General features: G+C 72.0%; 49 protein-coding genes (2 of these 49 running past the window's edge). 25 read left to right on the forward strand and 24 right to left on the reverse strand.

The annotated features are described in order from the left end of the window. The 11 genes from CG747_RS25830 to CG747_RS47450 all read left to right on the forward strand — a co-directional run. Positions 1-1,247, forward strand: partial view of a LuxR family transcriptional regulator gene (locus CG747_RS25830; RefSeq protein ID WP_100604233.1) — the end only. It extends 1,501 nt beyond the left edge of the window; only the last 1,247 of its 2,748 coding nucleotides appear in the window; the start codon falls outside the window, past its left edge; it ends in the stop codon at positions 1,245-1,247. Between the two features lie 89 nt (positions 1,248-1,336). After that, positions 1,337-2,182 (forward strand): alpha/beta fold hydrolase, encoded by an 846-nt coding sequence (locus tag CG747_RS25835; protein WP_257980715.1) that lies wholly within the window; start codon positions 1,337-1,339, stop codon positions 2,180-2,182. Positions 2,183-2,265: 83 nt separating this feature from the next. Further along, positions 2,266-3,519, forward strand: a complete 1,254-nt coding sequence (locus CG747_RS25840) for an extracellular solute-binding protein (RefSeq protein ID WP_100604234.1) — start codon at positions 2,266-2,268, stop codon at positions 3,517-3,519. Next, positions 3,491-4,480: a carbohydrate ABC transporter permease gene (locus CG747_RS25845; RefSeq protein ID WP_100604235.1), complete on the forward strand. Its 990-nt coding sequence runs from the start codon at positions 3,491-3,493 to the stop codon at positions 4,478-4,480. Before CG747_RS25840 ends, CG747_RS25845 begins: the two co-directional genes overlap by 29 nt. A gap of 11 nt (positions 4,481-4,491) precedes the next feature. Further along, entirely contained in the window at positions 4,492-5,307 is an 816-nt protein-coding gene (locus tag CG747_RS25850; protein WP_100604236.1) for a carbohydrate ABC transporter permease, read from the forward strand. A gap of 164 nt (positions 5,308-5,471) precedes the next feature. Further along, positions 5,472-6,446, forward strand: a complete 975-nt coding sequence (locus CG747_RS25855; RefSeq protein WP_100604237.1) for a helix-turn-helix domain-containing protein — start codon at positions 5,472-5,474, stop codon at positions 6,444-6,446. A gap of 36 nt (positions 6,447-6,482) precedes the next feature. Beyond that, on the forward strand, positions 6,483-7,181 hold the full coding sequence (locus CG747_RS51055; protein WP_100604238.1) for an SsgA family sporulation/cell division regulator: 699 nt from the start codon (positions 6,483-6,485) through the stop codon (positions 7,179-7,181). Next, the gene (locus tag CG747_RS25865; protein WP_100604239.1) at positions 7,115-8,479 is read left to right on the forward strand and encodes a cytochrome ubiquinol oxidase subunit I; all 1,365 of its coding nucleotides are present in this window, start codon (positions 7,115-7,117) and stop codon (positions 8,477-8,479) included. Before CG747_RS51055 ends, CG747_RS25865 begins: the two co-directional genes overlap by 67 nt. Next, positions 8,472-9,779, forward strand: a complete 1,308-nt coding sequence (locus tag CG747_RS25870) for a cytochrome d ubiquinol oxidase subunit II (RefSeq protein WP_100604240.1) — start codon at positions 8,472-8,474, stop codon at positions 9,777-9,779. Before CG747_RS25865 ends, CG747_RS25870 begins: the two co-directional genes overlap by 8 nt. Continuing rightward, on the forward strand, positions 9,776-11,545 hold the full coding sequence (locus CG747_RS25875; protein ID WP_257980716.1) for an ABC transporter ATP-binding protein/permease: 1,770 nt from the start codon (positions 9,776-9,778) through the stop codon (positions 11,543-11,545). Before CG747_RS25870 ends, CG747_RS25875 begins: the two co-directional genes overlap by 4 nt. Continuing rightward, positions 11,542-13,239: an ATP-binding cassette domain-containing protein gene (locus tag CG747_RS47450; protein WP_146022160.1), complete on the forward strand. Its 1,698-nt coding sequence runs from the start codon at positions 11,542-11,544 to the stop codon at positions 13,237-13,239. Before CG747_RS25875 ends, CG747_RS47450 begins: the two co-directional genes overlap by 4 nt. Here CG747_RS47450 and CG747_RS25885 read toward each other — a convergent pair. Further along, a complete protein-coding gene (locus CG747_RS25885) occupies positions 13,212-14,135 on the reverse strand; it encodes a glyoxalase (RefSeq protein WP_100604241.1) in 924 nt (307 codons plus the stop codon). The two genes, CG747_RS47450 and CG747_RS25885, sit on opposite strands and share 28 nt — an antisense overlap. Positions 14,136-14,712: 577 nt before the next feature. On the opposite strand from CG747_RS25885, the gene CG747_RS25890 reads away from it, so the two are divergent. Genes CG747_RS25890 through CG747_RS25905 form a run of 4 tightly spaced genes read left to right on the forward strand, consistent with a single transcriptional unit; the run spans position 14,713 to position 19,345 of the window. Continuing rightward, a complete protein-coding gene (locus CG747_RS25890; protein ID WP_257980717.1) occupies positions 14,713-16,890 on the forward strand; it encodes a xanthine dehydrogenase family protein molybdopterin-binding subunit in 2,178 nt (725 codons plus the stop codon). Then, the gene (locus CG747_RS25895; protein WP_100604242.1) at positions 16,887-17,819 is read left to right on the forward strand and encodes a xanthine dehydrogenase family protein subunit M; all 933 of its coding nucleotides are present in this window, start codon (positions 16,887-16,889) and stop codon (positions 17,817-17,819) included. Before CG747_RS25890 ends, CG747_RS25895 begins: the two co-directional genes overlap by 4 nt. Then, a complete protein-coding gene (locus tag CG747_RS25900) occupies positions 17,816-18,298 on the forward strand; it encodes a (2Fe-2S)-binding protein (protein WP_100604243.1) in 483 nt (160 codons plus the stop codon). Before CG747_RS25895 ends, CG747_RS25900 begins: the two co-directional genes overlap by 4 nt. 54 nt (positions 18,299-18,352) lie before the next feature. Then, complete coding sequence (locus tag CG747_RS25905) at positions 18,353-19,345, forward strand: amidohydrolase family protein (RefSeq protein ID WP_100604244.1); 993 nt, start codon at positions 18,353-18,355, stop codon at positions 19,343-19,345. Positions 19,346-19,454: 109 nt separating this feature from the next. Here the strand turns inward: CG747_RS25905 and CG747_RS25910 are convergent, their stop codons facing one another. From CG747_RS25910 to CG747_RS25925, 4 genes are all read right to left on the reverse strand, one after another. After that, complete coding sequence (locus CG747_RS25910) at positions 19,455-20,192, reverse strand: YoaK family protein (protein ID WP_100604245.1); 738 nt, start codon at positions 20,190-20,192, stop codon at positions 19,455-19,457. Continuing rightward, entirely contained in the window at positions 20,173-20,697 is a 525-nt protein-coding gene (locus CG747_RS25915) for a DoxX family protein (protein ID WP_100604364.1), read from the reverse strand. Before CG747_RS25915 ends, CG747_RS25910 begins: the two co-directional genes overlap by 20 nt. A 61-nt stretch (positions 20,698-20,758) precedes the next feature. Next, positions 20,759-21,421 carry a hydrolase gene (locus CG747_RS25920; RefSeq protein WP_100604246.1) on the reverse strand — a complete coding sequence of 221 codons (663 nt, stop codon included), beginning with the start codon at positions 21,419-21,421 and terminating at the stop codon, positions 20,759-20,761. A 129-nt stretch (positions 21,422-21,550) separates the two neighbouring features. Beyond that, a complete protein-coding gene (locus CG747_RS25925) occupies positions 21,551-23,437 on the reverse strand; it encodes an amidohydrolase (protein WP_100604247.1) in 1,887 nt (628 codons plus the stop codon). Between the two features lie 428 nt (positions 23,438-23,865). Here CG747_RS25925 and CG747_RS25930 point away from each other — a divergent pair, with 428 nt between their 5' ends. Further along, on the forward strand, positions 23,866-24,849 hold the full coding sequence (locus tag CG747_RS25930) for an alpha/beta hydrolase (protein ID WP_100604248.1): 984 nt from the start codon (positions 23,866-23,868) through the stop codon (positions 24,847-24,849). A 114-nt stretch (positions 24,850-24,963) separates the two neighbouring features. On the opposite strand, the gene CG747_RS25935 is transcribed toward CG747_RS25930, so the two are convergent. After that, positions 24,964-26,091 (reverse strand): low temperature requirement protein A, encoded by a 1,128-nt coding sequence (locus CG747_RS25935; RefSeq protein WP_100604249.1) that lies wholly within the window; start codon positions 26,089-26,091, stop codon positions 24,964-24,966. Between the two features lie 50 nt (positions 26,092-26,141). After that, complete coding sequence (locus CG747_RS25940) at positions 26,142-27,509, reverse strand: NAD(P)/FAD-dependent oxidoreductase (RefSeq protein ID WP_100604250.1); 1,368 nt, start codon at positions 27,507-27,509, stop codon at positions 26,142-26,144. A gap of 238 nt (positions 27,510-27,747) precedes the next feature. Between CG747_RS25940 and CG747_RS25945 the strand changes: the two genes are divergently transcribed. Continuing rightward, positions 27,748-28,326: a Dps family protein gene (locus CG747_RS25945; RefSeq protein ID WP_100604251.1), complete on the forward strand. Its 579-nt coding sequence runs from the start codon at positions 27,748-27,750 to the stop codon at positions 28,324-28,326. Positions 28,327-28,651: 325 nt separating this feature from the next. Here CG747_RS25945 and CG747_RS25950 read toward each other — a convergent pair whose 3' ends face one another. The 4 genes from CG747_RS25950 to CG747_RS48225 form a co-directional block, all read right to left on the reverse strand. Next, complete coding sequence (locus CG747_RS25950; protein WP_100604252.1) at positions 28,652-29,503, reverse strand: NmrA/HSCARG family protein; 852 nt, start codon at positions 29,501-29,503, stop codon at positions 28,652-28,654. A 229-nt stretch (positions 29,504-29,732) separates the two neighbouring features. Then, positions 29,733-30,791 carry a biotin/lipoate A/B protein ligase family protein gene (locus CG747_RS25955; RefSeq protein ID WP_100604253.1) on the reverse strand — a complete coding sequence of 353 codons (1,059 nt, stop codon included), beginning with the start codon at positions 30,789-30,791 and terminating at the stop codon, positions 29,733-29,735. A 178-nt stretch (positions 30,792-30,969) separates the two neighbouring features. Further along, the gene (locus tag CG747_RS25960) at positions 30,970-31,716 is read right to left on the reverse strand and encodes a Sir2 family NAD-dependent protein deacetylase (RefSeq protein WP_100604365.1); all 747 of its coding nucleotides are present in this window, start codon (positions 31,714-31,716) and stop codon (positions 30,970-30,972) included. A gap of 146 nt (positions 31,717-31,862) precedes the next feature. Then, positions 31,863-32,828, reverse strand: coding sequence for a hypothetical protein (locus CG747_RS48225; protein WP_180985711.1), 966 nt, complete (start codon positions 32,826-32,828; stop codon positions 31,863-31,865). Positions 32,829-32,925: 97 nt separating this feature from the next. On the opposite strand from CG747_RS48225, the gene CG747_RS25970 reads away from it, so the two are divergent. The 6 genes from CG747_RS25970 to CG747_RS25995 all read left to right on the forward strand — a co-directional run bounded on the left by CG747_RS25970 (position 32,926) and on the right by CG747_RS25995 (position 40,165). Beyond that, positions 32,926-34,791 (forward strand): gamma-glutamyltransferase family protein, encoded by a 1,866-nt coding sequence (locus CG747_RS25970; protein ID WP_100604254.1) that lies wholly within the window; start codon positions 32,926-32,928, stop codon positions 34,789-34,791. Between the two features lie 189 nt (positions 34,792-34,980). After that, positions 34,981-35,910 carry an inositol monophosphatase family protein gene (locus tag CG747_RS25975; RefSeq protein ID WP_257980718.1) on the forward strand — a complete coding sequence of 310 codons (930 nt, stop codon included), beginning with the start codon at positions 34,981-34,983 and terminating at the stop codon, positions 35,908-35,910. A gap of 40 nt (positions 35,911-35,950) precedes the next feature. Continuing rightward, complete coding sequence (locus CG747_RS25980; RefSeq protein WP_100604367.1) at positions 35,951-37,372, forward strand: NAD(P)/FAD-dependent oxidoreductase; 1,422 nt, start codon at positions 35,951-35,953, stop codon at positions 37,370-37,372. Between the two features lie 127 nt (positions 37,373-37,499). Further along, complete coding sequence (locus tag CG747_RS25985; RefSeq protein ID WP_100604255.1) at positions 37,500-38,030, forward strand: O-acetyl-ADP-ribose deacetylase; 531 nt, start codon at positions 37,500-37,502, stop codon at positions 38,028-38,030. A 108-nt stretch (positions 38,031-38,138) separates the two neighbouring features. Further along, positions 38,139-39,611 carry a DNA-3-methyladenine glycosylase 2 family protein gene (locus CG747_RS25990; protein ID WP_100604256.1) on the forward strand — a complete coding sequence of 491 codons (1,473 nt, stop codon included), beginning with the start codon at positions 38,139-38,141 and terminating at the stop codon, positions 39,609-39,611. Positions 39,612-39,619: 8 nt separating this feature from the next. Then, positions 39,620-40,165 carry a methylated-DNA--[protein]-cysteine S-methyltransferase gene (locus tag CG747_RS25995; RefSeq protein WP_100604257.1) on the forward strand — a complete coding sequence of 182 codons (546 nt, stop codon included), beginning with the start codon at positions 39,620-39,622 and terminating at the stop codon, positions 40,163-40,165. 30 nt (positions 40,166-40,195) lie between these two features. Here CG747_RS25995 and CG747_RS26000 read toward each other — a convergent pair whose 3' ends face one another. Next, positions 40,196-40,855, reverse strand: coding sequence for a TetR/AcrR family transcriptional regulator (locus CG747_RS26000; RefSeq protein WP_100604258.1), 660 nt, complete (start codon positions 40,853-40,855; stop codon positions 40,196-40,198). A gap of 109 nt (positions 40,856-40,964) precedes the next feature. Here CG747_RS26000 and CG747_RS26005 point away from each other — a divergent pair, with 109 nt between their 5' ends. Then, entirely contained in the window at positions 40,965-41,600 is a 636-nt protein-coding gene (locus CG747_RS26005; protein ID WP_100604259.1) for an NAD(P)-dependent oxidoreductase, read from the forward strand. Here CG747_RS26005 and CG747_RS26010 read toward each other — a convergent pair. Continuing rightward, entirely contained in the window at positions 41,590-42,417 is an 828-nt protein-coding gene (locus tag CG747_RS26010) for a nucleotidyltransferase domain-containing protein (protein ID WP_100604260.1), read from the reverse strand. The two genes, CG747_RS26005 and CG747_RS26010, sit on opposite strands and share 11 nt — an antisense overlap. Before the next feature lie 36 nt (positions 42,418-42,453). Beyond that, the gene (locus CG747_RS26015) at positions 42,454-42,951 is read right to left on the reverse strand and encodes an NUDIX hydrolase (RefSeq protein WP_100604261.1); all 498 of its coding nucleotides are present in this window, start codon (positions 42,949-42,951) and stop codon (positions 42,454-42,456) included. 195 nt (positions 42,952-43,146) lie between these two features. On the opposite strand from CG747_RS26015, the gene CG747_RS26020 reads away from it, so the two are divergent. Next, positions 43,147-44,271 (forward strand): glycerate kinase, encoded by a 1,125-nt coding sequence (locus CG747_RS26020; protein ID WP_100604262.1) that lies wholly within the window; start codon positions 43,147-43,149, stop codon positions 44,269-44,271. A 131-nt stretch (positions 44,272-44,402) separates the two neighbouring features. Here the strand turns inward: CG747_RS26020 and pssA are convergent, their stop codons facing one another. The 10 genes from pssA to CG747_RS26070 form a co-directional block, all read right to left on the reverse strand. Continuing rightward, positions 44,403-45,263, reverse strand: a complete 861-nt coding sequence (gene pssA / locus CG747_RS26025; protein ID WP_180985712.1) for a CDP-diacylglycerol--serine O-phosphatidyltransferase — start codon at positions 45,261-45,263, stop codon at positions 44,403-44,405. Further along, positions 45,250-45,897 carry a phosphatidylserine decarboxylase gene (locus CG747_RS26030; protein WP_100604263.1) on the reverse strand — a complete coding sequence of 216 codons (648 nt, stop codon included), beginning with the start codon at positions 45,895-45,897 and terminating at the stop codon, positions 45,250-45,252. Before CG747_RS26030 ends, pssA begins: the two co-directional genes overlap by 14 nt. 170 nt (positions 45,898-46,067) lie before the next feature. Then, positions 46,068-47,273 (reverse strand): acyl-CoA dehydrogenase family protein, encoded by a 1,206-nt coding sequence (locus CG747_RS26035; RefSeq protein WP_100604264.1) that lies wholly within the window; start codon positions 47,271-47,273, stop codon positions 46,068-46,070. A 4-nt stretch (positions 47,274-47,277) separates the two neighbouring features. Then, positions 47,278-47,802, reverse strand: a complete 525-nt coding sequence (locus CG747_RS26040) for a MaoC family dehydratase (protein ID WP_100604265.1) — start codon at positions 47,800-47,802, stop codon at positions 47,278-47,280. A 5-nt stretch (positions 47,803-47,807) separates the two neighbouring features. After that, a complete protein-coding gene (locus CG747_RS26045) occupies positions 47,808-48,827 on the reverse strand; it encodes a CoA ester lyase (RefSeq protein ID WP_100604266.1) in 1,020 nt (339 codons plus the stop codon). Further along, on the reverse strand, positions 48,824-50,845 hold the full coding sequence (locus CG747_RS26050; protein ID WP_100604267.1) for a protein meaA: 2,022 nt from the start codon (positions 50,843-50,845) through the stop codon (positions 48,824-48,826). The genes CG747_RS26045 and CG747_RS26050 overlap by 4 nt, the downstream gene beginning before the upstream one ends. 10 nt (positions 50,846-50,855) lie before the next feature. Continuing rightward, on the reverse strand, positions 50,856-52,193 hold the full coding sequence (gene ccrA, locus CG747_RS26055; protein ID WP_100604268.1) for a crotonyl-CoA carboxylase/reductase: 1,338 nt from the start codon (positions 52,191-52,193) through the stop codon (positions 50,856-50,858). Between the two features lie 396 nt (positions 52,194-52,589). Continuing rightward, positions 52,590-55,082: an NB-ARC domain-containing protein gene (locus CG747_RS26060; RefSeq protein WP_100604269.1), complete on the reverse strand. Its 2,493-nt coding sequence runs from the start codon at positions 55,080-55,082 to the stop codon at positions 52,590-52,592. Between the two features lie 80 nt (positions 55,083-55,162). Continuing rightward, positions 55,163-55,966, reverse strand: a complete 804-nt coding sequence (locus CG747_RS26065) for a TetR family transcriptional regulator (protein ID WP_100604370.1) — start codon at positions 55,964-55,966, stop codon at positions 55,163-55,165. Between the two features lie 145 nt (positions 55,967-56,111). Next, positions 56,112-57,671: the 3' portion of a 3-hydroxyacyl-CoA dehydrogenase family protein gene (locus tag CG747_RS26070; protein WP_180985713.1), read on the reverse strand. The gene runs 279 nt beyond the window's last position; the window shows 1,560 of its 1,839 coding nt (coding positions 280-1,839); its start codon lies beyond the right edge, outside the window; the stop codon is at positions 56,112-56,114.

Consider the following 57,671-nt stretch of genomic DNA (forward strand, 5'->3'; position numbering starts at 1 on the left):
ATCTCGTCGATGCGCGTGCGGCCGGTGAGAGCGCGCTGCGTGCCGCCACCGCGATCGGTGACCGGGAGGCGCACGTCCTGGCCCTGTCCGGGCTCGGCGAGATCGCGCAGAACGCGGGTGAGAACGCGGTCGCGCTGGAGCGCTTCGCCGCGCTGAGCGCCCTCGATACCGCCTTCCTGCCCGAAGAGATCGTCGCGCACCTGCACATGGACGACTTCGCGTCCAGCGGACGGCTGCTCCTGCGAGCGGCGAACGGCGCCGGGGCGATGCGCCAGGCGATGACGCTGTGGGCTCAGGGGCAGCACGATCTGGGGCTCGGCCGACTCGACGACGCCGACGCCGACTTCCTGACAATGGAGCGTCTGGAGGACGAGGTACAGGTCCCCGTGCAGCAGGTGAACGGTCGCGTGATCCGTTCTCGGATCGCCCTGCTGCGCGGCGACCGGGAAGCGGCGCGCGAGCATCTGGCCGCGGCGCAGGAAAGACTGGTGGCCAAGCCGAACCCGGGCAACACGGCCGCGGTGCGCTTCCTGGAAGCGGTCCACGCCGACGCCGACGGGGACGTCGCGCTCGCCGTCGACAAGATTCGGCAAGTGCAGCGCAGCGACCTCTTCATGCGCTGGCGGCTGCTGCGCGACTGGGTCGATTCCGCGATACGCATGGCCCTGCGCGGCGCGGAGTACGAGCTCGCCGAGGACCTGGCCGCACAGGCCGGAGCGCACGCCGAGCGCAATCCCGCCGTGCCGACCGCCACCGGCATCGCGGCGCAGGCCCTCGGGCTCGTGAACAGCGATCTCGCCATGCTCGGATACTCCGTCGACCTGCTGAAGGCGAGCCCTCGCCCGCTGGCCCGGGCCGCCGCGTCCGCCGACCTCGGAGGGGCACTCCTGGCAGCGGGCCGGAAACCCGAGGCCGCGGCCGCGCTGACGGACGCCCGCGACACGTTCGCCGAGTCGGGCGCCCACGCCGCGGCGGCACGCGTACAGCGCGACCTCGACACGGCAGGAGACGGCGGCCGCAGGGCAGCCGGTACACAGCGCCCCGTGCAAGGATGGGCGGCCCTCACGGCCTCGGAGCAGAAGGTCGCGCGCCTGGTCGCGCAGGGCCACACCAACCGATCGGTCGCCGACCTGCTCGTGGTCTCTCCGCACACGGTCAACACCCACCTGACGTCGGTCTTCCGCAAACTGGCGATCAACTCCCGGGTCCAGCTGGCCAATCTGGTCATGGCTCTGCCCGACAGCTGAGCGGGCCGCTTGGTCCGTTCACGCGATGCCCTGCCCCACCTGAACGCGCTTGGTTGGGGCGTCCCCACAACCAGTCGGAGGTCACCGTCATGCACCGACCCACCCCCCAACCGCCGACCATCGTGCTCGTGCACGGGGCGTTCGCGGATGCCTCGTCGTGGGCGGGGGTCATCGGCCTCCTGCACGCCGCCGGACTGACCGTGCGTGCCCCGGCGAACCCGCTGCGCGGTCTGGCGCAGGACGCCGCCTACCTCAGGAGCGTGGTCTGCGACATCGGCGCGCCTGTCGTGCTGGTCGGCCACGACTACGGTGGCGCGGTCATCACCCACGCCGCCACCGACGCCGACAACGTCGTGGCCCTGTGCTACGTCGCGGCGTTCGGCCTCGACGCGGGCGAGTGCGTCCTGGACATCACGAACCGCTTCGCCCCCGTGCCGGCGGCCGACGCGACCTTCACCGCCGCCTTCCCCGACGGCCCGGACGGCGAGCTGTACCTCAGCAGGGACCGGTTCCCGCAGGTGTACGCCGACGACCTGCCGTCCGGCGTCAAGGAGGTGCTGTCCGTGGCCCAGCGCCCGATCGCCCGCACCGCGCTGACCGGCAGATCGGGTCCGCCGGCATGGGCCTCCAAGCCGTCCTGGTACGCCATCGCGACCGCCGACCGGATGGTCAGTCCCACCGCTCAGCGCTTCATGGCGCAACGCATGGCGGCCACCGAATACGTGCTGGACGGCTCGCACGCCGTCGTACTGTCGCAGCCCGACGCGGTGGTGGCGATGATTCGGGAGGTCGCCGAACAGGGCGGTGGTCGCGGCGACGGCTTCGTCCGCACGGGACCGCCGCCGCGTCCCGCGGAAGCCGGACCCGCGAATGCTCCGGGCGAGCGTCCGTTCGGGACGCTATACGATGCGTTCGAGCGGAAGATGCCGGTGTAGACCATTCTGACCACGCCCTCGGAGTGCGTCCTCCTCGTGACGCAGTCCCCGGCCCCAGACAGTTACTCGGTAAAGGCACCAGCATGATTTCACCGGCCAGACCGCCGACGCGGCGGATCGCCGCGCTCCTGACCGGAGCGCTCGCCCTTGTGTCGGCCGCCACCGGATGCGGTGCCGCAACCGGTGCCGGGTCCGCCACCGACAAGGTCACCTCCATCACCGCGCTCGACTACTACACCGACGAAACCGAACACGCCCAATGGGGCGAAGTGCTCACCGCGTGCGGCAGAACCGCCGGTGTGCGGGTCGAGCAGACCAGCGTCCCCGGGGCGTCGCTCATCCCCAAGGTTCTGCAGCGGGCGTCGTCGCGGACCCTTCCCGACCTGCTGATGCTGGACAACCCCGACCTCCAGCAGATCGCACAGACCGGCGCGCTGACCCCACTGGACCGGTACGGCATCGACTCCGGCGGCTTCGCCAAGGGCATCCTGTCGGCCGGCACCTACAAGGGAAAGGTCTACGGACTGGCCCCTGCCGTCAGCACGGTCGTCCTCTTCTACAACAAGGACATGCTCGCCGAGGCCGGTGTGGCCGTGCCCGGGACCTGGAACGAACTGAAGGCGGCGGCGGCCGAGCTGACCCGCCCCGGGCGCTACGGCATGGCGGTCGATGCGAACGCCACTTTCGAGGGCACCTGGCAGTTCCTGCCCTTCCTGTGGTCCAACGGCGGTGACGAGCGGCGACTGGACACCCCGCAGGCCGCACAGGCACTCCGGCTGTGGGTCGACCTGGTGAAGAGCGGATCCATGTCGAAGTCGGTGCTGAACTGGACCCAGGCCGACGTCCACGACCAGTTCGTCGCCGGCCGGACGGCCATGATGATCAACGGCCCCTGGCGGATCCCCGCCCTGAACCAGGACAAGAACCTGCACTGGGGGACGGCCCCCGTCCCCGTCCCCCGCGCGGGCCGGACCCCGATCACACCGCTCGGCGGTGAGGTGTGGACGGTCCCGCAGAACCCTTCCAAGGCCCGGCAGGAGAAGGCCGCCCGGGTCCTCGCCTGCCTGAACGACCGCTCGACCATGCGCACCCTGGCCGAGCAGCACTTCACCGTGCCCTCCCGCACCGCCGTGGCCGCCCAGTACGCCGAGCGGACTCCGTCGATGGCCGCCTTCGTCGAGAACGTGGAGGCGGCGCGGGCTCGTACCAGCCGGCTCGGCGTCGGATGGCCGCAGGCGGCGACCGGGATATACACCGCGATCCAGTCCGCGCTGACGGGCCGGCAGACACCGGAGGAAGCCCTCAGGAATGGGCAGCAGATCGCGACCGGTCACTGACCCGCCCCCGCTCCTTGGGAGGGACACCGGGCAGGACGGCGGCGCCGTCGCCGCGGGGGACCGGGGCGCGGTCCGGGCCCGCTTCCGGGAGCGGCTGGCCCAGTGGATGTTCGTCGCGCCCGCGGCGGCGTACCTGCTGCTGTTCTTCGGCTACCCGATCGTCAAGAACGTCGTGATGAGCTTCCAGCAGTACACGACCACGACGTTCTACACGGGTGCCGCGCCGTTCGTGGGGACGCGGAACTACTCGGAGATCCTTTCCTCGGACCTGTTCCCCAAGGCCCTGCTGACCACGGTCCTGTTCACCGCCGGCTCGATCACCGGGCAGTTCGTGCTCGGCCTGGCCTTCGCGTTGTTCTTCCGGCGCCGCTTCCCGCTCGGTGGCGTGCTGCGCTCGCTGCTGCTGCTGCCGTGGCTGCTGCCACTGGTCGTGTCCGGAACCACGTGGAGGTGGATGCTCGACCCCGACACCGGAGTCGTCAACACGGCGCTGCGCGGCCTGCACCTCTCGTCGTCCGGCATCCCCTGGCTCACCGGCACCTCACCGGCGCTGGTGTCGGTGATCCTCATCAACATCTGGGTCGGAATCCCCTTCAACACCGCGATCCTGTACGGCGGCCTGCAGGACATCCCGCCGCACCTGTACGAGGCGGCGAAGCTGGACGGTGCCGGTCCGCTGGCGTCGTTCCGCCATGTCACCTGGCCGCTGCTGCGGCCGGTGGTGGGCGTCGTGCTGGTGCTGGGCGTGGTCTACACCCTCAAAGTGCTGGACATCATCCTCGTGGTGACCGGCGGTGGGCCGGCCGGCGCCACCGAGACCATCGCCACACGTTCCTACGAACTGTCCTTCCAGCAGTTCGAGTTCGGGCGCGGTGCCGCGATGAGCAACGTGCTCGTCGTCATCTCGCTCGTCTTCGCCCTCGTCTACCTGCGCGCCAACCGCCGCGCCCGGAACGTCTGAGAGATCTTCCCGTGAAGCGCGCACCGGGCCGTGGCCGGCCGTCCACCGTCGTCGGGATCGCCTTGCTCGCCCTGATGCTGTTTCCCGTCTACTGGATGGTGAACGGCTCCCTCCAGCCGGCGGGCAACACCCTGCAAGGAGGCTGGTTCCCCTTCCATCCGGACTTCAGCGGATACGCCACCGCACTGCGCGACCAGGGACGCAACCTCGTCACCAGCCTCGTCGTGGCCCTCGGCAGCGTCGCCTTCAGCCTCGGGCTCGCCACGCCGGCGGCCTACGCGCTGGCCCGGTTCCCCCTCCGCGGAACCGACCTCGTGCTCTTCGGCGTCCTGCTCACCCAGATGGTGCCGAGCATCGTCGTGGCCAACGCGCTCTACAGCGCCTACAGCGACCTGGGACTCCTGAACTCCTACCTCGGACTGATCCTCGCCGACTCCACCGCAGGGGTCCCCTTCGCGATCATCATCATGCGTACGTTCATGCGGAGCATTCCGCGAGAGATCATCGAGGCCGCGCAGGTGGACGGTGCCGGGCGGCTGCGCGTCTTCTGCTCCGTGGTGCTCCCGGTGAGCCGGAACGCGTTGATCACCGCCGCCGTCTTCACCTTCCTCTTCACCTGGAGCGACTTCCTCTTCGCCCTCACCCTGACCACCACGGAGACCGTGCGGCCGATCACGCTGGGCATCTACCAGTACCTCGGTGCCCATACGAACCAGTGGAACGCCGTCATGGCCACCACGGTCATGGCGTCCGTCCCCGCCGCCGTACTGCTCGTCGTCGCTCAGCGCTACGTCGCCGCCGGTGCCACCGGCGGAGCCATCAAGTGAGAGGCGTCTCGGTCCGTCGCCCCCGACCGATCTAGCGGATTCACGCGATGTGCCGGCCCAGGCCGGCTGGCACGGTGTTCTGGAAGGAACGGCGGGGCTTCGGTGATCGGGCTGTCCGGTGACCGGATCCGAACCGCCTGTCGATGACGTTTTCAAGGGGCCGCATGTCCGTCGTCCTTTCCACCGCGGAGCTGTCCGCAGCCGACCGCAGCGAGCGCTGGCATGAAGCGGTATCCCAGACGTTCGTACCGCTCGATGTCAATATCCTGGAGGAAGATCCGTCGCCAGGGAGGATCGTCACCCACCAATTGGGAGCCACGCAGGTGTCGGACGTCCAGGCCGGCTCTCAAGAGGTGACGCGCAACAAGCGTCTGATAGCCCGGGACGGGAAGGAATACCTCATCCTCACGCTTCAGCGCAGAGGAAGCGCCGTCAAGGAGCAGGACGGGAGGGAGTGCCTGATAGAGCCGGGAGATTTTTCCATCTCTGATTCGTCTCGCGTGTTCAGGAAGAAAGTTGAGGGCGATTTCCGCTTCACTTCCTTTCAATTCCCTCGAAAGGAGCTTCGCGTGCGGGACGAGGACCTGCACGCGTTGACTGCGAGTGCGTTCTCGGGTCGTGACGGAGGTTCCGCACTCGTGGCGACCTATTTTGCGCGCATGGCGCGCGAAGCAGCGGGCTTCGACGAATTCGTCGGCCGCCAGTTCGTCGCCACCGGGCTCGACCTGCTGGCACTGGTCATCAACGAGCGGCGCGGCCGCTTCAGGCCTCAGGCTCCTGAGACCGCCGCGGCCATGATGGTGCGAGTGAAGGACCACATCCTGCAGAACCTCTCCGACCCGGACCTGTCACCCACCGCGATCGCTGCCGCTCACTTCATTTCGGTGCGCTACCTGCACAAGCTGTTCCAACTGGAGGGAACCACCGTCGGGGAGTGGATCCGATCGGAGCGACTGGAGCGGTGCCGTCGGGATCTTCTGCGGTCCCCGGCCCTGGGAGTCGGGGTGGCGACCATCGCCCGACGCTGGGGGTTCGTGAGCCCGAGCCATTTCAGCCGTGTTTTCCGTGCCGCTTACGGCATAGCGCCTCGCGACTGGCAGATTCACGGCCTGTCCGGTGAACGGCGCACGGTTGAGTGACGTTTTCTCGGCGGAACGATTCACACGGAGCGGCTCATGGAGAGCCCGCGCCGACCCACCGGGACCGCACGATCGCCGCGGTGGCGCACCGATGAGGTTTCACCAGGGCCGCGCATTCAGCCGGGTGTTGCGGGCCGCCTACGGGGTGGCGCCTCGCTCTCCCTCGGCGCACCCACGGCCAGACCCGTGGACTGGGTGTTCGCCCGTTCACTGCTCATAGAGGGCCTGCGCCGTCCTGCCGGTACCGGGGGCGTGCTGGTGATTCCGCGGCACCGTTGCCACCCGCACTCCGTGCGCGTCGTCCTGAGGTCCTCCGCCGGCGCGGCGCTGATAGACATCGCGGAGTCAGCGGTCGCCGCGTTCGTGCTGCGGACGGTCTGGCTCGTGCCCCGGGCACGGAGAGCCTTCACATCGACATCGACCGTGCCCTCGCCGAGCTCACCGGCAGGCGGGACTGAACCGGCCTGGGCCGAGGAAGCCGGGAACGACGACGCCGAGGCAGGACCGGCGTCGAAGGTGAACGGGGCCCAGGCCGAGTTCGTACGGCAATGCGCACCGCCGGCATGGCGCTGCGAGGAAACGAGTGGTGCGCCCAGAGGCAAAGGCAAGCCATGGGACGTGCCTACGGTGGGCGCAAGAACAGGGGAATACAAGAAAGAGGAGAAACCGTGGCGTCGTCCGCAGTGGTGGATATCTCACGATGGCAGTTCGCCATCACCGCGGTCTTCCACATGAGCTTTCCCGCACTGACCGTCGGCCTCGCCCTCTTCCTGGCCGTGATGTACACGGTCCACCTCAGGACCGGGAATCCGCTGTACCTCCAGATATTCCGTTTCTGGAAGAAGATATTCGCGGTCGGATTCGGGCTCGGTGTGGTCGCCGGTACCGTCATGACTTTCGAGTTCGGCCTCAACTGGGGAAGATACGCCCATGCGGTCGGCCCGATCCTCGGTGTCACGATCGGCATGGAGGTCATCACGGCCTTCTTCCTGGAAGCCGGGTTCATCGGCATCATGCTGTACGGCGACGGCCGGGTGCGCCCCAGAACCATGGCGTTCGCCTGCTGGATGCTCGTCGTCGGCACCCTGCTGTCCACGACATGGATCCTGTCCGCCAACAGCTGGATGCAGGACCCTTCGGGGTTCACCGAGGTGGACGGCCAGTTCCGGGCGAGCAATTGGTGGAGCGTGCTGTTCAACCCGGCGTTCTCCTACCGCTACCCGCACATCCTGCTCGCGGTGCTGATCAGCGCCTGCTGGTTCATCGGCGGGATCGCCGCCTGGTACCTCGTCAAGCAGCGGGCGCTGCCCTTCGCACGCCGCACGCTGTCCATCGCCCTGGGCGTGCTGGCCGTCCTGATGCCCGTGCAGCTGTACGTGGGCGACCTGACCGCCGTGTTCATGGGCGCACACCAGCCCGCCAAACTGGAGGCCTTCGAAGGCAATTGGAAGACGGACAACAACGGCTACAACCTGCTCGTGGTGCCCGATACGGACAAGGGCGAGAACAAGGTCCAGGTCGCGATACCGCACTTGGGAGCCGTCATCGGCAAGGACCTCTCCGGAAAGGCGAACGTCCCCGGACTGTTGCAGACTCCCAAGGACGAGCGCCCCGACATGTGGTCCGTCTTCTACGGCTTCCGGGCGATGTACTTCAGCGCCCTGGTGATGTTCGGCATGGCCTTCACCGGCTTGGTGCTGCGGCTGCGCGGAAGGCTGTACACAGCCCGGCGGTTCCACCGGCTGATGGTCTGGATGGCCCCCGCCGGTGTCGTGGCGATCAGCGGCGGCTGGATCACCGCGGAGGCCGGCCGGCAGCCCTGGGTCGTCTACGGCCTGATCCGCACCAGTGACGCCGTCTCCCACATCTCTCTCGGCGCGGCGATCACCAGCCTGACCGGGTTCGTCGCCGTCTACGCGCTGCTGCTCGGCCTGTGGATCCGCTACATCGTCCGCACGGTGCGGACCGGCCCCGAGCACCTGGTGGCCGACGACGGCACCACCCTCCACCCCACGGAGCCCAGCCATGCTTGATTACGCGTCATACGCCCTGGTCCTGCTGGCACTCGGTGCCTACGTCCTGCTCGACGGCTACGACCTGGGCATCGGCATCCTGAGCCTGTTCGACCGCAGCGACCGGCGGCGCAAGGAGTACAACGAGCTGATCGCGACCGCCTGGGACGCCAACGAGAGCTGGCTCATCCTGGCGGGTGTCGTGCTGTGGGCGGGCCTGCCCGGCGTCTACGCCACCGTGCTGCCCGGCGTCTACCTGCCGCTCGTCGTCATGCTGCTCGCCCTCGTGCTGCGCGGTACGGCCATCGAGCTGCAGAGCGCCGCCCTGGGCTACCGGCGCGGCTGGGGTCTGGTCTTCGGAATCTCCTCGCTGGTGGCCACCGTGTGCCAGGGCCTCGTAGTCGGCGGCGTGCTGTCCGGACTGCCGCACCGCGGCGGGGTGTTCACCGGGGGCACCTGGGACTGGCTGACGCCCTACAGCGTGCTGTGCGCCCTGGGGCTGGTGGCCGTCCACCTGCTGGCGGGCGCCGCGTGGCTGCAGGACAAGACCACGGGGACGGCCCACGAGCGGGCGGGCCGACTGGGCCGACCGCTGATCCTGGCGGTCGCGGTGGCCGGCCTGGTCCTCGGATCCGGACTCCGGTTCGCCGACCCGCAGCACCTGCGCTTCGACCAGCCGCTCCGGGCAACCCTGTTCGGCCTCGCGGTGGCGGGGGCCGTGGTCTGCGCGGCGCTCGCCTGGTACGGCTTCGGCCGCCGGCCCGACTGGCGGCCGTTCGCCGCGGTGGCCGGTACGGAGACCGCGGGCCTGCTCGCGCTCGTCGCCGCCACCGCGCCCGTCGTCGTCCCACCCGACCTGACCGTGCACGCGGCCGCCGGCCCGCACGGGTCGCAGCTGTTCCTGCTCATCGGGGTGGGCGGGTGCATGCCGGTCGTCCTGGCCTACAACATCTACGCATGGTGGGTCTTCCGCGGGAAGTCCGCCCGGCCATCGGTCTCCACCGAGACGGCGGTCGGCCCGTCCGACACCGCGGCTGTCGCTGAGCAGGCCGCGCAGGTCGAGCAGCCCGAGCGGCCCGTGCCGGCGGCCCCGGCCGCGAGCGACGGTCCGTGGGCGGCCGTTGCCGCCCGGCGCGTGCTCCTGACCCTCCTGGCCGTCGCGGTGGCCGCCGTCTCGCAGGACGTCTTCGGCGGCGTACGGGCGTGGATCGGCCCGGTCGGCGTCGCGCTGTTCGCCCTGACCGCGCTCGCCGGGTGGATCCGCTCCGACCGCCGCTCGGCGGCCGCCGGCGAATTCGACCTCCGGGCAGCCGACCGGTGAACGGAAGCCCCGACCACCTCGCCCGGCTCGGCCGGGACGACGAGGAACAGCAGCGGGCGGCGGAACGGCTCACCCCATGGGCGGCGGTCGGCGAACCCGCGTTCCGGCGAGCCGGCACCCTGCGCGGACTGGCGGCCGCGGGCCATGTGATGTGGGCGGCGGGACTGGGCCGGGCGGCCCGGGCCGCACTGCAGTCCCCACCCGGGGGAGTGCCCCTGGCCCCGGTGCTCTCCGGCGCGGCACTGGTCGCCGCCGGGCTGCTGCTGCGCGCACTCCTGCTCGCGGCGGCCGACCGGATCGCCGACAACGGCGCGGCCGCCGTCCGGGACCACCTGCGCACCCGCCTGCTCCTGGCCGCGCTCCCCGCGGCGGGCACGCCCTTGGAAGGGGTGCCGGACGCCGCGCTCGGTGAGGCCCTCGACGGCGAGGTGGGCCGACTGACCCAGTGGCTGACGACGTATGTTCCCGCCCGGCGGGCGATGCTGCTGGGCAGCGGCATCGTGCTGGCCGCCATCCTGGTGGGGAACTGGGCCGTCGCGCTGATGCTCGTGCTGGCGACACCGCTGCTGCCGTTCAACCTCAAAGTGATCGGCCTGGGCACTCGCGCCGCCGTGCACGCCCAGCTCACCGCCACCCGGAAGCTGAGCACCCACCTGCTGGACCAACTGCGCGGACTGCCCACGCTCGTCGGCCTCGGAGCCGGTGAAGAAGCGGTACGCGCGACCGAGGAAGCCGACCGGGAACTGGCCCGGCGCACCCGGACCGTACTGCGGGTGGCGTTCCTCTCGACCGCCTGGATCGAGCTCCTGATCACCGTGGCCATGGCCGTCGTCGCCACGTACTGCGGACTCGCCCTGCTCGGCTACCTCGACCTGCCGGTGGTCCCGTCCACCATGGGCCTGGGCACCGCGCTGTTCGTGCTCGTCCTGACCCCGGCGTACTTCGCCCCGGCCCGGGAGCTCGCCCGCGGCTACCACGCCCGGGCCGAGGCCGCCGCGGCGGCCGAGCTGATCTCGGAGATCATCGACAGGGTTCCGGCCGCACCGGCCGGCGGTCCCCCGACGCGGGTGCCCCCCGCGCGCCGCCCGGGAGAGTCGGGCCCGGCCGGTGTGCTCCTGGACGAGGTGGGCGTCCGGTACCAGGGGCGCGACGACCCGGCCCTGGACGACGTCACCCTGACGGTGCGGCCGGGTTCGATCGTGGCGATCAGCGGACCCAGCGGCGCGGGGAAGACCACCCTGCTCTCCGTGGCGGCGGGTCTGCGCGCACCGGACCGCGGGCGGTGCCTGCACACCCTCGGTTCCGCGACCCGGCAAGCCTCGACGGCCACGACGGCATGGGCCGGACAGCCCGGCTACCTCCTCCCGGGCACGCTGCGCGCCAACCTGCTGCTGGCCCGGCGCGACGCCGACGACGACCAACTGACCGCGGCGTTCGCGGCACTGGGCTTCGAGGACCTGCTCGCCGCGCTTCCCCAGGGGCTGGCGACGCCGGTCGGGGAGCGCGGCTGGGGGCTGTCCTCCGGGCAGACGCAACAACTGGTGCTGGTCCGGGCCCTGCTCCAGGACACACCGCTGCTGTGCCTGGACGAACCCACCGCCCATCTCGACCCGGACGGCGAGGCCCGGGTCATCGGCGCCATCCGGACGCTCGCGCGCAGCCGCACCGTGCTGCTCACGACCCACAGTCCGGCACTGCTGGGCATCGCCGACGACATCGTGCGGCTGGAACAGGGACGGGTGTCCCGGATCGAGGAGACACAGTGACCGCATTCAGGCTGCTGTGGACGGCGGCGGACCACCGGACACGCCGCGACCTGCTGATCGCGGCGGTGCTCGCCGGGACCGCCGAACTGTGCGCCGCCGGCCTGCTGGGCGTGTCCGGCTGGTTCCTGACCTCCTGTGCGGTGGTCACCGCACAGGCGAACACCACGTGGTCCTGGATGTACCCCTCGGGCATGGTCCGCGCGCTCGCCCTGGGCCGCACCGGTCTGCGCTACGCGGAGCGCCTGGTCGGCCACGGCGCCCTGCTCGGCGCGACCGTCTCGCTGCGCTCACGCCTGGTCCGCGCCGCGACGACCGTACCGGCCCGCGAACTGCGCAACCACCGTGACGGCGCCCTGATGGCCCGGCTCACCCGCGACGTCGCCGCGGTGGGCGGGTCAGCCGGACAGGTCGTTCCACCGCTGGCCGGGATCGGCCTGACCGCCGCCGTCGTCGTCACCGCGCTGACGGTGGCGAGTCCGCCGTCCGGCGCGGCCGAACTGCTGCTGCTCGCGCTCGCCACGACCACCGCGGTGATCGCCGAGCGGCGGACCCGCGGCCATCTGCGGACGGCCGCCGAAGCGTGGGCCGCCGCACGCACCGCGCTGCTCAGCGCGCGCTCGGCGCTCTCGGAACTGCGCTGCCTGGACGCCGTCGATCCGGTGCGCGACCAGGTCGCGGACGCGGTCGGCCGGGCCCGGCGGGCCGAGGCCGCGGCCGAGTCGGTGATGCGCCGTTCCCGGCTGACGCTGCGGCTGTCGGCCGTGGCCGGCCAGGCGGCGGTCCTGGTCCTGGCGCTGTCCGGTCCGGTCTTCACCCAGCCGGCTGCCGACGCCATCGGCGAGGTGCTGCTGGTGGCGGCCGCGTACGAGCTGATGGAGACGCTCCCAGCGGTGCTCCGCGACCACGGCCTGGCCGCCGACGCCGCCCGGCGGCTGACGGATCTGGCGGATCTGGCGAACAAGGCTCTCTCGGGCAAGACTCTCCCGGGCGAGCCGTCGACCGCGTCCGCGTCCCCGCCGAAGGCGCCGCTCGCCGGCGCGCCACGGACCCTGGTGACCCGCCAAGTGCCCGTGGGCGTCGGCGCCGACCGCACCCGGTGGTCCGCGGTGATCGAGCCCGGCAGCGTCACCATGGTCACCGGGCCCAACGGCAGTGGGAAAAGCACCCTGTTGGAGACTCTGGCGGGACGGATCTCCCCCGCTGTTCCCCGGTCGGTGCTGCTCGGCGGTGTACCTGTCGAGTCCCTGCCCGCCCGTGCGATCGCCGCTTCGCTCACCCTCGTCGAAGCGGAGGACTGGATCGCCGACGCGACCCTCGCCGAGAACCTCCGGCAGGCCGCCCCGGGCGCGGACGACGACACACTTCGGGCGGCCCTGGCGGCCGCGGCCCTGGAGCAGCTACCCCTCGACACCCCGACGGGCCCATTGGGCAGTGCGCTCTCGCAGGGCCAGCGACGCCGCCTGGTGATCGCGAGAGCGGTCCTGCGGACACCCGCGGTCCTCCTGCTCGACGAACCGACGGCCGGCCTCGACGACCAGACGGCGGTGCGGATGCTGACGGGCGTGCGTCACGCCCTGCCGAACAGCGCCCTGGTGATCGCCCTACCGGACCGGCACGACGGCCTCATGCCCTTCGCCGCCTCCCGGGTCCTGCGGCTGAAGTCCCCTCACGTGATGTGGAGTTCGGCCACATAGCCGCCGGGGAACCGCACCATCGCGCTGGCCCGGCCCTCGGAGGTGTACGGCCCCCAGAGCACCTTCGCGCCCGCGGCCTCGGCCTTGTGCAGGGTCGACGTGAGGTCCTTCACCGCGTAGCCGGTGGTCTCCCGCCCGAACGGGTACGGCAGGTGCCCATCGGTCACGCTGACCACCGTTTTGCCGTAGGGAGAGTTGATGGCGACGCGGCGGTACGTCTCGTCGGGCACACCGAGTTGACCACCATCGGCGGCCCGGTCGTCCGAGACGATCCGACCACCGGTGAAGCGCAGGTACGACGCGAGGAACGCACTCGCCGAGTCCCTCGTCAGATAGATGCGGTTGTCCGGCACGGTCTCCAACTGCGCGTAGGACGGAGCCTTGGTGTGCCAGTACAGCTGGGCGTTGACGCCGCCCGGGAACTGGACGACCGCGTCCTTGCCGATGGGGTCGTCGAAGGGCGCGACGACGACGTTCGCCCCGCTGGCCCGGGCCAGCCGGACGCCCTTGTCGAAGTCGCTCATCAGCCAGCCGGTGCGTTCGGCACCGAACGGATAGGGGACCGGCGTTCGGAAGTCGAAGACGGACAGCGTGCCGACGGGTGAGAGAACCAGTTCCGACGCGGTCTTACTGGGCGTCGGCGTGACCTGGGTGATCACCTTGGGCGTGTGGGTTCCGCCGAAGGTCGCCTCCCAGCAGGCGACGAACGCGTCCATCGCGCCGGGGGTGACGTAGACGTGCGTGGTGTCGTACTGCGGTCCGACCGCCGTGGTCGCGGCCGGGAGCGGGGCGGGGGCGTGCCGGCTCTGGGCCGACGACGGGGCCGCGAATCCCCCCACGCCCACCACCAGCAGTAACGCCGGCAGCAACCGCACCATTGCCTTGCGCTTCTTCATCTGCCTTTCCCTTCCATCGGGTTCGTCGGGAATGAACCGAAGGGAGAGTAGGCGGCGCACGCGGCAGCGGGTTTTCTCGGAGCGCTCCAGTCCTTGACTTTCCGGGCAAGATCCACCGGCTTGCCAGCCCGCGACGCAGGTCCTGCGGCTGATCATCGCGCTGTGCTCACCCGTCGGCCCGAGACCCCACCCGACCAAGTTCACTCAGGGGAAGCGACATCGTGGCCGTCCCGGCCGTTGGAGACGGCAACCGGCTCTTTACGACCAGCGCACTCCTTCTGTACCCGCAGCGCACAACGCCCGCTCGTGACTGGTCCGTCCGCTTCCCGCGTGACTAGTTTCCGAGCAACTGAATGTGATCCGCGTGGTGTTCCCCATGGACGGCGACTGGCGATCGGCCGGAGGGCCCGCACTGCGATCGGTGCAGGTGCGGCACTCGCGCGATCAGTTCCCGCAAAGACACGGACGAGGTGTTGTTGTGGCGCAATGGAAGAGGCGCGAGGACGAACGGCTGCTCACAGGGGAAGGCCGGTATGTCGCCGATATCGACGTGCCGGGGTGTTTGGATGCCGCATTCGTGAGAAGCAAGGTCGCCCACGGCCTGCTACGGGCCGTGGACTGTAGGGCGGCCCGTGACGTGCCCGGTGTCGTGGGAGCCTGGTCGGCCGCGGATCTGCCGGACCTTCCTGCGGTCCCGTACACCCTGTTGGCGGGGCTCTCCACGGAAGACGCCGTCGCGGGCCGGGAGTGGCCGGCTCTGGTGAAGGACCGAGTGCGCTATCCGGGCGAGGCGCTGGCGGTCGTCCTCGGAGCGGACCGGTACCGGGCGGAGGACGGAGTCGCCGAGGTCACCGCCACGATCGATCCCTTGCCCGCGGTGGTGACACCGTCCGCGGCGCTGGACGACTCCGTCCGCCTGTTCGACGGGCTGAGCAACATCGCCCTGCGGGGCGAGGCGGGAGAACCCATCGACCCGTCCGTCTGGCAGGACGCGGCCGTCGTCGTCGAGGCCACCTACCGCCAGCAACTGCTGATGCCCAGCCCCATGGAATGCCGCACGGTCCTCGCCGTACCCGAGGCGGACCGGCTGACGGTGTGGTCGGGGCACCAGATGCCGCACCGGCTGCGCCGTGAACTGGCCGCGCTACTCGGCTGGTCCACCGACCGGATCCGGGTCGTCGTCCCGGACACCGGAGGCGCCTTCGGGTCCAAGAGCGCCGCGTTCCCCGAGTTCGTGATCGTCGCCTACCTGGCGGTGAAGCTCGGGCGACCGGTCCGCTGGATCGAGGACCGCATGGAGTCGATGCTCGTCGCCACCCGGGGCAGGGGACAGGACCAGACCGTCCGGCTCGCCGCCGACGCCGATGGACGGCTGCTCGCCTACGCGTTGACGATCGACGCCGACATCGGCGCCTATCCGCACCTCGGCGTGGGACTGCCCATGCAGACGGCGTGGATGGCGACCGGTGCGTACACCACCCCACGCGTCCACGCGACGCTGCGCTCGGTGCTCACCAACACCATGGTGACCTATCCGTACCGGGGTGCCGGACGTCCCGAGGCCGCGATCGCCATCGAGCGGACGATGGACCTGCTCGCCCGGCGCCTCGGCATGGATCCGATCGAGCTGCGGCGGCGCAACTTCATTCCGCCCGACGCCTTCCCGTACGAGACGCCGACCGGACGCCGCTACGACAGCGGGAACTACGCCGCCGCTCTGGACCTGGCCCTCAAGACGCTCGACTACGAGAAGTGGCGTGCCGAGCGGGACCGTCGCCGCCAGGACCCGGACGCCCTGCCGCTGGGCATCGGCGTCTCCTGCTATGTGGAGCGCTCGGGCGGCGAACCCGGCGGCCTGCACGAGTTCGGCAGCCTCGAGGTGCACGAGGACGGGACCGTCACCGCCCGGTGCGGTGCAGCGCCCAGCGGTCAGTCGCATGAGACGGTCTTCCCCGCGCTGGTTGCCAAGGTCCTCGGCATTCCGGAGACACAGGTCCGCCTCGTCGAGGGTGACACCGATGAACAGCCCGAAGGACTGGGCTCGTTCGCCAGTCGGTCGGCGCAGGTCGCCGGCGCCATGCTCCAGCACGCGGCGACTCTCCTGATCGAGGAGGCCCGTAGACGGGCGGCGGGGCTGTGGAGGGTGCCGGTCGACGAGGTCGAGTGGGTGGACGGCACCGTGCACCTGGCCGCCGACGGTTCGGCGGCCATGAGCCTGGGCGCTCTGATGAAGACCACCGGTCCGTTGCGCGTCGAGGACCGTTACGAGGCCGGCATGGCGTTTCCCTTCGGCGCGCACGTGGCGGTGATCGAGGTGGATCCGGACCTGGGCACCGTACGCGTCCTCAGGCTCGTGGCCGTCGACGACTGCGGAGTGGTTCTTGACCCGACGGTGGTGCACGGGCAGGCGTTCGGATCGGCCGTGCAGGGCATCGGCCAGGCTCTCTACGAAGGCATGACGTTCGACGACGACGGCGTACCGCATCTGGGATATGGATTCCTGGACTACCTGCTCCCGACGTTCGCGGAGATCCCACCCATCGATATCAAGGACACCTGTACCCCCAGCCCCAGCACACCGCTGGGTGCCAAGGGCGCGGGGGAGTCGGGCTGCATCGGCACCCCGGCAGCCATCGTCAACGCCGTGGCCGACGCCTTGCGGATCGTGGATCCCGACCTGCTGCAGATGCCGCTCACCCCGGACAGCGTCTGGCGCGCGGCGCGTGCCCCCAAACACGAGGAAGGCGCCCGGTGAAACCCGCACCCTTCGACTACGTGGTACCCCGCACGGTCTGCGAGGCCGTCGAGGCACTCGGCGACACCGGGCGCAAGGCCCAGGTGATCGCCGGAGGACAGAGCCTGATCCTGGAGATGCACCTGCTACGCATCGGGCCGGAGCTCCTCGTCGACATCAACCGCATTCCGGAGCTCGACCGCATGAGCGTCGAGGGCGACGAGCTGCGCGTCGGCGCTCTGATCCGCCACGCGACCTTCGAATCGGCCGATGCCGTACCGGGCCCGCTGGGCACCCTGCTGTCCCGGGCCGTGGTCAACATCGCCCATCCACCCATCCGCTCCCGTGGGACCATGGCCGGCAGCTTCGCCTACGCCCATCCCGCCTCGGAATGGTGCGCCATCGGCGTCGCCCTGGACGCCGCCGTGGAAGTGATCGGGCCGGGCGGCGCCCGTGAGATCGCGGCCCGCGACTACTTCCTCGGGCCGAACCACACCGCGCGCCGGCCCCAGGAGCTCATCACCGCCGTACGCCTCCCGCTGCTCGGCGAGAACACCGGCGTGGGCTTCATCGAGCACCGCCGCACGCACTTCACCTTCGCCCAGGTCGCCGTCGCGGCGGCCCTCACGGTGAACGACGGCGTGATCAGCGCGGCGCGGATCGGACTGGTCAACTCCGCGGACCGTCCGGTACGGGCGCGCAACGCGGAATGGTCGCTGCTCGGTGCCGACATCGGCCCGCTCCCGTCGGGGCCCCGGCTCCCGGACGACCATCCGTTCGCCCGCGCCGGCCGGGTCGCCGCCCGGGAAGACGCTGCGCCGGTCGCCGAACCGTACGCCGACGTCGACTACAAGCGGCAGGCCATCGCCGTCCTGGTCGGCAGAACGCTCCTCGAGGCTGCGGCAGACCAGCGCGCCCGCCTCGCCGCACGAGAGGGACATCACGGATGAAGATCACGCTCAATGTGAACGGCAAGGAACACGCCCTCGACGTGGAGCCCCGCCGCCTGCTCGCCGACGTCCTGCGCGACGACCTGGGGCTCACAGGTACGCACCTGGGATGCGAGCACGGCATCTGCGGGGCCTGCACCGTTCTCATGGACGGCAAGGCGGTCCGCGCGTGCCTCGTGCTGGCCGTGCAGTGCGACAGCCGCTCCGTCCGCACGGTGGAGGGCCTCGCGGGTCCCGCCGGCGAACCCCACGCGCTGCAACGGGCGTTCTCGGCCGAGCACGCGCTCCAGTGCGGATTCTGCACACCGGGCTTCCTCATGGTGGCCGCCGGGGCGCTCGAAGCCGATCCCGACCTCGCTGACGACCCGGAGGCCATCGCGGGTGTGGTCGGGTCCAACATCTGCCGGTGCACCGGCTACGAACCCATCCGGCGCGCCATCGCGCGCGCGGCCCAAGAGCAGCGGGAAGCCACCGCCTGACACGCGGGCCCCGTCCGGGAGCGCCGCTCCCCGGGGCCGATCAAGGAGAACACCATGAACGGTGACATCCGCGCAGGCGTCATCGACGTCCACGCACACTGGCTGCCACGCGACCTGCTCGCCCTCCCACTCGGAAACCCGCTCGGCGGCATGAACGACCGCGACGGCGAACTCTTCCTGGGGGACATCCCGTTGTCGTTCCCGACCGCGGCGATGACCGACGTCGACACCATCGTCGCCGACACGCTGAAGGCCGGGCTCGGCGCGCGTGTCGTCTCCGCACCGCCCTTCGCCTTCCCCGTCCACGCTCCCGCCGAGGCGGACGACTACGTCACCGCCTACAACGAGCAGCTCGCCGACGCCGTGTCCCGTACGGATGGAACACTCGTCGGACTCGGACTGGTCCGGCTGGACGACGTGGCCGCCGCCCGGCGGGAGCTGACACGGCTCGCTGCCGCGGAAGGCATCGCGGGCGTTGCCGTCCCACCCGTGGTCGACGGCCGGTCCTACGACCGGGGTGTGCCACGGGAGGTCCTCGGCGTCGCCGCCGAACTGGGGCTGTCCGTACTGGTCCACCCGATGCAACTGCCGCGCGCCGAATGGGACCGTCACTACCTGGTCAACCTCATCGGCAATCCGGTGGAGACCACGACCGCCGTGGCCGCCGTCCTGTTGGGCGGCGTCCTCGAAGAACTCCCCGACCTGCGGATCTGCTTCGTCCACGGCGGGGGCTGTGCATCCTCCCTGCTGGGACGCTGGGGACACGGCTGGCGCTCCCGCGACGATGTGCACCGGGGAAGCACCCGTCCCCCCGCGGAGTCCTTCGACCGCCTCTACTTCGACACGATCACCCACGACCCGGAGGTACTGAGACTGCTGCGAGCCCACGCCTCGCCCGACCGCATCGTCTGCGGCAGCGACTACCCCTTCGACATGGCGCAGCCCGACCCGGTCGGATACCTGCTGGAGCACGGGATCGACGCCGCGACGCTCGAAGAGAACGGTCGCAGGTTCCTCGGGATGAAGCCAGCGGACGCATCGCGATGACACGCTCGTCCGGCCGACGGCAGCCGGCCGGATACGCCTGAGCCCCCTGAAACAGAATCAGGGGGCTCAGACGTATCCGGTGCGCCCCGTGGGGCGAGCGGACCCTGCGTCAGGACGGTGGCCTTGTCCAGGCGGGGTCGGCGGCCGAGAGACGGTGGGTCATCAGGGAGGTGAGGGCGAGGAGCAGCAGGGCCAGGCCCAGGGTGAGCACGAGGTGGCCGTGCAGCACCAGTCGGGCTCCGGCGAGTGCGCCGAGGAACATCACCAGCACGGACAGGATCCGGCGGCCGGATCGCGGTGCCGCACCGCCGGCCGGCGGGGAGTCCGCGGCCAGCCCCGTCAGGGTCAGGGTCAGTACGGTCGTGGTGAGGTCCGGGACGCCGAGGCGCCGGGCGACGGCGTTCTGCAGGCCCATGGCGAGCCCGAGGAACACGATCAGTGTGTACTGGACGCCCGTGGTGACCCGGCCGTCGGTGACCGCGGCGGCAGCCACGGTGACGGCGACCAACACCGTCTGCACGGCGGTGGCCGTCTTCAGCAGCTTTCCGCGGTGGGTCGCGAACCGGGTGCCGAGCCTGCCCCCGGCGAGCGCGCCGACGAGGAATGCCGCCAGCGAGACCAGGGAGGCGAGCACGGACAGGTTCGCGGCACCCACCAGGGCGAACCCCAGGAACACCACATTGCCGGTCATGTTGGCCACGAAGACGTGCCCGAGCCCCAGAAAGCTCACCGCGTCGATCAGACCGGTGACCACCGTCAGCGTCAGCATCAGGAGAGGCAGCGGGCCGTGGCGGTCCTGCTCTTGCGGTGCGAGCGTGCGTATGGCGTCACTCAGCAGCCTGCGCATGACGCTTCCTTTCCGTTGCGGGGGACGGGTGGTGCAGCACCACCCGGGTGAGCAGTCCGCTCACCGGGCCGACCACGATCGCGGGGAGGACGATCCACAGCGGCCAGGGTGTGACGCCCAGCGCCTCGTCGAGCGACCACCGGCCGGGGCCGGTGAGGGCCAACACCGCGGAGACGACGACGAGGACCAGCGGGTATTCGTAGCCGTCGTTCTGCACCCACAGGCCGTTGGGCCGTTTGACGGTGCCCGCGACCGTCATCACACCCATGGCGGCCATCGCGGCCAGGGGCGTGAGCAGTCCGGCGGTCAGGAACAGGCCGGCACCGATCTGACTGGTACCCGCGACGATCGCGGTGAGCCGACCGCCGCGGAACCCGTCGTGGCGGAACTCCTCGGTTCCGCCTGCCAAGCCGTGGCCTCCGAGCCGGAAACTCACCTTCTGGACTCCGTGGCCGGCGATGAGAAGTCCCGCGACCAGCCGGAGGGCCAGTAGTCCAGCGTCCATCATTTCCTTGCCTGTTCCCGACTCGGTCCTTGACTGCTCTGTCTCTGTGCCGGTCCGGCGATCAGCCGGCGGCGTGGTCCCCGATGACGGCCTGTGCGTAGACCACGCCGAGGCCGTAGGCACCGGCGTGCTCCTTCACCACGTCCATGACCGACGGGTAGGTCTCCGTGCGGGCCCAGTCACGCTGCAGCTCGAGGAGGACCTGCACCCAGGTGACCGGGACCGCGCCGGCCTGGACCATGCGCTGGATGGCGTGTTCGTGGGCCTTCGGGCTGACGCCACCGGACGCGTCGGTCACCACGTAGACCTCGTAGCCCTGGGTGAGGGCGGAGAGCGCGGGCAGGACGATGCAGACCTCGGTCCACAGACCGGCCAGGACCAGCTTCTTGCGGCCGGTGGCCTTGACCGCCTCGACGAAGGCGGCGTCCTCCCAGGCGTTCATCGAGGTGCGGTCGACGATCGTCTCGTCGGGGAAGACCTCGGACAGCTGCGGCAGGATCGGGCCGGAGAAGGATTCGGCGGCCACGGTGCTCAGCACGACCGGCACGTCGAACACCTTGGCGGCCTTCGCCAGGCCGACGGTCGAGTTGATGATCGCGGTGCGGTCGCCGCTGCCGGTGCCGAAGAACATCTGCGGCTGGTGGTCGATGAACAGCACCGCGCAGTTGTCCGGGGTGAGCAGGTCCGGGCTGGGGGCCGCGGTGACCTCGGAGATGTTGACCATGAGAGGGCCTTTCCGGTGTGTGGTGGTCGCGGACGGATGTCCGCTGTCGGGCGCAACTGCGCGGTGTGCGGCGCGAGTTGGCGCGGTGTACCGGGAGGGGCGGCTCGTGGCCGGGCCCCTCCCGGGAGATCAGAGGGAGAAGCAGGGATCGAAGAACGTGCTCTCCGTCTCCGGGGCCAGGCCGCGCCGGGCGCGCCACTGGCGGTGCTGCTCCGACTCGGCGACGGCCTGGCCGAGCAGTTCGGCCTGGCGGGCGCCGGCCAGGCCCGTACGAGGCGTGGCCTGGTAGCCGCCGAAGTGCGCCACCGGGCTCCACTCGGGGCTGACCGGCGGCAGTTCCTCGTCGAGGCCCTCGTACTCGGCGGTCGCGTAGACGATCCGGCCGCCGACGACCGTCAGCAGGGACTCGATGTGCGCGATGTCCGGCTCGGACACGGTGAAGTAGTCCTCGGACAGGACCGCCAGGTCGCCGAGGAAGCCCGGGCGCAGGACGCCCTTGGTGCCCTCCTCCCCGGTCAGCGCGGCACCCGCCGCGGTGAACATCGCCAGCGCGGTCCGGCGGTCGACCCGGTTGTGCGGCGGGCGGACGACCAGGTCGCCCACGGTGCGGCCGGTGACCAGCCAGTGCAGGGCGACCCACGGGTTGTAGGTGGAGACCCGGGTCGCGTCGGTGCCCGCGCCGACGGTCAGGCCGCGCTCCAGCATGGCCCGGATCGGCGGGGCGTCCGCGGCGGCACCGGGACCGTAGCGGCGTACGAACGCCTCGCCCTGGAAGGCCAGCCGGTTCTGTACGGACATGGCGCCGCCGAGGGCGGCGATGCGGTCCAGGCTGTCCGCGGAGGCGGTCTCCGCATGGTCGAACAGCCACCGGTTGCCGGCCGGGAAGAGCCCTTCCGCGGCGAGCTTCTCGAACACCGCCAGGTCCCGGCGGATGGTCTCGTCATAGGTGGCATGCAGCCGGAATCCCCAGCCGTTCTCCATGAGCAGACGTACGGCCTTCTCGAATTCCGTTTCATATGCGGCGAGTTCCGGCCGCGGCTCGGCGAAGTTCTCGAAATCCGCCGCCGCCCACGTCAGATTCTCGCCCGCGCCATTGAGCCGAAGCCATTCGTCCCCGTCCTCGGGGCGAGCCGTTTCGATCCAGCGGGTGAGATCGGCGATTTCCTGACCGGCGGTCTGCGGGAAGAGGTGATAGGCGATGCGCAGCGACAACTGGCCGGCCTTCGCCAGTTCGACGACCGTGCTGTAGTTGTCGGGGAAGTTCTGGAACCCTCCGGCCGCGTCGATCGCCGACGTGAGGCCGAACCTGTTCAGTTCCCGCAGGAAGTGGCGGGTGGAGGTCTTCCTGTCCGCGCCCTCCAGCACCGGGGCCTTGGCCAGGGTCGAGTAGAGGACGAGGGCGCTGGGGGCGGCCAGCAGCATGCCCGTGGGCTCACCGTCCCGGCCCCGTACGATCTGGCCGCCCCTGGGGTCGGGGGTGTCCCGGGTGTATCCGGCGGCCTTGAGGGCCGCCCGGTTGAGCACCGCCGACTGGTACAGGTGCAGGACGAACACCGGGGTGTCCGGCGCGGCGGCGTTCAGCTCGGCGACGGTCGGCAGCCGCCGCTCGGCGAACTGCTCGGCCGACCATCCGCCCACCACCCGCACCCACTGGCCCCTGGGCGTCCGCGCCGCCTGCTCACGCAGCATCGCCAGGCCCTGGCGCAGCGTGGGGACACCGTCCCAGCGCAACTCCAGTACGTAGTTGAGCCCGCCGCGGATGACATGCAGATGCGCGTCGTTGAGGCCGGGGACCATCCGGCGGCCGAGGGCGTCGACCACCTTCGTGTCCGGGCCGACGTGGGAGGCGACGTCGTTGTCGTCGCCGACCACCGTGATGACGCCCCCGCGGATGGCGATCGCCTCGGCCTGCGGGCGGACCGGGTCTCCGGTGTGGATCTTCGCGTTGCGGACGACCAGGTCCGCGGCGTTGTCGGTGGCGTGGGGAACCAGCCCACCGACCGGCATCGTGGACACCTTTCGACAACCTCCTGCTGGATGAACGACGTCGACGGCGGCTGCCTCGACTGCTCTGTGCGTCGGCAGCGGCGGGCGGGAAAACATCGGGGCATGCGCCAACACCGCGCCCGAGCCGAACCGATCCGCATTCCGGGTGGGAATTCCCTGCGATACGCAGACCGGACCCGGCCGCCCTCGACTGCTGCGCCGCCAAGCTATTTCTCGCAAAAGCGCCCGGGTATCCCGGCAGTGCACTGGATACGTTCCGACAGTGCACTGCCTCTCCGCGCACTCCGGGAGCAACTCCGGTGCACTCTTGGGCAATTTCCGCCACCGGTGCGACTTAGCATGGCGAACCGACGACTCCGCAGACCTCCGCGCCTGCCCCGGAGCCGCCTCACCGTGCCGGTGAGACCGGCGCCCCTACACCCACTAGGGAGTTCCCCATGTCCGACTCCGGCTCCGACGCCGTCGTCCCGGCCCAGCCGGTCCTGGAACCGGCCGCGGCCGCGTTCGCCGAGGCCACGGCCAACCCGCCCTACCTCTTCGACCTGCCCCCGGCCGAGGGCCGCAAGGCGGTCGACGAGGTGCAGTCCGGCGAGATCGAGAAGCCGTTGGTCGACGAGGAGTGGATCACCGTCCAGGGCGGCCCGACGGGCAGTGTCCGCGCCCGCATCGTCAGGCCCGCCGGCGCCGGGGGGACCCTGCCGGTGATCCTCTACATCCACGGCGCGGGCTGGGTGTTCGGCAACGCCCACACCCACGACCGCCTGGTGCGCGAACTCGCCGTCGGCGCGGGCGCCGCCGTGGTGTTCCCCGAGTACGACCTGTCCCCCGAGGCCCGCTACCCGGTCGCCATCGAGCAGAACTACACCGTCGCGCGGTGGGTCGTGGAGCAGGGCGCGTCCAAGGGCCTCGACGGCTCCCGGCTGGCCGTCGCCGGCGACTCCGTCGGCGGCAACATGACCGCCGCCCTCACCCTGATGGCCAAGGAGCGCGGTGGGATCCCGCTGGTGCAGCAGGTGCTGTTCTACCCGGTGACCGACGCGAACTTCGACACCGGCTCCTACCACCAGTTCGCCACCGGCTACTTCCTGCGCCGCGACGGCATGCAGTGGTTCTGGGACCAGTACACGACCGACGAGGCCGAGCGCGCCCAGATCACCGCCTCCCCGCTGCGCGCCACCACCGAGCAGCTCACCGGCCTGCCCCCGGCTCTGGTCATCACCGGCGAGGCCGACGTGCTCCGCGACGAGGGCGAGGCGTACGCCAACAAGCTGCGCAAGGCCGGCGTCCCGGTCACCGCCGTGCGCTTCCAGGGCATCATCCACGACTTCGTGATGCTCAACGCGCTGCGCGAGACCCACGCCGCCGAGGCCGCCATCACGCTGGCCACCGGCGTCCTGCGCACGGCGCTCCACGCGGGCTGACACCCCGCTTGGCGCCCACCTCCGCGGCGCCCGCGCGGACGGACACCTCGCACGGTGTCCGTCCGCGCGGCGCGTTCGCCCGGGCCCAGGGCCGGACCCGGCCGCGCGCCCCGGTCACCGACGCGGCATCGCCACCACCGCGACCAGGCCCGCCAGCAGCACACCGGCGAGCAGCACCGGTGCCGGGGACCAGGCGGCCGCCAGGACACCGACCGCGGCGACGGGGAACGGAATCCGCTCGGCCCGGCTCCTCTGGTGCGGCCGCAGGTGCACGACCCAGACCGTGATCAGGAAGACGGCCGCCGGAACGGTGACCGCGGCGCCGGCGGCGACCGACGAACCCTGGGTGTGGCGCGTGACGTGATCGGCGTACGCGGCCAGGCCGGCGCCCTCCGCGGTCGCCGAGGCGAAGACCAGGTAGTGGCCGTAGGCCCAGAGGAACCTCCTGCGATGCGCCTGGTGCGTCGTGGCGAGCAGCGTGTGCGCGGGCCTGGCGAAGTACAGCCACCACATGGCGAAGGCCACCAGCAGGCCGCCCGCCGCCAGCGCGTACAGCGCACCGGTGCCCTGATGCCGGTCGAAGGCGCCGCGGACGGCGACGGTGGCGGCCGCGACGCACTCGCCGAGGACTATCAGGGTGAACAGTTCGTAGCGCTCGGCGATGTGGCGCGGATGCCAGGGCGTCATCCCGGCGGACTGCGCCCACACGGGCACGGACACCTCGGCCACGATCATCACCACGATGCCCGGCAGCCGCACCGGTTCCGGGACAAGGAGCAACCCCACCCAGCCGAGCTGACACACCATCACCCCGGCGGCGAAGCGCAACGTGGTCCTCCGCCGGGCGGGATCGGACAGCGCCGCACGCACCCACAGCGCGGCCAACGTGGTCCGCAGTACGACGTACCCGAGCGTGATGATGTGCAGATCCCCGTGCTCGAACGCGCGGCGCACGCCGGCGGCCAGCACGAGCGAGCCCGTGATCTGCACCAGCACCGTCAGCCGGTACGTGACGTCGTCCGGGTCGTAGGCGGAGGCGAACCAGGTGAAGTTCATCCACGCCCACCAGATGGTGAAGAAGACCAGCCCGAAGCGCAGCGCACCGCCGGCATAGTCCCCCTCCGTCAGCGCCCCGCGCAGACTCGTGGACGCCTGCGCCACCGCGACGACGAAGCACAGGTCGAAGAAGAGCTCCAGCGAGGTGGCGGTCCGGTTCGGCTCGCCGGGGTTGCGGCCCACCATGGTGCGCCGCCGCCGGGCACCCGGGTCCGCCTGCAGGGTCGGGGCGCGGTTCAGTGGAGGGCTCCCAGGGCCGTCTCGATGGTCCGGTGGAAGGTGGGATAGGTGTAGATCATGTGCCGAAGGCGGTCGACGGGCACCTCGGCATGGACGGCCACGTTCAGCCCGTGCAGCACCTCACCGCCCGCCGGACCCGCCGAGGTCGCACCGATCAGCACGCCCCGGTCGGCATCTTCGACGAGCTTGATGAACCCCTCGTTGCCCGGCCCGTGGATCCAGCCGCGCGTGGAGGAAGCGAGGGCCACCACGCTGGTGCGCACGCGCAGGCCCTGCTCGCGCGCCTGCCGCTCCGTCAGCCCCACGGCCCCGATCTCCGGATCGGTGAAGGTGACCCGGGGCAGCGCCCGGTAGTCGGCGTCGGGACCGGCCTGCCCGAGGATGTCCCGGACCGCGATCTCCGCCTGGTACATCGACACATGGGTGAACGAGCCCCGGCCGGCGATGTCGCCGACCGCCCACAGCCCCTCCCCGGCCCGCATCTGCCCGTCCGTGGCAACGGCTCCCGCTGCCGGATCGAGCCCCACGGTGTCGACCGCCAGCGGGGTCAGGTCGGCCTGTCGTCCGGTGGCGACCAGCAGCCGTTCGGCACTCAGCAGTTGCCCACTGCCCTCAAGGCGCACGGTGAATGCGTTGCCGACACGGTCGACCTGCCGCACCCGCGTGCCGGTGAGGACGGTGACGCCGTCGGCGCGCAGCGCGTCCGCGGCGAGCTCCCCCGCTTCGGGCTCCTCCTGCGCAAGCAGCCGGTCCTGCCCCTCGATCACCGTGACCGCGCACCGGAAGCGGGCGAAGACCTGGGCGAGTTCGACGCCGATGGCGCCTCCGCCGAGCACCACCATGGACGCCGGCAGCTCCTTCGCGGCCATGGCGTCCCGGTTGGTCCAGTACGGCGTTCCTTCCAGACCCGGCACCGGTGGGATCCGGGGCCGGGTACCGGTGGCCAGCACGACACCGCGCCGGGCCTCGAACGTACGGTCGCCGACCGTCACCCGGCGCGGCCCGGCGAGGCGCCCCGTCCCCCGGACGAGCCGCCCGCCCTTCGCCGTGAAGCGGTCCGCGGCCACCTGGTCGTTCCAGTCGGCGGTGGCCTCGTCGCGGATCCGTCCGGCGACCCTGGCCCAGTCCGGCGTCACCACCGCCGCACCGGCGAGGGCGGAGACCCGGCCCGCCTCGGCGAGCAGGTTCCCGGCCCGGATCATCATCTTGCTGGGCACGCATGCCCAGTACGGACACTCGCCGCCGACGAGTTCCGCCTCGACCCCCACCACGTCCAGCCCCGCTTCGGCCAGCGTGCCGGCGACGTACTCGCCGCCCGGCCCCAGCCCGAGCACCACCACATCTGCCTGCTCGTTCGCGCTCATGCCTCTCCTCGTTCCGCCCGTTCTCCGGGCATGGACTGCCCCGCCGACGCTAGAGCGGCCCGGCGGCGCCCCGAGTCCGCCCGCGCACAGAGGCTTGCCCGAGAGCGAACGCCGAGGACGGGGGCCGGGCGCAGTGCGCTGGCGGGGGCCACCGCATGCACTGCCGGTCAAGACACCCGCCGACCGGGCACCTAGCGTCACCGGAGTACCCACAGCACGGCACCACAGGAGATGCACCATGACCATCAACTCCCCGGCCACACACGGCAGTCAGCCCTGGCTGCACCAGAAGGGCGCGGTGATCCAGGAGTTCGGGACCGTCAAGCAGTTCCCGGTCGCCCTGTCCTACGACGCGCGGATGTACTCCTGCCAGCGTCTGAACAAGGCCCTCGCGGACACCCAGATGCTCTACGGCCTCTACAAGAAGCACCACTGGCTGATGCGCGGGGCGACCTTCTACCAGCTGCACCTGGTCCTGGACAAGCACGCGGGCGAACAGCTCGACATCATCGACACTCTCGCCGAACGCGTCCAGTCCCTGGGCGGCGTCGCGGTGGGAGACCCCCGGCACGCCGCCGAGATCACGTCGATCCCGCGGCCCCCGGACGGGGTGGAAGAGGTGCCGGCCATGCTGTCCCGGCTGCTGGAGGCCCACGAGACCATCCTCATCGACGCCCACGACGCCGCCGCCCGGACCGCCGAGTACGGTGACGACGGCACCATCGACCTGCTGGTCTCCCAGGTGATCCGGACCGGCGAACGGCAGGCGTGGTTCCTGGCCGAGCATCTGGTCGACACGCCGCTGGTCCGCGCCTGAGGAAGGACCGCGGCCCGGGTCCGTCGCGGCTCAAGGCCACACGGTGGAAGTGAAGGTCGTCGAGTTGCCTGCGCCGGCCGTCGCCGTCGCAGGCGACCTCCTTCTTCGACTTCTTCGATCTGATCAACCCGGGTGCCCTCGCGGGCAAGCCGGTCACGGCGCCGGTTCGCCGTACGGTCGGGGGAGTTGGGCGAAGCGGCGCGGCCCGGCGCGGTGGGCGCTCGCCGGGTGGGCCCCGGGCAGGCCGTCGCCGGAGACCGCCTCCGGCCGCCCACGGGCCCGGAACCGCGGCCGCCGCCATGGCGCCCGCGGACCGTGGCTTTCGTCAGCCGGCCGCCGCGAACGCGCCGTGCGCCCAGTCGGCGAAGCTGGTCCAGGGGATCTTCGGATGGGCGGCGTGCAGTGCGGGAATGTCGACGCGATAGCCGGGGCCGTTCAGGAACGTCCACATCGCATGCATGTCCGGGTTGCCGATCGACGTCAGCGGCATCTGCTCATGGCGGACCTCCCGGCCCAGCGCCGCGCCGAGCGTGGCCGCCATCTGCGCGGGAGTGGGCGCGTCGCCGGCCAGTTCGATCCGCTGCCCTACGTAGGGGGCGGGATCGAGCAGCACTTCCGCCGCGAAGGCGCCGAGGTCGGGGCGCGCCAACTGCTGCAGCGGCCGGTCGGACGGCAGCGGCAGATCGAGAACGCCGCCGCGGATGCGCTCCGCGCCGCCCAGGGCGTTGTCGAAGAAATACGTCGGCCCCAGGATCGTGTAGGGCACGTTCCCGGCGGCCAGCTCGGCTTCGACGCGTGCCTTGCTGTCGAAGTGCGGTACCCCGCTCTGCCGGTCGGCCCCGGCCACCGAGCTGAACACCAGATGGGGCACGCGCTCCTGCTCGGCGGCAGCCAGGATCGCCTGCCCCTGCGCCACCTCCGCGTCCAGGCCCGCCTCGAAGGGAGTGGTGAACGCGAAGACGCCCGCCACGCCTCTCATCGCCGCGGCGAGCGACTCGCGATCGCTCAGGGACCCCGCCACCACTTCGACGCCCTTGTCGGCCAGTTCCGTTGCGCCCCTCCGCTGGGGGTCGCGCACCAGGGCCCGGAGCCGGGCCCCGCGGCCCAGCAGCGCGTCGGTCACGGCTCCGCCCTGCCCGCCGGTTGCCGCAAGCACCAGGATCGGCTCATTGATCATCGAAGAACTTCCTTCCCTGTGGGCAGGCGCGGCAGCGGATCAACGCACCGGCCCCACCGTAGCCATCCGCCGCGGACGGCAAGCCCTGCCACGCGGCGCCCCGATCGTAGGCACCTGATCGCTCGGCGGATTGCCTCCCGGTGCACGGCTCTGTGCTCGGAGTGCCCGGTCGGCCGCCACCTCACGGAGGGTGATCCGACGCGCCCGGTCGGGAACGGGCCGAGGGGCCCTACGGCACCCGGGTCAGCCACTCCTGAGAGCTGAACTTCCCGGCGGCCAACTCCTCCGCCCGCGCCAGCTCCTGCGCCGACACCCCGCCCATCGCACCGCCGTACCGGGCCCGGAACGACGCGATCATCCGCGCGATGACCTCCGCCCGCGGCAGACCGGTCTGCCGCCGCAGCGGATCCACCCGCTTCTTCGCGCTGGTGGTGCCCTTGTCCGACAGCTTCTCCCGGCCGATCCGCAGCACCTGCACCATCTTGTCCGCGTCGATGTCGTAGGACATCGTCACGTGGTGCAGCACCGCGCCGCCGCCCGCCGCCATGCGCTTCTGCGCCGCACCGGCGATCTTCCCGGCCTCCGTCGCGATGTCGTTCAGCGGCTTGTACCACGCCTTAATGCCCATGTCGCCGAGCGCGCCCAGCACCCAGTCGTCCAGATAGGCGTAGCTCTCCGCGAAACTCAGGCCCTGGACCAGGGAGTTGGGCACGCAGAGCGAGTAGGTGATGGTGTTGCCCGGCTCCACGAACATCGCGCCGCCGCCCGAGATCCGGCGGACGACCGTGACCCCGTGCCGCGCGGCGCCCTCCGGGTCGACCTCGTTGCGCAGCGACTGGAAGCTGCCGATGATCACCGCCGGGCGGTCCCACTCCCACACCCGCAGCGTCGGCGGCCGCCGTCCCGCGGCGACCTCGGCGGTCAGCACCTCGTCCAACGCCATGTGCAGGGCCGGCGACTGCGGCCCCTCGTGGATGATCTGCCAGTCGAAGTCGGTCCACTCCCGGGCCTCCGCCACCGCCCGGCGCACCGCGATGCCCACCGCCTCGCTGCTGAACCCGAACAGCACCGCACCGGCGGGCAGCGCCGCGTCGATCCGGGCGGCCAGGCCCCGGGCGTCGGTGTCCGCGGGGGCGCCCTCCAGCGCACCGTTGATGGCGTCCAGCGCCTCGTCCGGCTCCAGGAAGAAGTCCCCGGCCACCCGGACGCCGCTCAGCGCCCCGTCCACCACATCGAGGTCGACGACCACCAACTTGCCGCCCGGCACCTTGTACTCACCGTGGTGCATCCCCTGCACGGCTCTCTCCGTCCTTCCCGCAACCGACTGCCGTTCCCCCGCACGGCGCGCGGCCGGCAGCGGCGTCAACCGTAACGCGGGCGGCAGCATTCCCGACGAAAAGGAGGCGATCCGGGCGCAAACCGGTGGGCACCGGGCCGGAACCGCCCGGCCCCGCAGCCGCCCGGCCTCAGCCGAGCGCGTCCAGCAGCCGGGGCAGCGCCGTCCCGATCGGCTCGCGCACCACCTCGGAGGCCAGCGCGTCGTACGGCGTCGGCTCGGCATTGACGATCACCAGGCGCGCCCCGTGCTCCACCGCCACCCCGGCGAGGGAGGCGGCCGGCTGCACCTGGAGCGTGGTACCCACCGCGAAGAACAGCTCGGCGGCCTTCGCCACCCCCAGCGCCTCGCCGAGCACCCGCGGATCCAGCCGCTCCCCGAACATCACCGTCGCCGACTTCAGGATCCCGCCGCAGACCAGGCAGGCCGGATCGGGCTCGCCCGCCGCCACCCGCTCCAGCGCCTGCGCCATCGAGGACCGGGCGTGGCAGCGGGTGCACGCCACCTCCCGGGCGGTGCCGTGGAGTTCCAGCACCTTGCGCGCCGGCATCCCGGCGAGTTGGTGCAGCCCGTCCACGTTCTGGGTGATCACCCGCACCGGGGTCCCGGACCGCTCCAGCCGGGCCACCGCCTCGTGCGCGGCGTTCGGTCGGGCGCGGAACGCCGGGCTCTCCTGGCGCATCCGCCACGACCGCCGCCGGATCTCCGGATCCGCCATGTACGTGTCGAAGGTGACCAGCTTCTCGGCCTCCGGGTCGCGCCGCCACAGCCCGTTCGGTCCGCGGTAGTCGGGGATCCCGGAGTCGGTGGAGATCCCGGCGCCGCTCAGGATCGCCACCAGGGGGCGGTGCGCGGCCCGGTCGTCGGTGCTGCTCATGGGGCGAGCGTACGGAACGGCGCGGGGGACGGCGACCGGGTTGCGCGGTCCGTGCCGAGGCCCCGCGCGGTGGGCCGTCCAGGGGCCGGTCGGGCCGGTAGGGCCGGTCGGGAGCGGGTGCCGCGGCGCGTGCGGCGGTCGCCGTGTCAGCGGGTGGCGTCCGGGTGCCAACCGGGGGCGTGGCGGCGGGCCGCCGCCTCCCAGGCGGGCGCGCCGCCGGGCAGCGGCCAGCCGCGGGTCAGGCCGAAACCGTCGGACAGGGCGCGCAGTTCCGCGTCCAGCCGCCGGCCCGCCGTGGCGATCCGCGTCGGCGCCAGGGGGTCGCCGGCCGTCCGCGCCCGCTCCAGGCAGGCCGCCCGCTCCTCGTAGGCGCGCAGTAGGTGCGGGCCGCCCGGGGGGACCGGTCCGCCCGCCGGGGCCCGGCCCAGGCGCAGGATGCGGGGGCGGCCGCCCTCGGCGAGCGCCGCCGCCAGCCGGTCGTGCCCGTCGAGCACCACGTGGGCGTTCAGGCCGCTGACCGCCCACAGCAGCACGGGCGGCAGCATCCCCTCGCGGAACTGGCGCCGGTACGCCTTCACCCGCGCCGCGTCCGGTGCGGCGAGCGGGCGCAGCGGCAGGACGTCCCGCTGGTCCTCCGCCGGATCGCCGTAACCGAACCAGGTGAGGTGACCGCGGTCCGGGTCGTGCCGCGCGAGCGTCGCCCAGTAGGCGTCCACCGCCCGCGGCCCCATTCCGGGCGACAGCCGCCAGTCACCCTCGTGCAGCGGCCCGACCGGGCTCGCCCGTAGCGCCGCGGCGAAGTGGTGCGCCCAGCGGGCCGCCCAGGCGTCCTCGTCGTCCCCGGCCGCCGCCCGCCGGGCCCGGGCGGTGGCGGCCCGCAGCGGGGGCAGCGGGGAGGCGTACCGGCCGGTCCGGGCGTAGTGCACCCCGTGGTGCGTCACCCGTTGGCGTGCCAGCAGCACGGTCCGTCCGCCCTGCCGCAGCAGCAGTCGCCGGCCCTCGGCGGTCTCCCAGCGCAGCGGCGGCCGGTCCGGGCCGTCCACGGCCAGCGCCAGCCCGTCCCAGCGGACCCCACGGACGGCGCGGGGGAGTGAGGTGAGATCCCGGAGCATGAGGGGAGGGTACGGGTGACGGGTACACCACAACGAGTCGGAACGATCACGAAGACGCGCGACGACCCCCGACGACCCCCGACGACGAGGAGCCCCCGTGTTCACCACCCGCCCCACCCTCCAAGGCACCTTCGGCATGGCCGCCACCACCCACTGGCTGGCGTCCCAGTCCGCGATGGCCGTCCTGGAGGACGGCGGCAACGCCTTCGACGCCGCCGTCGCCGCCGGATTCGTGCTGCACGTCGTCGAACCGCACCTCAACGGGCCGGCCGGCGAGGTGCCCGTCATCCTGGCCCCGGCGGACGGACCGGTGCGGGTGCTGTGCGGGCAGGGCCCGGCCCCCGCCGGGGCGAGCGTGGCCCACTACACCTCCCTCGGCCTCGACCTGGTGCCCGGCACCGGACCGCTGGCCGCCGCCGTCCCCGGCGCCTTCGACGCCTGGATGCTGCTGCTGCGCGACCACGGCACCAAGTCCCTGTCCAACGTGCTCCGTTACGCCATCGGGTATGCCGAGCACGGCCACCCCGCCGTCGAACGGATCGGGGAGACGGTGGCGACCGTCCGCACCCTCTTCGAGACCGAGTGGACCTCCTCCGCCGAGCTCTACCTCCGCGGCGGCCGCGCCGTCCGCCCCGGCGAACTCCTCACCAACGCGCCGCTGGCCGCCACCTGGCGACGCCTCGTCACCGAGGCCGAAGCCGCCTCCGCCGACCGTGCCGCACAGATCGACGCGGCCCGCCGCGTCTGGCGCGAGGGCTTCATCGGCGAGGCGCTCGCCCGCTGTGCCGCCCGGCCCGCCATGGACACCTCCGGCGAACGGCACGCCGGCACCCTCACCGGCGACGACCTGGTCGCCTTCAGCGCCACCTACGAGGACCCGGTGACCTACGACTGGCACGGCTGGACCGTCGCCAAGGCCGGCGGCTGGACCCAGGGCCCCGCCTTTCTCCAGCAACTCGCGCTCCTGCCCGAGGAGTTGCCCGCCCACGGCAGCCCCGACTACGTCCATCTGCTCATCGAGGGCAGCAAACTCGCGATGGCCGACCGCGAGGCGTGGTACGGCGACGCCGCCGACGTCCCGCTCACCACGCTGCTCGGCGACGACTACAACACCGCCCGCCGGGCCCTCGTGGGCGGCCGCGCCTCGTACGCGCTACGGCCCGGCAGCCCCGACGGCCGCACCCCGCGGCTGAGCAAGCACGCCCTGGCGGTGGCCACCGGCACCGGCGGATTCGACCCGCTGGGCGTCTCGGCGAGCGGCGCCGGGGAGCCGACCGTGGCCCGCGGCACCGGCACCGCCGCACCCGGCCGCCGCGGACCGTCCGGCGCCGCCCCCGAGGTCGACAGCGACGGCACCACCCGCGGCGACACCTGCCACATCGACATCGTCGACCGCTGGGGCAACTTCGTCTCCGCCACCCCCTCCGGCGGCTGGCTCCAGTCCAACCCGGTCGTCCCCGGTCTCGGCTTCCCGCTCGGCACCCGGCTTCAGATGACCTGGCTGGAGGAGGGACTGCCCAACTCGCTCGCCCCGGGACGCCGCCCCCGCACCACCCTCACCCCCTCCCTGGCCCTGCGCGACGGCGTCCCCGTCATGGCGTTCGGCACCCCCGGCGGCGACCAGCAGGACCAGTGGCAGCTGCACTTCTTCCTGGCGGTGGCACTGCGCCCGCAGGTCCGCGGCGGACTCGACCTGCAGGGCGCCATCGACGCCCCGAACTGGCACCAGGACTCCTTCCCCGGCTCCTTCTTCCCGCGCGGGATGCGACCGGGCAGCGTCACCGTCGAATCCCGGATCGGCGACGCGGTCGTCGACGGGCTGCGACGGCGCGGCCACGACGTCGCGGTGGGCGGTGCCTGGTCGGAGGGGCGGCTGAGCGCGGTGGCCCGCGACCCCCGCACCGGAGTGCTGTCGGCTGCGGCCAACCCGCGCGGAATGCAGGGGTACGCGGTCGGACGCTGACCTCGGGCGGCCGCCTCAGGACCTTGGCTTGGGGCGCTGACCTGCGAGGACGTCGACGGGGCGGGCGGCGGCGGGGGCCCGCAGGGGCCCCTGCCGGGGCGCCGGCCGCACCCGCCCGTGGCCCGGGCGGCACCGGGAGTTCACCCGGAGTCCGGCCGGAGTGTCAGTGGCTCGTGGTTCGATGGACGCATGATCGAAGCACTGCACACCCACCACCAGGGAGACACCACGGATCTCGCCGACGCCGTCACCCTCCTTCCCGCCGCCGCGGCGCCCCGCGCCGCCGAGCCCGCCGCGCCGGACCTCTCCGGGCTGGATCCGGCCGCCGTCGAGGCCGCCGTCCGGCAGGCCGCGGCCGACGAGATCATGCCCCGCTTCCGGCAGCTCGCCGCCGCCGACATCGTCCAGAAGAACGGGCCGCACGACCTCGTCACCACCGCCGACCGGCACGCCGAGGAGCACCTCACCGCCGCCCTCACCGCCCTGCTGCCGGGCTCCCGGGTGGTCGGCGAGGAAGCCGTGCACGCCGACCCCGCGGTCCTCGACGCACTCCACGGCGACGCCCTCGTCTGGATCGTCGACCCGGTCGACGGCACCCGCCAGTTCGTCCACGGCGACCCCGGCTTCGCGACCCTGGTCGCCCTCGCCCACCGCGGCGAGGTCCTCGCCTCCTGGACGTACGCCCCCGCCCTCGACCAGATGGCCGTGGCCCGCCGCGGTGCCGGCGCCTGGCTCAACGGCGAACGGCTGCGCGCCGGCCACCCCGCGCCCGGCGCCACCCTCGAAGTCGCCACCTCCCACCCGGACTTCACCACCGACGACCAGAAGCGCGTCCTGGCCGCCCTCAAGACCCCCGGCATCGCCCCCCGCCCCTGCGGCTCCGCGGGCCTGGAGTACCTCCACATAGCCCTCGGCCGGCTCGACGCCACGGCGTTCAGCTGGGAGAACTCCTGGGACCACGCCGCCGGACTGCTCCTCGTCCACGAAGCGGGCGGCGCCAGCGGCACGGTCGCCGGGCAGCCCTTCCGCATCACAGGCGGCAACGCCCTCCCCTTCACCGCGGCCCGGGACGCCGAAACGGCACGGCGTATCCTCGGACTGCTGGCTGCCGCCAACTGACCCTCACCGACGAGGGTCGGACACGAGGGGAGTGGCGCAGGTGCCGACGATGCTCGATGCCGTCGTGATCGGAGCGGGGCCCAACGGCCTGACGGCGGCGGTCGAACTCGCCCGCCGCGGCATGTCCGTAGCCCTCTTCGAAGCCCGCGACACCATCGGCGGCGGAGCCCGCACCGAGGAATCGACCCTCCCGGGCTTCCGCCACGACCCCTGCTCCGCGGTGCACCCGCTCGCCGTGGGCTCCCCGGCCTTCCGCGCCATGCCCCTGGAGCGGTACGGCCTGGAATGGCTCCACCCCGACCTTCCGATGGCGCACCCCTTCCCCGACGGCACCGCCGCCGTCCTGGCGCGCTCCGTCGGCGAGACCGCCATGTCCTTCGGAGCCCACGACGCCGGCGTCTACCGCCGGCTCATCGCCCCGTTCACCGGCAAGTGGGACACCATGGCCCACGACTTCCTGCGCACCCAGTGGCTGGGCCTGCCCCAGGACCCGGTCACCTACGCCCGCTTCGGCCTGGTCGCCATGCAGCCGGTCACCCTCCTCAACCGCCGCTTCCGGAACGAGAAGGCCCGCGGCCTGCTGGCCGGCCTCGCCGCCCACGCCATCGCCCCGCTCCGCGGCTTCGGCACCAGCGGCCTGGCCCTGATGTTCGCCCTCGCCGCGCACGCCAACGGCTGGCCGGTGCCCCGCGGCGGCTCCCAGGCCATCTCCGACGCCCTGGCCGGACTGCTGCGCGCGCACGGCGGCGCCGTGCACACCGACTTCGAGGTCAAGCGCCTGGACGACCTCCCGCCCGCCCGCGCCTACGTCTTCGACACCTCCCCGACCGCCCTCGCCCGGATCGCCGGCCTCGGCAACGCCTACCGGGACGTCACCTACGGCCCCAGCGTCTTCAAGATCGACTACGCGCTCTCCGGCCCCGCCCCCTGGACGGCCGAGGAAGCCCGGCGCGCCGGCACCGTCCACATCGGCCCCACCAGCGGCGAGATCTCCGCCGCCCTGGACGCCGCCGCCGAGGGCCGCGACCCCTCCGTCCCCTTCCTCATCACCGCCCAGCCCAGCCTCATCGACCCCACCCGAGCCCCCGAGGGCAAGCACACCTTCTGGGCCTACGGCCACGTCCCCAACGGCTGGGAGGGCGACGCCACCGAAGCCGTCGAGCGCCAGATCGAGCGCTTCGCCCCCGGCTTCCGCGACCTGGTCCTCGCCCGCGCCGTCGCCGGCCCCCCGCAGCTCGCCGCCCGCAACGCCAACTACGTCGGCGGCGACACCGCCACCGGCTCCGCCGCCGGCCTCCGCCTGCTCATCCGCCCCAAGCTCACCCGCGTCCCCTACGAGACCGCCCACCCCGCCGTCTTCCTCTGCTCCCAGGCCACCCCACCCGGCCCCGGCGTCCACGGCATGTCCGGCCACTACGCCGCCAAGGCGGTCTGGCGCCGCCTCCGGAGCGGCCGCCGCTAGGTCGTGTCCGCAAAGTCCCGTCGTTCACCCGGAGGGCATGCCGGGCGCCGCGCGGCGGACGGCATACGACGACAGGCCCGCAGGGCCTTCCGGCGGATCAGGGCCGGACAGCCCTACGCTCACCACCATGAGCACCACCCTCACCCTCACCCAGGGCGACATCACCGAACAGGCCGTCGACGCCGTGGTCAACGCGGCCAACTCCGCACTCCTGGGCGGCGGGGGAGTGGACGGCGCCATCCACCGCCGCGGCGGCCCCGAGATCCTCGCCGAGTGCCGCGCCCTGCGCGCCGGCCGCTACGGCGACGGCCTGCCCACCGGCCAGGCCGTCGCCACCACCGCCGGCCGGCTCCCCGCCCGCTGGGTGATCCACACCGTCGGCCCCGTCCACTCGACCTCCGAGGACCGCAGCGAGCTCCTGGCCTCCTGCTACGCGCAGTCGCTCCGGACCGCCGCCGAACTCGGCGCCCGCACCGTCGCCTTCCCCGCCATCTCCACCGGCGTCTACCGCTGGCCGATCGCCGACGCCGCCCGCACCGCCGTCGCCACCGTCCGCGCCGCGATCGCCGCCGCCCCCGACGCCTTCGACGAGATCCGCTTCGTGGTCTTCGACGACCGCTCCCACGCCGCGTATCAGGCCGCCCTGGCCGAGGAGTGACCACCAAAGGCGAGCGGCCGACGGGGAAACGGCGTCCGTGCTGATGGGCCAAGGTTGATGTCGGATTTCCGCCAGCCCCCGCCGGTCGGCTGAGCAATCCTGGAGGACATGCACACCGACACCGAGCGCTGTCTGCGCGCCGTGCAATCCAAGGACGCCCGCTTCGACGGGTGGTTCTACACCGCCGTCCTCACCACCGGCATCTACTGCCGGCCCAGCTGCCCGGTAGTGCCCCCCAAGCCCCAGAACATGCGGTTCTACCCCAGTGCGGCCGCCGCCCAGCAGGCCGGATTCCGGGCCTGCAAACGCTGCCGCCCGGACGCCAGCCCCGGCTCCCCGCAGTGGGACGAACGCGCCGACCTGGTCGCCCGCGCCATGCGCCTGATCGCCGACGGGATCGTCGACCGCGAAGGCGTCCCCGGCCTCGCCGCCCGCCTCGGCTACAGCCCCCGCCAGATCGAACGCCAGCTGCGCGCCGAACTCGGCGCCGGCCCCCTCGCCCTGGCCCGCGCCCAGCGCGCCCAGACCGCCCGGCTCCTGATCGAGACCACCGCACTCCCCATGGCCGAGATCGCCTTCGCCGCCGGATTCGCCAGCATCCGCGCCTTCAACGAAACCGTCCGCGAGGTCTTCGCCCTCTCGCCGACCGAACTCCGCGGCCGCGCCCGCCCCGGCCCCCGCACCGCGGCCCCCGGCACCCTCACCCTGCGGCTCCCGTTCCGCCGGCCGCTCAACCCCGACAACCTCTTCGGACATCTCGCCGCCACCGGCGTCCCCGGCGTCGAGGAATGGCGGGACGGCGCCTACCGCCGCACCCTCGACCTCCCCTACGGACACGGCATCGTCGCCCTCGCGCCGCACCCCGACCACATCGACTGCCGCCTCTCCCTCACCGACCTCCGCGACCTGGCCGGCGCCATCGCCCGCTGCCGCCGGATGCTCGACCTCGACGCCGACCCGGAGGCCGTCGACGGGCTGCTCCGCACCGACCCGCAACTCGCCCCACTGGTCGACAAGGCACCCGGCCGCCGGGTGCCGCGCACCGCCGACGCCGACGAGTTCGCGGTCCGCGCCGTCCTCGGCCAACAGGTCTCCACCGCCGCCGCCCGCACCCACGCCGGCCGTCTGGTCCAGGCCCACGGCGTACCGGTCGACGACCCCGGCGGCGGCCTCACCCACCTCTTCCCGACGCCCACCGCCCTCGCCGGACTCGACCCGGAAACCCTCGCCATGCCCCGCACCCGGCGCGCCACCCTCACCGGCGTCGTCGCCGCGCTGGCCGCCGGCACACTCCAACTCGGCGTCGGCAGCGACCGGGACGAGGCCCGCGCCCGCCTCGCCGCACTCCCCGGCATCGGCCCGTGGACCGTCGAATGCATCGCCATGCGCGCCCTCGGCGACCCGGACGCCTTCACCCCCACCGACCTCGGCCTGCGCCGCGCCGCCGCCGGCCTCGGCATGCCCTCGACCCCCGCGGCCCTGATCCGGCACTCCGCCCGCTGGAGCCCCTGGCGCGCCTACGCCGTCCAGTACCTCTGGGCGACCGACGACCACCCCATCAACCACCTCCCCACGAATTGAGCCCCACCATGCCCGCACCCAGCACGGCCCCCACCGGCCCCATCACCCACACTGTCCTCGACGACACCCCCGTGGGCCCCCTCACCCTCGTCGCCGACGGCGACGCCCTCAGCGGCCTCTACATGACCGACCAGCGGCACCGCCCGCCCCAAGAGACCTTCGGCACCCCGGCCGACCCCGCCGAGCCGCCCTTCGCCCGGACCATCGCCCAACTCCGCGCCTACTTCCGGGGCGAACTGACCACCTTCGACCTGCCGCTCGCCCTGCACGGAACCCCGTTCCAACGCCGCGTCTGGGCCGCCCTGGGCACCATCCCGTACGGCGAGACGCTCTCCTACGGGCAACTCGCCGAACGGCTCGGCAACCCGGCCGCCTCCCGCGCCGTCGGCCTGGCCAACGGCCGCAACCCGATCGGCATCATCGTCCCCTGCCACCGCGTCGTCGGCGCCAACGGCAGCCTCACCGGCTACGGCGGCGGCCTCGACCGCAAGCGCCGCCTCCTCACCTTCGAGCGCGCCGCCGACGGCCTCTTTCCGGCTCAGGCCTATGCCTGAGTCGGTGCGCCGCCCCGGCTTCCCGGACGCTCAGCCCTCGCCCGGCGGCGTGAGCCCGCCCAACAGCGCCCGTACCGTCTCCGCCGCGAACTCCTCCTCGCTCTCGGGCCGCAGCACCCCGGCCGGTGCCTCCCCGTCGAAGAACAGGTCGAGGAACGCCCGGTGGAAACACGCCCCGATCAGCAGATTGGCCGCCGCATGCGGATCCGCCGCGGCCGAGACCCGGCCCAGTCCCTGCTCCGCCTCCAGATACACCGCCAGCTGCCGGCCCGCGTTGTGCGGGCCGATGGCGCCCATCTCGTCGAGCTTGCGCCGATGTGTCGCCAGCAGCTCTGGACTGGCGAACAGCGACGCCGCGATCGGGAACGACCGCCGGTAGAAGCGCACCGCCGCCAACGCCACCTCCGCGAGATGCCCGGCCGGACCGCGCTCGTCCCCCGCCCGGTCCGGCAGCTCCGCCAGCGCGTCCGCCAGCTGCGGCACCCGCTCGTGCAGCACCTGCACGAAGATCTCTTCCTTGCTCCGGAAGTGCTTGTACAGGGTCGCCTCGGAGCATCCCGCCTCCTTGGCGATCTGCTTGGTCGTGGTGTGCGCCAGCCCCACGCTCGTCATCAGCGCGGCGGCGGCGTCCAGGATGCGGGAGCGCGTCAGAGCGCCTCCGGACAGCGGGGCGGCGGCTTCAGGGCTCATGGAACAACCCTACATTGACAGGTGAGTGAGCACTCACTCACACTGGTGGGTGAGTGCTCACTCACCCCGCTGTCCGCAGGGGTGACCAGGACAGACCACCGGAGGAGCCATGAGAATCACCGTCGTCGGAGCCTCGGGCGGCATCGGCCGGCACCTCGTCGGCCAGGCACTGGCCGACGGGCACGAGGTGACCGCCGCACTGCGCAGCCCGGAGAAGCTGGCCGAACGCCATCCGCGCCTGACCGTCGTCCGCGTCGACGCGCTCGACGCCGCCTCCGTCAAACCCGCCGTCGAGGGCGCCGACGCGGTCCTCTCCGGCATCGGCCAGATCGGCCGCCACGATCCGCTGCGCCCCGCCTCCACCTCGGCCCGCGCGGTCGCCGAGGCCATGGCGGCGACCGGCGTGCGCCGCCTCCTCGTGGTCAGCGCGGGCCCGCTCAACCGCACCGGTGCCGGTCAGCCGTTCCTCAGCCACCGGATCTTCGGCCCCTTGCTCTGGGCGATCCTCAAGGAGCTCTACACCGACCTGGAACGCATGGAGGCCGTACTCCGCGAGACCGACCTCGACTGGACCTCCGTACGCCCGCCCCGCCTGCTCGACAAGCCGGGCACCGGCCGCTACCGCCACGCCGTCGAAGCCGGTCCGTCCGGCAGCTCCATCCCGCGCGCCGACGTCGCCCGCGCCATGCTCGACCTCATCCCCGACGCCACCACCCACGGCCATGCGGTGGGCGTCAGCAGCTGAACCCCGCCGGCCGCCCCACCACCTCCCGCACCTCGGTCACCAGGTCCTCGGCCACGGTGATGGAGTGGCGCAACCGGGCTTCGGTGTCGCCGAGTTCGCCGAGGAGGGCGGCGGCGCGCGGGGCGAAGCCCGGTGGGGTGCGGGGGAGGGTGGCGGCGGTGGCCAGGGCGCCCTTCTCGTTGAGGCACCAGACCCGGTGGTGGGCGTGCAGGGCCTGGACGAGGGCGCCCATGGCCCGGGAGAGGCACAGGGAGGCGTACAGGACGTCCGCGGACGCGGACGACTTGGCCGCCATGGCCACCGAGAACCCCGCGTCCCAGACCGCGGCACCGGTCAGTGCCTCGCGCAGGGGCTCCGGGTACGACCGGGTCTCCTCCTTGAGGCGGGCGAGCTCCCCGGTGCCCTCGGCCAGGATCCGGCCGAGGGCCACTTCGCCCGGATAGACGGGGGACCAGAAGCCGAGGGGATGCCCGGCCTGCATGCCGGTCTCGAAGCGCCCGGCGCGGCAGTCCTCCCACACCTGCCGCACCCGGTCGACGTCCCGGAAGATCCAGTCCACCTGGCTGCCGTCGGGCAGCACCAGCCACGCGCCGCCGTTGACCCAGGGCCCCCAGGCGCCCGGCGGGTGTATCTCGACGGGGCCGCCGGTCACGTCCGCCGCCAGTGCCTCCAGGGCGCGCAGATCGGGTGCGCCCCGGTAGTAGATCCCCAGATCCCAGTCGGAATCCGGGCGGTTGGTTCCTCGTGCGCGGCTGCCCCCGAGCATGACCCCGACGACTCCCGGCACCCGCGTGACACGTGCCGCGATCTCTTCCATGGCAACGAGGCTAGGCACCGGTCGGCCGCGGGGCCGTCAGGCCGGCGGCAGGCCGTCTTCGAGTTCCACCGGGCCGCGGCCGCGTTCCAGGGCGTCCAGGGCGCCGCGGACCCGCAGCCGCAGGTCCTCGGCCATCAGCGTCTCGGCCTCGTCCCAGTGGACCAGGCGCCAGGACAGCAGTTCCTCCTCCTGCAGCCGGATCGCGGCGAACCGTGCCGCGTCCAGCACCCCGCCGTCGAAGAGGTAGGACACCAGTGGCGGCCGCGCCTTCCCGTGCACCCAGTCGACGGCGAGCAGCGGGCCCAGTTCCACATCCAGGCCGATCTCCTCGATGGTTTCCCGGCGGGCGGCCTGACGTGGGGATTCCCCGGTGTCCGACTCGATGGTGCCGCCGGGCAGGACCCAGGTGTCGCGGTAGTTGGGCTCCACGAGCAGGAGGCGGCCTTCGGCGTCGCGGAAGATGGCCGCCGCGCCCGCGAGTACGCGGGGCAGTCCGGCTATGTAGGTGGCGTAGTCGTCGTCCGTGGTCGTCACGGCGCGAGCCTAGGGGGCGACCGGCCGGGAGGAGAAGCAGGGGCCAGAGGTGGGAGAGGGTGCGGGCGGACGGGTGATCCTGGTCCGCTCTGTTCGCCGGGGGCGTCGGGCGGATATGGTCTCAGCGGCGCGACTGCCAGTTCGAAAGCAAGGGGAAACACGGTGGCGGACGCAGCAAGGACAAACACAGCACATGTGCTGATCGCCGCGGACAAGTTCAAGGGCTCGCTCACGGCCGTCGAGGTCGCCGAGCACGTCACGGCCGGTCTGCGGCGCGTGGTCCCCGGCCTGGACGTGGCGGCGGTGCCGGTCGCGGACGGTGGCGACGGGACGACCGCGGCGGCCCTCGCGGCCGGTTTCACCCGGCACGAGGCGCGGGTCACCGGGCCCACCGGCGAGCCGGTGACGGCCACCTTCGCGTTGCGCGAGGACGGGACGGCGGTGGTGGAGATGGCCGAGGCATCCGGCCTCCAGCACCTTCCCAAGGGCGTTTTCGCGCCGCTCACGGCCACCACGTACGGCACCGGTGAGCTGCTGCTCGCGGCGCTGGACGCGGGGGCGACCTCGATCGTCTTCGGGGTCGGCGGCAGCGCCACGACGGACGGCGGCGCGGGCATGCTGACGGCGCTGGGCGCCCGGCTCCTGGACGCCGACGGGGCGCCGGTCGGTCCGGGCGGCGGCGGGCTGCGGGAGCTGGCCACGGCCGATCTGTCGGGGCTCGACCCGCGGCTGGCCGGCACGGAGATCGTGCTCGCCAGCGACGTCGACAACCCGCTGACCGGCCCCAAGGGCGCCCCGGCGGTCTACGGGCCGCAGAAGGGCGCCACCGAGCAGGACGTCGCCACCCTGGATGCCGCCCTGGCGCACTATGCCGAGGTGCTGGAGCGTGCCGTCGGCCCCAAGGCCGCGGAGCACGCGCTGGCGCCCGGGGCCGGGGCCGCGGGCGGGATCGGCTACGGCGCGCTGGTCGCGTTGGACGCCGCGTTCCGGCCGGGGATCGACGTGATGCTGGACGTGCTGGGCTTCGCGCCGGCGCTGGCCCGGGCCACGTTCGTGATCACCGGTGAGGGTTCGCTGGACGAGCAGACCCTGCACGGCAAGGCGCCGGCCGGGGTCGCCGCGGCGGCGCGGGCGGCGGGCATCGACGTGGTCGCGGTCTGCGGGCGGCTCCAGCTGCCCCAGGAGGCGCTGACCGCGGCCGGTATCCAGCGTGCGTACGCCCTGGCGGACCTGGAGCCGGACCCGGCCCGCTCCATGGCCGAGGCCGGTCCGCTGCTGGAGCGGGCGGCGGAGAGCCTGGCGCGGGACTTCCTGGCCTGACGCGTCGCGGCGGGACGCCTTCCCCTCCGTGCGAAGGCGTCCGCCCCACCACGAAGGCTTCCGATCCATACGAAGAGGCCCCGAGCGGATCGTTCCGCTCGGGGCCTCTCGGCGTTCTCGGTGGGCGCCCGTCAGGGCTGGTGCGCGGCGCGCGATTCGGCGCGCGACTCGCGGCGGTTGTCGCGGAAGGTGTTGACCCTCCGGGCCGTCGCGAACAGCGGGATCATCGCGCCCAGGACCACCTGCAGGGAGCAGCCGGTCTGGAGCAGCAGCTGACCGCCGGGGGCGTCCAGGGCCCAGGCGGCGAGCATGCCCATGCTGAGCACGATCCAGCTGAGCATCGCCACCGCGAGCCGGCCGCGCGGCTTGGGGTACTCGACCCGGCTCACCATCAGCCAGGCCACCCCGATGATCGCCAGCAGGGTCGGCAGGAACGGCAGCTCCAGCAGGACGATGGCGACGACGGTCAGGGCACCGAACGGGCTCGGCATACCCTGGAAGATGCCGTCACGGATCGTGACGCAGGAGAAGCGGGCGAGTCGCAGCACGACCGCCAGCAGGACCACCACCGCGGCGACCACCGACACCCGCTGGTGCGCGTCCTGGGCGACCATGCCCCAGGTCACCACGAAGTACGCGGGGGCCAGCCCGAAGCTGATCAGGTCGGAGAGGTTGTCGAGCTCGGCCCCCATCGCCGAGGCCCGCAGCTTGCGCGCCACCAGCCCGTCGAAGAGGTCGAAGACCGACGCCAGCAGCATCAGGATCACGGCCATCGCCGCGCTGTGCCGCGCCATCCCGCCGTCCTCGGTCCCCGTCAGGTGCGGGATGAGGACGCCGGTGGTGGTGAAGTACACGGCCATGAAGCCGCAGATGGCGTTGCCGAGCGTGAGGGTGTCCGCTATTGACAACCGCGTCGACAGCGGCATGTCATCGTCGTCCCCGTCGTTCTCCGGCGCCCAGCCCGCCTGCGTCTCGGGATCAATCACGGTCAAGGCGAGTCACCCCCGCGGTAGTGGCCTGGCCGACCTCGACGGCCGGCTCGACACCCTCCGGGAGGTAGACGTCCACCCGCGAGCCGAAGCGGATCAGACCGATGCGCTCGCCCTGCTCGACCTTGGTGCCCTGGGGCACGTAGGGGACGATGCGGCGGGCGACCGCGCCGGCGATCTGCACCATCTCGATGTCGCCCAGCTCGGTGTCGAAGTGCCAGACGACCCGCTCGTTGTTCTCGCTCTCCTTGTTGAACGCCGGAACGAATCCGCCGGGGATGTGCTCCACGGACGTCACCGTGCCGGCCAGCGGCGCACGGTTGACGTGGACGTTCAGCGGGCTCATGAAGATCGCGACGCGGGTGCGGCCGTCCTTCCACGGCATGATGCTCTGCACCACGCCGTCGGCCGGAGAGATGACGCGCCCCTGAGCGATCTCTCGCTCGGGGTCGCGGAAGAACCACAGCATGCCCGCCGCGAGTGCGGTGGTGGGCACGGCGACGGCAGCCCAGCGTCCCGAGCGACGGGAACGGGCCAGGCTGACCGCTGCCGTTGCCACGGTCGGGAGGAGCCACGGCGACGCTCCGCGCGCGAGGCGGACGCGACCGCGTTGTGCAGAGGATTGGCTGTGGGGCATGGATGACCTTCGTAGCGGAGGATGCCGCGTATGGATACGGGGGACGGCGGCTTTCCTGGGATGCTATCGGTTGCGAGCGGCAACTGGCCAAGAGCCAGAGCCAATCCGTGGCCGAAGAACGATGACGCGGTGTGATCTTTATCTACCAGGAAACGCCCCAAAAGGGACGTTCAGCCCTGGATTCGATACTCCTCAAGTAGCCGGCGGCCGATGATCATTTTCTGGATCTCGGCCGTGCCTTCGCCGATCAGCAGCATCGGGGCCTCCCGGTAGAGGCGCTCGATCTCGTACTCCTTGGAGAAGCCGTAGCCGCCGTGGATGCGGAAGGCGTCCTCGACCACCTCCTTGCAGTATTCGGAGGCCAGGTACTTCGCCATGCCTGCTTCAAGGTCGTTTCGTTGGCCGGAGTCCTTTTTGCGTGCGGCATTAACCATCATGGCATGCGCCGCCTCCACCTTTGTCGCCATTTCGGCGAGTTTGAACTGGATCGCCTGGTGCTGGGCGATCGGCTTGCCGAAGGTGTGTCGCTGCTGCGCGTACGACACGCCCAGCTCGAAGGCGCGCTGGGCGACACCGCAGCCGCGTGCGGCCACATTGACCCGGCCCACCTCGACGCCGTCCATCATGTGATAGAAGCCACGCCCGGTCTCGCCGCCGAGGACCCGGTCCGCCGGAATGCGCAGCCCGTCCATGATCAGCTCGGTGGTGTCGACCCCCTTGTAGCCCATCTTCTCGATCTTGCCCGGAATGGTCAGGCCCGGCCGGACCTCGCCGAAGCCCGCCTCCTTCTCCACCAGGAAGGTCGTCATCGACTTGTGCGGGGGAGTGCCCTCCGGATGGCCCTCGTCCGTTCGGCACAGCACCGCCACGAGAGTGGACGAGCCGCCATTGGTGAGCCACATCTTCTGGCCGTTGAGAACGTAGTGGTCACCGTCCCGCACGCCCTTGGAGGAAATGGCCGAAACATCGGAACCCAGTGCCGGCTCCGACATCGAGAAGGCGCCCCGGATCTCACCCGCCGCCATCTTCGGAAGGAAATAGTCCTTCTGCTCCTGCGTGCCGTGCTGCTTGAGCATGTACGCCACGATGAAGTGGGTGTTGATGATGCCGGAGACGCTCATCCAGCCGCGGGCGATCTCCTCGACCGTCAGCGCGTAGGTGAGCAGCGATTCGCCGAGCCCGCCGTACTCCTCGGGAATCATCAGCCCGAACACGCCGAGTTCCTTCAGGCCCTCGACGATCTGGGTGGGGTATTCGTCGCGGTGCTCCAGCTCCGTGGCGACTGGGATGATCTCCTTGTCCACGAAATCCCGGACCGTGGAGAGGATTTCCCGCTGGATGTCGGTCAGACCGTCGGTCTGTGCGAGGCGCGCCATCTGGTCACTTCTCCTTCCGGGCCGCGGGGGCCTGAAGCTCGGGGCGGCCGGGCTGCTCGCCGCCGCGCTTCTCGATGTATTCGGCCGTGGGGACCATCACCTTGCGCCGGAAGACGCAGACCAGGGTGCCGTCCTGCTTGTAGCCCTTGGTCTCGACGTACACGATGCCGCGGTCGGACTTCGACTTCGACGGCGTCTTGTCCAGCACCGTCGTCTCGCCGTAGAGCGTGTCGCCGTGGAACGTCGGCGCCACGTGCTTCAGCGACTCGATCTCCAGATTGGCGATGGCCTTTCCGGAGACATCCGGCACCGACATGCCCAGCAGCAGCGAATAGATGTAATTGCCGACGACCACGTTCTTCCCGAAGTCGGTGGTCCGCTCGGCGTAGTTGCTGTCCATGTGCAGCGGATGGTGGTTCATGGTCAGCAGGCAGAAGAGGTGGTCGTCGTATTCGGTCACCGTCTTCCCCGGCCAGTGCTTGTAGACGTCGCCGACGGTGAACTCTTCGTAGGTACGGCCGAACTGCATTGCGCTCATGCCTCCGGGGCTTCGAAAGTGGACGTGCGGGCCATGCCGGCGGCCCGGCCCTTTCCGGCGATGACCAGTGCCATTTTGCGGCTCGCCTCGTCGATCATTTCGTCGCCGAGCATCGCCGAACCCTTCTTCCCGCCCGCCTCGGACGTGCACCACTCGTACGCGTCGAGGATCAGCTCGGCGTGGTCGTAGTCCTCCTGCGACGGCGAGAAGACCTCGTTGGCCGCCTCCACCTGACCCGGGTGCAGCACCCACTTCCCGTCGAAGCCCAGCGCGGCCGCCCGGCCGGCCACCGCGCGGAACCCGTCGACGTTCTTGATCTGGAGGTAAGGGCCGTCGATGGCCTGGAGGTTGTGCGTGCGGGCCGCCATCAGGATGCGCATCAGGATGTAGTGGTAGGCGTCCGCAGGGTAGCCGGGCGGCTGCTCGCCGACCACCAGGGACTTCATGTTGATCGACGCCATGAAGTCCGCCGGGCCGAAGATGATGGTCTCCAGGCGGGGCGAGGCGGCGGCGATCGCGTCGACGTTCACCAGGCCCTTGGCGTTCTCGATCTGCGCCTCGATGCCGATCCGGCCGACCTCGAAGCCCATGGTCTTCTCGATCTGCGTCAGCAGCAGGTCCAGGGCGGTCACCTGCGCGGCGTCCTGCACCTTCGGCAGCATGATGCAGTCGAGGTTCTGGCCGGCGCCCTCGACGACCGTGACGACGTCCCGGTAGGTCCACTCGGTGGTCCAGTCGTTGACCCGCACCACCCGCGTCTTGCCCGCCCAGTCACCCTCGTTGAGGAACTTGACGATGGTGTGGCGCGCCTCCGGCTTGGCCAGCGGCGCGCAGGCGTCCTCCAGGTCCAGGAAGACCTGGTCGGCCGGGAGGCCCTGGGCCTTCTCCAGGAAGCGGGGGTTGCTGCCGGGCACCGCCAGACACGAACGGCGCGGACGCAGCCGCTGAACCACGGAAGTGGCAGGAGCGGAGTGACTTCCGGCCGGGGTGGTGGCGGGCGACGGGCGGGCGGTCATGCGGGGACCTCCAACGGGTCGAGTCGGTTCGCTGTGCGGATCTCGTCGACGATACGGCCGATGATCTCCGTGATTCCGAAGTCCTTCGGGGTGAAGACGGCGGCGACACCCGCCTCGCGCAGGGCCGCGGCGTCCGCGGACGGGATGATGCCGCCCACGATCACCGGCAGGTCGCCGGCGCCCGCGCGGCGCAGCCGGTCCAGTACGTCCGGCACCAGCGCGGCGTGCGACCCCGACAGGATCGACAGCCCCACGCAGTGCACGTCCTCGGCGACCGCCGCCGCCACGATCTGCTCCGGGGTGAGCCGGATGCCCTGGTAGACGACCTCGAAGCCGGCGTCCCTGGCGCGCACCGCGATCTGCTCGGCGCCGTTGCTGTGCCCGTCCAGGCCGGGCTTCCCGACCAGCAGCCGCAGCCGTCCGCCGCCCAGGTCGGCCGCGGTCCTGGCGACCTTCTCGCGGACCGCCGCCAGTGTCGAGCCGGCCTCCGCGGTCACCGCCACCGGCGCGCCGGAGACGCCCGTGGGGGCCCGGAACTCGCCGAAGACGTCCCGCAGTGCCCAGGCCCACTCGCCGGTCGTCACGCCTGCGCGGGCGCACTCCAGCGTGGCCGGGAAGAGGTTGGTGTCGCCCGCCGCGGCCTTCTTCAGGGCCGACAGCGCCTCCTGGGCCCGCAGCTCGTCGCGGTTGTCCCGCCAGGTGCCCAGGGCCCGCACGACGCCCTCTTCGTTGGCCGGGTCCACCGTCATGATCGCGGATTCGCCGGATGCGCTGCCGGCGGTGAGCGGGTTGGGTTCGGTGCCCTCGAAGCAGTTGACGCCGACGATCTTCTCCTCGCCGGACTCGATGCGGGCCCGGCGCTCGGCGTGCGCCGACACCAACTGCGACTTCAGGTATCCGGACTCGACGGCCGCCATCGCGCCGCCCATCTCCTGGATCCGGTCGATCTCGGCCAGGCAGTCCGCCACCAGGGCGTCCACCTTGGCCTCGATGACGTGCGATCCGGCGAAGATGTCCTCGTACTCCAGCAGGTCCGACTCGTGCGCGAGGACCTGCTGGATGCGCAGCGACCACTGCTGGTCCCAGGGGCGTGGCAGCCCCAACGCCTCGTTCCAGGCCGGGAGTTGGACGGCGCGGGCGCGGGCGTCCTTGGAGAGCGTGACGGCCAGCATCTCCAGCACGATCCGCTGGACGTTGTTCTCCGGCTGTGCCTCGGTCAGCCCCAGGGAGTTGACCTGCACGCCGTAGCGGAAGCGGCGCTGCTTGGGGTTCTCGATGCCGTAGCGCTCCCGGGTGACCTTGTCCCAGATGCGGCCGAAGGCGCGCATCTTGCACATCTCCTCGACGAAGCGGACGCCCGCGTTCACGAAGAACGAGATCCGGGCGACGACCTCGCCGCGGCGTTCCTCGGGGACCTGGCCGGACGCGAACACCGCGTCGAGCACCGCGATCGCGGTGGACATCGCGTACGAGATCTCCTGGACCGGAGTGGCCCCCGCCTCCTGCAGGTGGTAGCTGCAGATGTTGATCGGGTTCCACTTCGGGATGTGGTTGACCGTGTACGTGATCATGTCCGTGGTCAGCCGCAGTGAAGGGCCCGGCGGGAAGACGTGCGTCCCGCGCGAGAGGTACTCCTTCACGATGTCGTTCTGCGTGGTGCCGGACAGCTTGGTGATGTCGGCGCCCTGCTCCTCGGCGACCACCTGGTACAGCGCCAGCAGCCACATGGCGGTGGCGTTGATGGTCATCGAGGTGTTCATCTGCTCCAGCGGGATGTCCTGGAACAGCCGCCGCATGTCACCGAGGTGGGACACCGGGACCCCGACCCGGCCGACCTCGCCGCGGGCCAGGACGTGGTCGGGGTCGTATCCGGTCTGCGTCGGGAGGTCGAACGCGACCGACAGGCCCGTCTGGCCCTTGGCGAGGTTGCGCCGGTACAGCTCGTTGGACGCCTCGGCGGTGGAGTGCCCGGCGTACGTCCGCATCAGCCACGGACGATCCTTCTGACGCTCAGTCATGAAGTGGACCTCAGACGTTCCTGAAGCGGTTGATGGCATCGATGTGCTTGGCGCGCATCTCCTCGTCGCGCACGCCCATGCCCTCCTCGGGGGCGAGGGCCAGCACGCCTACCTTCCCCTGGTGGAGGTTGCGGTGCACGTCGTACGCCGCCTGGCCGGTCTCCTCCAGGGTGTACGTCTTCGACAGCGTCGGGTGGATCTTGCCCTTGGCGATCAGCCGGTTGGCCTCCCACGCCTCCCGGTAGTTGGCGAAGTGCGAGCCGACGATCCGCTTCAGCGACATCCACAGGTAGCGGTTGTCGTACTCGTGCTGGTAACCGGAGGTCGAGGCGCAGGTCACGATCGTGCCGCCCTTGCGGGTGACGTACACGGAGGCGCCGAACGTCTCGCGGCCCGGGTGCTCGAAGACGATGTCGACGTCCTCGCCGCCGGTCAGCTCGCGGATCCGCTTCCCGAAGCGCTTCCACTCCCGGGGGTCCTGGTTGTGCTCGTCCTTCCAGAACTTGTAGCCCTCGGCGTTGCGGTCGATGATCGCCTCGGCGCCCATCTTCCGGCAGATCTCCGCCTTCTGGTCGCTGGAGACCACGCAGATCGGGTTGGCGCCGCCGGCCAGCGCGAACTGCGTCGCGTACGAGCCGAGACCGCCGCTCGCGCCCCAGATCAGGACGTTGTCGCCCTGCTTCATCGCCGCGCCGTTCTGCGAGACCAGCTGCCGGTACGCGGTCGAGTTGACCAGGCCGGGCGCCGCCGCCTCCTCCCAGCTCAGGTGCCGGGGCTTGGGCATCAGCTGGTTGGACTTGACCAGCGCGATCTCCGCCAGGCCGCCGAAGTTGGTCTCGAAGCCCCAGATCCGCTGCTCCGGGTCGAGCATGGTGTCGTTGTGGCCGTCGGAGGACTCCAGCTCGACGGAGAGGCAGTGCGCGACGACCTCGTCACCGGGGTGCCAGGCGTTGACGCCGGGGCCGGTGCGCAGGACCACGCCGGCCAGGTCGGAGCCGATGACGTGGTACGGCAGGTCGTGCCGCTTGGTGAGCGGGGAGAGCTTTCCGTAGCGCTCCAGGAACCCGAACGTCGACATCGGCTCGAAGATCGAGGTCCAGACCGAGTTGTAGTTCACCGAGGAGGCCATGACGGCCACCAGCGCCTCGCCCGGCCCGAGTTCGGGCACCGGCACGTCCTCGACGTGCAGCGATTTGCGGGGGTCCTTCTCTCGGGTGGACAGGCCGGCGAACATCTCGGCCTCGTCCTTGTGCACGGTGACCGCGCGGTACGACTCGGGGAGGGGAAGGGCGGCGAAGTCTTCGCGCGTACTGTCCGGCGCGAGGATCGCATCGAGTATCTGGTTCACGGTATGCCTCCGGCGAAGCACGTGGGAAACGGCTTGAGGGAACGTCGGGGGTGGAGCGGCGGTGGTGCCGTCGGTTCGGCCGGTGGTGCCTGGCATTGCGCGGGTGGGCGCTAGGGGTGCCTGTGACGCAGGCGTCCGGGCGCGCAAAGTGTTTGCGGGGACAGTCGGCACACCAGGGTTGGGTAGGTGCGCCGGCCGCCCGGACACTCACAACGTATGACACCCGGTGCCAGCCGACAAGACACTGAGTGCCAAGAATTTCTCTCAGATGTCATTCAGGCGGCACGCATGAGCAATGAATGGGCCGATCGGGGGAGGGTTCGTTGCGGTAAGTGCCGGTCTGCGCGCGGACGGCCAACGGAGAACCATTACGCCATTCGGGTGAGGCGTGGGGTGTCAGACCGGCTTCCGGCGACTCCGGCGGAGCCGCCGGGTCCGGAAAGCCGGCCACCACTGGGCGGCGGAGTGCAGAGCCAGCAGAGCCACCGAGCCGGCGGCGGCGACCGGCGTGCCCACCCAGGCACCCACCGGGAGCAGCGCGGCGCCCGCCACCGCAGAGCACCGGTGCGCCGCGACCGCGGCCAGCTCGCCGGCGCGCCCGCCCCGGTCGCGCAACCACACCCGCCGGGCCGCCCACGCGGTGGCCGCGGCCAGCCCGCACTGCGCGAGCCACAGCCCCACCGCGCCCGGACCACCGCACACCAGGGCCCGGGCCAGGCAGCCGGCGGCCCACGCGGCGGCGCACAGGGGGAGCGCGAAGAGGCGGAGGAGGACCGGGCGCACGTGGCGGGCCGAGTGCCGGACCGGGGGAGCGGGCGCCGCAGGCGGCACCGGCGGCTCGGCGGCGGCGAGCTCGGCCCGCAGCCGCGCCGCGGCCGCCAGGTCCCCCGCCTGTTCCAGCCGGGACACCTCCCGGGTCAGCAGCCGCACCTGGAGCAGCACGAGACGGTGCTCGTCTGCCAGGTCGAGGGCCTCCTTCAGCAGCGGCGCGGCGTCCTCCGGCCGGTCGTTCCCGATCAGCTCCCCGGCCTGCGTGTCCAGCGCCTCGACCGTCGCGCGGACGTCACCGGACTCCCGTGTCGCGTCCAGACCTCCCTCGATCAACCACAGCCGCTCGTGCGGGTCGTCGGCCCGGCGGGCCGACTTCAGCCAGACGTACGCCTGGACGCTGCGGTCCCCGGTGTCGACGGCGGTCCGCGCCGCCTGCGCGTACGACACGGCCGCCGCGTCGGAGTGGCCCAGCCGCTCCAGGGCCTCGCCCAGGGCGCTCAGCGACGCGGCCGCCTGCCGTCCCTCGTGCCGCGACCACCGTGCCCGAGCCTGTTCCAGATGGTGCACCGCACCGGCGAAGTCCTTCAGGTCCGCCGCCTGTTCCCCCAGATCGTCGTGGAACGCGGCCGGTTGCACACCCGCCCGCACCCAGGCCAGACGGCCCGCCTCCGCACACGCCTCGGCCTCCGCCGGCCACCCCGCCGCGCGGTACTGCCGCCGCATCGCGCGCAGCAGCTCCGCCTCCTGCTCGTGGTCGCCGCGCCGCTGTGCGGCCAGCACCCCGGACCGCAGCACGGCCAACGCGTCCACCGCCAGTCCGCAGCGTGCCAGATAGGCACCCAGCGGGCGGACGAGCGGCTCCACCCGCCCGTCCAGCCCCCGCTTCGCCGCCTCCGCGACGGCCGCCGTCAGCGTCTCCCGCTCCCGGGCGAACCATGCGTCCTCGGCCTCGGCGGCGCGCTCCCCGTAGTGGGCCAGCAGTCGGTCCACGGCGGCCGTGCGCGCGGACTCCGGTTCCCCGTCGGCCAGTTCGCGTGCATACAGGGCCAGCAGGTCGTGGAAGCGGACGCGGCCTTCCGGACCGGCCGGGCGCAGCAGATGGGCCTGGACGAGGCGGCGCAGGGCGCGGTCGGCGTCCGCCTCCGGGACGCCGGCCAGGGCGGCGGCCGAACCGGTGTCGATCCAGGCACCGGGGTGCAGCCCCAAGTGGCGCAGTAGCCGGGCGTCCTCGGCGCGCAGTGCCTGGTACGAGGCGGTGAACGCCCGCCGTACGAGGCCGAGTTCGGCCAGCCGACGGCCCGGCGGACGTAACGACGCCAGCACCCGGCCGGCGCCGTCGGAGGCGTCCCGCAACCGGCCCGCCGCCACATCCAGGGCGAGCGGCAGATGGCCGCACAGCTCGGCGATCTCGGCGAGCTCGGCCCGCGGAACCGGGGCGGCGGACGCGGCTGCCAGCAGCTCCAAGGAGTGCTCCGGCGCGAGGGAGTCCAGCGGCAGGACCGTGACGGCCGCCGAGGCGGGCGCGGTGCGGAGCGTGACCAGCAGGCGGTGACGGCCGTCGGACGGCACCAGCGGGGAGAGGTCGTCCCCGGCCACGGCGTCGTCGAGGAGGACCAGTACCGGACCGGCCGCGTTGCGCATCGTCCTGCGGAACTGGGCCTGAAGGCCACTCAGGTGTGGCGCGAACTGATCGTTGGGGATGCCGAATTGGAAGAGATAGCCGCGCAACAGCTGCTCGGTGCTCAGCGGATCCCGTCCGCTGTGGGCGCCGGCGTCCTCGGCGATCACCCCGCCGGGGAACAGTGCCTTCGCCTCATGGGCGGCGAACGCCATCAGGGCGGACTTGCCGATCCCGCCCTCACCCGTGAGCGCGAGGACCCGCGCGGGCTCTTCGGGCCGTCCGGGCGCCAGCCGCGCCAGGAGGTCGGCCACCGCGTCGCGGCGTCCGTAGAAGTGGCCGGGGCGGGGCGGCAGGGAGACGGGGGCGGTGAAGGCGGCGGAACCGCCGCCGGAGGGGCCGAAGATGATCTGGCCGGCCTGGTAGACGTTGTGCGCCTTCCCGCCGACGAAGTCGTTGTGCGTGCCCGGAGTCGGCCCCGCCCCACTCGCGTCCTCCACGTCCCCGTGGATAGCACGAGCGGAGCGGGCCCGTCAGGCGCTCGGCGGATCTTGGCCCGGCCGGTGGTCGCGGGCCGCGGTCAGCGCTGTTCCTTGAGTGCCTTGCGGATGGTGCGCATGACCTCGTCGAGCGGGGCGTCCGTGCGGGCCACCGCGACCAGCACCTCGCCCTCCCGGGAGACCGTCGCCTGGGGCGTCTCCGCGGACGTCGTCCGGCCGGCGCCGATGCCCGCGCCGAAGGTCTCCCGGACGATCTCGAAGGCGTGGTCGAGCTGGGTCTCGACGTCGCCCTCCGCGCCGGCCCGCAGCCAGCGGCGCAGCACGTGGTTGTGCGCGGTGACCACGGCGGACGCGGCGACCTCGGCGAGCAGTGGATCGTCGTCGCCCTCGCGGTGCGCGCCCTCGTCGAAGTGGCCCAGGAGATAGCGGGTGAACAATCGCTCGTAGCGGGCCACCGAGGCGATCTCGGCCTCCCGGAGGGTGGGTACCTCGCGGGTGAGGCGGTAGCGGGCCACGGACACCGCCGGGGCGGACGCGTACATCCGCATGACTTCCTTGATGCCGCGGCAGACCGTGTCGAGCGGGTTCTCGTGCGGCGGGGCGGCGTCCAGGACGGCCTCGGCGCGCACCAGGGTGTCGTCGTGGTCGGGGAAGATCGCCTCTTCCTTGGAGCGGAAGTGGCGGAAGAAGGTGCGCCGGGCGACGCCCGCGGCGGCCGCGATCTCGTCGACCGTGGTCGCCTCGTAGCCCTTCGTCGCGAACAGCTCCATGGCGGCGGCCGAGAGTTCGCGGCGCATTTTGAGGCGTTGCGCGGCCGCCCGGCGGGTGCCGGGAGTGAGGGTGTCGGAGGCGTCGGACGACTGCGGGCGAGCGGGCTGGGACATGTGGGGAAGGTACTGCATATTCCTGCGGCCTGCGGCACGCGGTCCGCCCCCGGCCCCCGTGACCTGGGGCGGACCGCCGGATCGACCGTTCGACGGCTCCAGCAGTCCGCCCCACCCGCCCCCGGCCCCGGGGCGCCGCCGCGGGTCAGCGCCGGGTGTACTCACGGAAGCCGCGGCCGGTCTTCCGACCGAGGCAGCCCGCCGCGACGAGGTGCTCCAGCAGCGGCGCCGGGGCCAGCCCCGGGTCGCGGAAGGCGGCGTGCAGCACCTTCTCGATGGCGAGGGAGACGTCCAGGCCGACCACGTCCAGGAGCTCGAACGGCCCCATCGGGTAGCCGCCGCCCAGCTTCATCGCGGCGTCGATGTCGTCCAGGGAGGCGTAGTGCTCCTGAACCATCTTGACCGCGTTGTTCAGGTACGGGAACAGCAGCGCGTTGACGATGAAACCGGCCCGGTCGCCGCAGTCCACCGGGTGCTTGCGGACCTTGGTGCAGACCGCGCGCACCGTGGCGTGCACCTCGTCGTCGGTGAGGACGGTGCGGACCACCTCGACCAGCTTCATGGCCGGCGCCGGGTTGAAGAAGTGCATCCCGATGACGTCCTGCGGGCGCGAGGTGGCGCGGGCGCATGCGACGACCGGCAGGGAGGAGGTGGTGGTGGCCAGCACGGCACCCGGCTTGCAGACCTTGTCCAGCGTCCGGAACAGCTGCTGCTTGACGGCCAGGTCCTCGGCCACCGCCTCCACGGCCAGGTCGACGTCGGCGAACGCGTCCAGCGACCCGGCCGGGGTGATCGCCGCCAGCGCCGCGTCGCGCGCCTCGGCGGTCAGCCGCCCCTTGTCCACGGAGCGGCCCAGCGACTTCGTGATCCGCTCCTTGGCCCGCTCCGCCTTCTCCAGGCTGCGGGCGGCCAGCACCACGGTGTAGCCGGCCTTGGCGAACACCTCCGCGATGCCGCTGGCCATCGTCCCGGAACCGGCCACCCCCACGCTGCGGACCGGGCGGCCGACCGCCTGCCCGTCGCCGTCCCCGGTCGCCGGGGTCCGGCCGTCGGGCACGACGGTCGCGGAGCCCGGAGCCTCGTAGGTGTAGAAGCCGCGGCCCGCCTTGCGGCCGGTCAGTCCGGCGTCCGCGAGCTGGCCGAGGATCGGGGCGGGCGCGTGCAGCCGGTCGCGGGACTCGGCGTACATGGCCTCCAGGACCGTCCGGGCGGTGTCCACGCCGATCAGGTCGAGCAGCGCCAGCGGCCCCATCGGCAGTCCGCAGCCGAGCCGCATCGCGGCGTCGATGTCCTCCCGGGTCGCGTACTTCGACTCGTACATCGCGGCGGCCTGGTTGAGGTAGCCGAAGAGCAGGCCGTCGGCAACGAATCCGGGGCGGTCGCCCACCGCGATCGGGTCCTTGCCCAGTTCGCGGGCGAGCTCGGTGACGGCGGCGACCGCGGCCGGCGCGGTCAGCACCGAGGAGACCACCTCGACCAGCTTCATGGCCGGCGCAGGGTTGAAGAAGTGGACGCCGAGCACCCGCTCGGGGCGCCGCGAGTCGGCCGCGAGCCGGGTCACCGACAGCGCGTTGGTGCCGGTGGCGAGGACGGTGTCCGGGCGGACGATGCCGTCCAGCGTGGTGAAGACCTCCCGCTTGAGGTCGTAGTCCTCCGGCACCACCTCGATGACCAGGTCGGCGTCCCGGGCGGCCTGGAGATCGTC

This window comes from Streptomyces sp. CB02959, assembly GCF_002803155.1.
In the GTDB taxonomy this organism is placed as follows: domain Bacteria; phylum Actinomycetota; class Actinomycetes; order Streptomycetales; family Streptomycetaceae; genus Streptomyces.

Bases quoted from the DNA above. Each gene is read 5' to 3' on its own strand.
- CG747_RS25835 (WP_257980715.1), top strand. From the start codon at position 1,337: ATGCACCGACCCACCCCCCAACCGCCGACCATCGTGCTCGTGCACGGG.
- CG747_RS25840 (WP_100604234.1), top strand. From the start codon at position 2,266: ATGATTTCACCGGCCAGACCGCCGACGCGGCGGATCGCCGCGCTCCTG.
- CG747_RS25845 (WP_100604235.1), top strand. From the start codon at position 3,491: ATGGGCAGCAGATCGCGACCGGTCACTGACCCGCCCCCGCTCCTTGGG.
- CG747_RS25855 (WP_100604237.1), top strand. From the start codon at position 5,472: ATGTCCGTCGTCCTTTCCACCGCGGAGCTGTCCGCAGCCGACCGCAGC.
- CG747_RS51055 (WP_100604238.1), top strand. From the start codon at position 6,483: ATGGAGAGCCCGCGCCGACCCACCGGGACCGCACGATCGCCGCGGTGG.
- CG747_RS25870 (WP_100604240.1), top strand. From the start codon at position 8,472: ATGCTTGATTACGCGTCATACGCCCTGGTCCTGCTGGCACTCGGTGCC.
- CG747_RS25885 (WP_100604241.1), bottom strand. From the start codon at position 14,135: ATGAAGAAGCGCAAGGCAATGGTGCGGTTGCTGCCGGCGTTACTGCTG.
- CG747_RS25900 (WP_100604243.1), top strand. From the start codon at position 17,816: ATGAAGATCACGCTCAATGTGAACGGCAAGGAACACGCCCTCGACGTG.
- CG747_RS25905 (WP_100604244.1), top strand. From the start codon at position 18,353: ATGAACGGTGACATCCGCGCAGGCGTCATCGACGTCCACGCACACTGG.
- CG747_RS25910 (WP_100604245.1), bottom strand. From the start codon at position 20,192: ATGCGCAGGCTGCTGAGTGACGCCATACGCACGCTCGCACCGCAAGAG.
- CG747_RS25915 (WP_100604364.1), bottom strand. From the start codon at position 20,697: ATGGACGCTGGACTACTGGCCCTCCGGCTGGTCGCGGGACTTCTCATC.
- CG747_RS25920 (WP_100604246.1), bottom strand. From the start codon at position 21,421: ATGGTCAACATCTCCGAGGTCACCGCGGCCCCCAGCCCGGACCTGCTC.
- CG747_RS25930 (WP_100604248.1), top strand. From the start codon at position 23,866: ATGTCCGACTCCGGCTCCGACGCCGTCGTCCCGGCCCAGCCGGTCCTG.
- CG747_RS25935 (WP_100604249.1), bottom strand. From the start codon at position 26,091: ATGGTGGGCCGCAACCCCGGCGAGCCGAACCGGACCGCCACCTCGCTG.
- CG747_RS25940 (WP_100604250.1), bottom strand. From the start codon at position 27,509: ATGAGCGCGAACGAGCAGGCAGATGTGGTGGTGCTCGGGCTGGGGCCG.
- CG747_RS25945 (WP_100604251.1), top strand. From the start codon at position 27,748: ATGACCATCAACTCCCCGGCCACACACGGCAGTCAGCCCTGGCTGCAC.
- CG747_RS25950 (WP_100604252.1), bottom strand. From the start codon at position 29,503: ATGATCAATGAGCCGATCCTGGTGCTTGCGGCAACCGGCGGGCAGGGC.
- CG747_RS25955 (WP_100604253.1), bottom strand. From the start codon at position 30,791: ATGCACCACGGTGAGTACAAGGTGCCGGGCGGCAAGTTGGTGGTCGTC.
- CG747_RS25960 (WP_100604365.1), bottom strand. From the start codon at position 31,716: ATGAGCAGCACCGACGACCGGGCCGCGCACCGCCCCCTGGTGGCGATC.
- CG747_RS48225 (WP_180985711.1), bottom strand. From the start codon at position 32,828: ATGCTCCGGGATCTCACCTCACTCCCCCGCGCCGTCCGTGGGGTCCGC.
- CG747_RS25975 (WP_257980718.1), top strand. From the start codon at position 34,981: ATGATCGAAGCACTGCACACCCACCACCAGGGAGACACCACGGATCTC.
- CG747_RS25985 (WP_100604255.1), top strand. From the start codon at position 37,500: ATGAGCACCACCCTCACCCTCACCCAGGGCGACATCACCGAACAGGCC.
- CG747_RS25990 (WP_100604256.1), top strand. From the start codon at position 38,139: ATGCACACCGACACCGAGCGCTGTCTGCGCGCCGTGCAATCCAAGGAC.
- CG747_RS25995 (WP_100604257.1), top strand. From the start codon at position 39,620: ATGCCCGCACCCAGCACGGCCCCCACCGGCCCCATCACCCACACTGTC.
- CG747_RS26000 (WP_100604258.1), bottom strand. From the start codon at position 40,855: ATGAGCCCTGAAGCCGCCGCCCCGCTGTCCGGAGGCGCTCTGACGCGC.
- CG747_RS26005 (WP_100604259.1), top strand. From the start codon at position 40,965: ATGAGAATCACCGTCGTCGGAGCCTCGGGCGGCATCGGCCGGCACCTC.
- CG747_RS26010 (WP_100604260.1), bottom strand. From the start codon at position 42,417: ATGGAAGAGATCGCGGCACGTGTCACGCGGGTGCCGGGAGTCGTCGGG.
- CG747_RS26030 (WP_100604263.1), bottom strand. From the start codon at position 45,897: ATGCCCCACAGCCAATCCTCTGCACAACGCGGTCGCGTCCGCCTCGCG.
- CG747_RS26035 (WP_100604264.1), bottom strand. From the start codon at position 47,273: ATGGCGCGCCTCGCACAGACCGACGGTCTGACCGACATCCAGCGGGAA.
- CG747_RS26040 (WP_100604265.1), bottom strand. From the start codon at position 47,802: ATGCAGTTCGGCCGTACCTACGAAGAGTTCACCGTCGGCGACGTCTAC.
- CG747_RS26045 (WP_100604266.1), bottom strand. From the start codon at position 48,827: ATGACCGCCCGCCCGTCGCCCGCCACCACCCCGGCCGGAAGTCACTCC.
- CG747_RS26050 (WP_100604267.1), bottom strand. From the start codon at position 50,845: ATGACTGAGCGTCAGAAGGATCGTCCGTGGCTGATGCGGACGTACGCC.
- CG747_RS26065 (WP_100604370.1), bottom strand. From the start codon at position 55,966: ATGTCCCAGCCCGCTCGCCCGCAGTCGTCCGACGCCTCCGACACCCTC.